At 54.8% G+C, this 54,955-nt stretch carries 61 protein-coding genes and 2 pseudogenes (2 of these 63 only partly in view); 25 read left to right on the top strand and 38 right to left on the bottom strand.

The annotated features are described in order from the left end of the window. Window positions 1-327, top strand: the end of a protein-coding gene (locus Har1131_RS17450) for a type IV secretory system conjugative DNA transfer family protein (protein ID WP_050038607.1). It extends 1,890 nt beyond the left edge of the window; 327 of the gene's 2,217 nt are visible here — the last part of the coding sequence; its start codon lies beyond the left edge, outside the window; it ends in the stop codon at window positions 325-327. A 1,178-nt stretch (window positions 328-1,505) separates the two neighbouring features. Beyond that, window positions 1,506-1,811, top strand: coding sequence for a hypothetical protein (locus Har1131_RS17455; RefSeq protein WP_049938464.1), 306 nt, complete (start codon window positions 1,506-1,508; stop codon window positions 1,809-1,811). 9 nt (window positions 1,812-1,820) lie between these two features. Here Har1131_RS17455 and Har1131_RS21890 read toward each other — a convergent pair whose 3' ends face one another. After that, window positions 1,821-1,973, bottom strand: a complete 153-nt coding sequence (locus tag Har1131_RS21890; RefSeq protein ID WP_023842963.1) for a hypothetical protein — start codon at window positions 1,971-1,973, stop codon at window positions 1,821-1,823. 302 nt (window positions 1,974-2,275) lie between these two features. Here Har1131_RS21890 and Har1131_RS17460 point away from each other — a divergent pair, with 302 nt between their 5' ends. The 3 genes from Har1131_RS17460 (at window position 2,276) to Har1131_RS17470 (ending at window position 5,426) form a co-directional block, all read left to right on the top strand. Further along, a complete protein-coding gene (locus Har1131_RS17460) occupies window positions 2,276-3,121 on the top strand; it encodes a hypothetical protein (protein WP_151147733.1) in 846 nt (281 codons plus the stop codon). A gap of 122 nt (window positions 3,122-3,243) precedes the next feature. Next, window positions 3,244-4,518, top strand: coding sequence for a hypothetical protein (locus tag Har1131_RS17465; protein WP_151147736.1), 1,275 nt, complete (start codon window positions 3,244-3,246; stop codon window positions 4,516-4,518). A 2-nt stretch (window positions 4,519-4,520) separates the two neighbouring features. Then, entirely contained in the window at window positions 4,521-5,426 is a 906-nt protein-coding gene (locus tag Har1131_RS17470) for a hypothetical protein (RefSeq protein ID WP_151147739.1), read from the top strand. 711 nt (window positions 5,427-6,137) lie between these two features. Here the strand turns inward: Har1131_RS17470 and Har1131_RS17475 are convergent. From Har1131_RS17475 to Har1131_RS21900, 5 genes are all read right to left on the bottom strand, one after another. After that, window positions 6,138-7,283, bottom strand: coding sequence for an SOSS complex subunit B family protein (locus Har1131_RS17475; RefSeq protein ID WP_151147742.1), 1,146 nt, complete (start codon window positions 7,281-7,283; stop codon window positions 6,138-6,140). A 1,246-nt stretch (window positions 7,284-8,529) separates the two neighbouring features. Continuing rightward, the gene (locus Har1131_RS21895) at window positions 8,530-8,682 is read right to left on the bottom strand and encodes a hypothetical protein (protein WP_154020835.1); all 153 of its coding nucleotides are present in this window, start codon (window positions 8,680-8,682) and stop codon (window positions 8,530-8,532) included. Window positions 8,683-8,750: 68 nt separating this feature from the next. Next, a complete protein-coding gene (locus Har1131_RS17480) occupies window positions 8,751-9,239 on the bottom strand; it encodes a hypothetical protein (protein WP_151147745.1) in 489 nt (162 codons plus the stop codon). Between the two features lie 132 nt (window positions 9,240-9,371). Next, complete coding sequence (locus Har1131_RS17485) at window positions 9,372-9,737, bottom strand: hypothetical protein (RefSeq protein ID WP_151147748.1); 366 nt, start codon at window positions 9,735-9,737, stop codon at window positions 9,372-9,374. Further along, window positions 9,737-9,874, bottom strand: coding sequence for a hypothetical protein (locus Har1131_RS21900; RefSeq protein WP_007189782.1), 138 nt, complete (start codon window positions 9,872-9,874; stop codon window positions 9,737-9,739). The genes Har1131_RS17485 and Har1131_RS21900 overlap by 1 nt, the downstream gene beginning before the upstream one ends. Window positions 9,875-10,110: 236 nt before the next feature. Here Har1131_RS21900 and Har1131_RS21905 point away from each other — a divergent pair, with 236 nt between their 5' ends. Next, window positions 10,111-10,251 (top strand): hypothetical protein, encoded by a 141-nt coding sequence (locus Har1131_RS21905; protein ID WP_191907501.1) that lies wholly within the window; start codon window positions 10,111-10,113, stop codon window positions 10,249-10,251. Window positions 10,252-10,648: 397 nt separating this feature from the next. On the opposite strand, the gene Har1131_RS17490 is transcribed toward Har1131_RS21905, so the two are convergent. From Har1131_RS17490 to Har1131_RS17530, 9 genes are all read right to left on the bottom strand, one after another. Further along, entirely contained in the window at window positions 10,649-13,138 is a 2,490-nt protein-coding gene (locus tag Har1131_RS17490) for a DEAD/DEAH box helicase (RefSeq protein ID WP_191907502.1), read from the bottom strand. 109 nt (window positions 13,139-13,247) lie between these two features. Beyond that, window positions 13,248-14,168 carry a DUF1837 domain-containing protein gene (locus Har1131_RS17495; RefSeq protein ID WP_191907503.1) on the bottom strand — a complete coding sequence of 307 codons (921 nt, stop codon included), beginning with the start codon at window positions 14,166-14,168 and terminating at the stop codon, window positions 13,248-13,250. A gap of 105 nt (window positions 14,169-14,273) precedes the next feature. Continuing rightward, window positions 14,274-16,154 carry an ATP-binding protein gene (locus tag Har1131_RS17500; RefSeq protein ID WP_225308168.1) on the bottom strand — a complete coding sequence of 627 codons (1,881 nt, stop codon included), beginning with the start codon at window positions 16,152-16,154 and terminating at the stop codon, window positions 14,274-14,276. Next, complete coding sequence (locus tag Har1131_RS17505) at window positions 16,126-17,412, bottom strand: DNA double-strand break repair nuclease NurA (RefSeq protein WP_151147757.1); 1,287 nt, start codon at window positions 17,410-17,412, stop codon at window positions 16,126-16,128. The genes Har1131_RS17500 and Har1131_RS17505 overlap by 29 nt, the downstream gene beginning before the upstream one ends. Further along, window positions 17,412-20,714, bottom strand: a complete 3,303-nt coding sequence (locus tag Har1131_RS17510; protein ID WP_151147760.1) for an AAA family ATPase — start codon at window positions 20,712-20,714, stop codon at window positions 17,412-17,414. Before Har1131_RS17510 ends, Har1131_RS17505 begins: the two co-directional genes overlap by 1 nt. Next, entirely contained in the window at window positions 20,711-21,883 is a 1,173-nt protein-coding gene (locus Har1131_RS17515; RefSeq protein WP_151147763.1) for a DNA repair exonuclease, read from the bottom strand. Before Har1131_RS17515 ends, Har1131_RS17510 begins: the two co-directional genes overlap by 4 nt. 660 nt (window positions 21,884-22,543) lie before the next feature. Then, window positions 22,544-22,807, bottom strand: coding sequence for a hypothetical protein (locus tag Har1131_RS17520; protein WP_050007972.1), 264 nt, complete (start codon window positions 22,805-22,807; stop codon window positions 22,544-22,546). Next, entirely contained in the window at window positions 22,804-23,133 is a 330-nt protein-coding gene (locus tag Har1131_RS17525; protein WP_151147766.1) for a hypothetical protein, read from the bottom strand. Before Har1131_RS17525 ends, Har1131_RS17520 begins: the two co-directional genes overlap by 4 nt. Before the next feature lie 159 nt (window positions 23,134-23,292). Then, complete coding sequence (locus Har1131_RS17530; protein WP_005533772.1) at window positions 23,293-23,658, bottom strand: hypothetical protein; 366 nt, start codon at window positions 23,656-23,658, stop codon at window positions 23,293-23,295. A 153-nt stretch (window positions 23,659-23,811) separates the two neighbouring features. Here Har1131_RS17530 and Har1131_RS17535 point away from each other — a divergent pair, with 153 nt between their 5' ends. The 3 genes from Har1131_RS17535 to Har1131_RS17540 all read left to right on the top strand — a co-directional run bounded on the left by Har1131_RS17535 (window position 23,812) and on the right by Har1131_RS17540 (window position 25,294). Beyond that, on the top strand, window positions 23,812-24,093 hold the full coding sequence (locus Har1131_RS17535; RefSeq protein WP_151147769.1) for a hypothetical protein: 282 nt from the start codon (window positions 23,812-23,814) through the stop codon (window positions 24,091-24,093). Then, window positions 24,090-24,218, top strand: coding sequence for a hypothetical protein (locus tag Har1131_RS22605; protein WP_255410837.1), 129 nt, complete (start codon window positions 24,090-24,092; stop codon window positions 24,216-24,218). The genes Har1131_RS17535 and Har1131_RS22605 overlap by 4 nt, the downstream gene beginning before the upstream one ends. Window positions 24,219-24,421: 203 nt before the next feature. Further along, complete coding sequence (locus Har1131_RS17540) at window positions 24,422-25,294, top strand: hypothetical protein (RefSeq protein ID WP_151147772.1); 873 nt, start codon at window positions 24,422-24,424, stop codon at window positions 25,292-25,294. A gap of 322 nt (window positions 25,295-25,616) precedes the next feature. On the opposite strand, the gene Har1131_RS17545 is transcribed toward Har1131_RS17540, so the two are convergent. Beyond that, a complete protein-coding gene (locus tag Har1131_RS17545; RefSeq protein ID WP_151147775.1) occupies window positions 25,617-25,862 on the bottom strand; it encodes a hypothetical protein in 246 nt (81 codons plus the stop codon). An 85-nt stretch (window positions 25,863-25,947) separates the two neighbouring features. On the opposite strand from Har1131_RS17545, the gene Har1131_RS17550 reads away from it, so the two are divergent. Then, the gene (locus Har1131_RS17550) at window positions 25,948-26,208 is read left to right on the top strand and encodes a hypothetical protein (protein WP_121538019.1); all 261 of its coding nucleotides are present in this window, start codon (window positions 25,948-25,950) and stop codon (window positions 26,206-26,208) included. A 19-nt stretch (window positions 26,209-26,227) separates the two neighbouring features. On the opposite strand, the gene Har1131_RS17555 is transcribed toward Har1131_RS17550, so the two are convergent. Further along, complete coding sequence (locus tag Har1131_RS17555; RefSeq protein WP_121538021.1) at window positions 26,228-27,247, bottom strand: hypothetical protein; 1,020 nt, start codon at window positions 27,245-27,247, stop codon at window positions 26,228-26,230. Window positions 27,248-28,380: 1,133 nt separating this feature from the next. Between Har1131_RS17555 and Har1131_RS21910 the strand changes: the two genes are divergently transcribed. Beyond that, entirely contained in the window at window positions 28,381-29,208 is an 828-nt protein-coding gene (locus Har1131_RS21910) for a hypothetical protein (protein ID WP_191907504.1), read from the top strand. Window positions 29,209-29,440: 232 nt separating this feature from the next. On the opposite strand, the gene Har1131_RS17565 is transcribed toward Har1131_RS21910, so the two are convergent. Further along, on the bottom strand, window positions 29,441-30,022 hold the full coding sequence (locus Har1131_RS17565) for a hypothetical protein (RefSeq protein WP_151147778.1): 582 nt from the start codon (window positions 30,020-30,022) through the stop codon (window positions 29,441-29,443). Window positions 30,023-30,252: 230 nt separating this feature from the next. Here Har1131_RS17565 and Har1131_RS17570 point away from each other — a divergent pair, with 230 nt between their 5' ends. Both Har1131_RS17570 and Har1131_RS17575 read left to right on the top strand, forming a co-directional pair. Continuing rightward, window positions 30,253-30,501 (top strand): AbrB/MazE/SpoVT family DNA-binding domain-containing protein, encoded by a 249-nt coding sequence (locus tag Har1131_RS17570; RefSeq protein WP_004966486.1) that lies wholly within the window; start codon window positions 30,253-30,255, stop codon window positions 30,499-30,501. Next, window positions 30,501-30,932: a type II toxin-antitoxin system VapC family toxin gene (locus tag Har1131_RS17575; RefSeq protein WP_050038589.1), complete on the top strand. Its 432-nt coding sequence runs from the start codon at window positions 30,501-30,503 to the stop codon at window positions 30,930-30,932. Before Har1131_RS17570 ends, Har1131_RS17575 begins: the two co-directional genes overlap by 1 nt. A 45-nt stretch (window positions 30,933-30,977) precedes the next feature. On the opposite strand, the gene Har1131_RS17580 is transcribed toward Har1131_RS17575, so the two are convergent. From Har1131_RS17580 to Har1131_RS17590, 3 genes are all read right to left on the bottom strand, one after another. Further along, window positions 30,978-31,970, bottom strand: a complete 993-nt coding sequence (locus Har1131_RS17580; protein WP_050038588.1) for a hypothetical protein — start codon at window positions 31,968-31,970, stop codon at window positions 30,978-30,980. A 154-nt stretch (window positions 31,971-32,124) separates the two neighbouring features. Next, complete coding sequence (locus tag Har1131_RS17585; protein WP_151147781.1) at window positions 32,125-32,949, bottom strand: hypothetical protein; 825 nt, start codon at window positions 32,947-32,949, stop codon at window positions 32,125-32,127. Window positions 32,950-32,999: 50 nt separating this feature from the next. Continuing rightward, window positions 33,000-33,284 carry a hypothetical protein gene (locus tag Har1131_RS17590; protein WP_050007895.1) on the bottom strand — a complete coding sequence of 95 codons (285 nt, stop codon included), beginning with the start codon at window positions 33,282-33,284 and terminating at the stop codon, window positions 33,000-33,002. Between the two features lie 121 nt (window positions 33,285-33,405). On the opposite strand from Har1131_RS17590, the gene Har1131_RS17595 reads away from it, so the two are divergent. Next, complete coding sequence (locus Har1131_RS17595; RefSeq protein WP_079980879.1) at window positions 33,406-33,732, top strand: PadR family transcriptional regulator; 327 nt, start codon at window positions 33,406-33,408, stop codon at window positions 33,730-33,732. 227 nt (window positions 33,733-33,959) lie between these two features. Here Har1131_RS17595 and Har1131_RS17605 read toward each other — a convergent pair whose 3' ends face one another. Further along, window positions 33,960-34,208, bottom strand: coding sequence for a hypothetical protein (locus Har1131_RS17605; protein ID WP_050007894.1), 249 nt, complete (start codon window positions 34,206-34,208; stop codon window positions 33,960-33,962). Between the two features lie 232 nt (window positions 34,209-34,440). On the opposite strand from Har1131_RS17605, the gene Har1131_RS21915 reads away from it, so the two are divergent. The 9 genes and pseudogenes from Har1131_RS21915 to Har1131_RS17645 all read left to right on the top strand — a co-directional run bounded on the left by Har1131_RS21915 (window position 34,441) and on the right by Har1131_RS17645 (window position 44,918). Next, complete coding sequence (locus Har1131_RS21915) at window positions 34,441-34,584, top strand: hypothetical protein (RefSeq protein WP_170095807.1); 144 nt, start codon at window positions 34,441-34,443, stop codon at window positions 34,582-34,584. Further along, entirely contained in the window at window positions 34,568-35,839 is a 1,272-nt protein-coding gene (locus Har1131_RS17610; protein ID WP_050038586.1) for an RNA-guided endonuclease TnpB family protein, read from the top strand. Before Har1131_RS21915 ends, Har1131_RS17610 begins: the two co-directional genes overlap by 17 nt. 191 nt (window positions 35,840-36,030) lie before the next feature. Beyond that, window positions 36,031-36,969: a ParA family protein gene (locus Har1131_RS17615; protein WP_079980878.1), complete on the top strand. Its 939-nt coding sequence runs from the start codon at window positions 36,031-36,033 to the stop codon at window positions 36,967-36,969. Beyond that, window positions 36,962-37,363 carry a hypothetical protein gene (locus Har1131_RS17620; RefSeq protein ID WP_050007892.1) on the top strand — a complete coding sequence of 134 codons (402 nt, stop codon included), beginning with the start codon at window positions 36,962-36,964 and terminating at the stop codon, window positions 37,361-37,363. Before Har1131_RS17615 ends, Har1131_RS17620 begins: the two co-directional genes overlap by 8 nt. Before the next feature lie 178 nt (window positions 37,364-37,541). After that, a pseudogene (locus Har1131_RS17625) lies at window positions 37,542-37,904 on the top strand (transposase); the annotation flags it as partial. 1,704 nt (window positions 37,905-39,608) lie between these two features. Next, window positions 39,609-40,832: a hypothetical protein gene (locus Har1131_RS17630; protein WP_151104309.1), complete on the top strand. Its 1,224-nt coding sequence runs from the start codon at window positions 39,609-39,611 to the stop codon at window positions 40,830-40,832. 251 nt (window positions 40,833-41,083) lie between these two features. Further along, window positions 41,084-41,255, top strand: a pseudogene (locus Har1131_RS22240) (transposase); the annotation flags it as partial. A 299-nt stretch (window positions 41,256-41,554) separates the two neighbouring features. After that, window positions 41,555-43,531 carry a hypothetical protein gene (locus Har1131_RS17640; protein ID WP_050038584.1) on the top strand — a complete coding sequence of 659 codons (1,977 nt, stop codon included), beginning with the start codon at window positions 41,555-41,557 and terminating at the stop codon, window positions 43,529-43,531. Between the two features lie 364 nt (window positions 43,532-43,895). After that, on the top strand, window positions 43,896-44,918 hold the full coding sequence (locus Har1131_RS17645) for a site-specific integrase (RefSeq protein WP_151147784.1): 1,023 nt from the start codon (window positions 43,896-43,898) through the stop codon (window positions 44,916-44,918). Window positions 44,919-45,064: 146 nt separating this feature from the next. Here Har1131_RS17645 and Har1131_RS17650 read toward each other — a convergent pair whose 3' ends face one another. From Har1131_RS17650 to Har1131_RS17665, 4 genes are all read right to left on the bottom strand, one after another. Continuing rightward, complete coding sequence (locus Har1131_RS17650; RefSeq protein ID WP_008313473.1) at window positions 45,065-46,261, bottom strand: Cdc6/Cdc18 family protein; 1,197 nt, start codon at window positions 46,259-46,261, stop codon at window positions 45,065-45,067. A 796-nt stretch (window positions 46,262-47,057) separates the two neighbouring features. Next, window positions 47,058-47,345, bottom strand: coding sequence for a PadR family transcriptional regulator (locus Har1131_RS17655; RefSeq protein WP_008313475.1), 288 nt, complete (start codon window positions 47,343-47,345; stop codon window positions 47,058-47,060). Window positions 47,346-47,472: 127 nt separating this feature from the next. Then, the gene (locus tag Har1131_RS17660) at window positions 47,473-47,736 is read right to left on the bottom strand and encodes a hypothetical protein (RefSeq protein WP_151147787.1); all 264 of its coding nucleotides are present in this window, start codon (window positions 47,734-47,736) and stop codon (window positions 47,473-47,475) included. Window positions 47,737-47,799: 63 nt separating this feature from the next. Continuing rightward, window positions 47,800-48,624, bottom strand: coding sequence for an N-6 DNA methylase (locus tag Har1131_RS17665; protein WP_151147790.1), 825 nt, complete (start codon window positions 48,622-48,624; stop codon window positions 47,800-47,802). A gap of 129 nt (window positions 48,625-48,753) precedes the next feature. Between Har1131_RS17665 and Har1131_RS17670 the strand changes: the two genes are divergently transcribed. Next, a complete protein-coding gene (locus Har1131_RS17670) occupies window positions 48,754-49,002 on the top strand; it encodes a hypothetical protein (protein WP_147439962.1) in 249 nt (82 codons plus the stop codon). A 64-nt stretch (window positions 49,003-49,066) separates the two neighbouring features. On the opposite strand, the gene Har1131_RS17675 is transcribed toward Har1131_RS17670, so the two are convergent. Next, window positions 49,067-49,507 (bottom strand): hypothetical protein, encoded by a 441-nt coding sequence (locus tag Har1131_RS17675; RefSeq protein ID WP_058992190.1) that lies wholly within the window; start codon window positions 49,505-49,507, stop codon window positions 49,067-49,069. A gap of 106 nt (window positions 49,508-49,613) precedes the next feature. Between Har1131_RS17675 and Har1131_RS17680 the strand changes: the two genes are divergently transcribed. Beyond that, on the top strand, window positions 49,614-49,982 hold the full coding sequence (locus tag Har1131_RS17680) for a hypothetical protein (protein ID WP_151147793.1): 369 nt from the start codon (window positions 49,614-49,616) through the stop codon (window positions 49,980-49,982). Between the two features lie 8 nt (window positions 49,983-49,990). Here the strand turns inward: Har1131_RS17680 and Har1131_RS17685 are convergent, their stop codons facing one another. The 11 genes from Har1131_RS17685 to Har1131_RS17735 form a co-directional block, all read right to left on the bottom strand. Next, window positions 49,991-50,377, bottom strand: coding sequence for a hypothetical protein (locus Har1131_RS17685; RefSeq protein ID WP_151147796.1), 387 nt, complete (start codon window positions 50,375-50,377; stop codon window positions 49,991-49,993). A 75-nt stretch (window positions 50,378-50,452) separates the two neighbouring features. Further along, window positions 50,453-51,352: a transcription initiation factor IIB family protein gene (locus tag Har1131_RS17690; RefSeq protein ID WP_151147799.1), complete on the bottom strand. Its 900-nt coding sequence runs from the start codon at window positions 51,350-51,352 to the stop codon at window positions 50,453-50,455. Window positions 51,353-51,409: 57 nt separating this feature from the next. Beyond that, complete coding sequence (locus Har1131_RS17695) at window positions 51,410-52,096, bottom strand: hypothetical protein (protein WP_151147802.1); 687 nt, start codon at window positions 52,094-52,096, stop codon at window positions 51,410-51,412. Window positions 52,097-52,359: 263 nt separating this feature from the next. After that, entirely contained in the window at window positions 52,360-52,767 is a 408-nt protein-coding gene (locus Har1131_RS17700) for an HNH endonuclease (protein WP_225308169.1), read from the bottom strand. Between the two features lie 210 nt (window positions 52,768-52,977). Next, window positions 52,978-53,193: a hypothetical protein gene (locus Har1131_RS17705; RefSeq protein ID WP_050007934.1), complete on the bottom strand. Its 216-nt coding sequence runs from the start codon at window positions 53,191-53,193 to the stop codon at window positions 52,978-52,980. After that, window positions 53,186-53,389 (bottom strand): hypothetical protein, encoded by a 204-nt coding sequence (locus Har1131_RS17710; RefSeq protein ID WP_151147805.1) that lies wholly within the window; start codon window positions 53,387-53,389, stop codon window positions 53,186-53,188. Before Har1131_RS17710 ends, Har1131_RS17705 begins: the two co-directional genes overlap by 8 nt. A 233-nt stretch (window positions 53,390-53,622) precedes the next feature. Then, window positions 53,623-53,988, bottom strand: a complete 366-nt coding sequence (locus Har1131_RS17715; RefSeq protein WP_151147808.1) for a hypothetical protein — start codon at window positions 53,986-53,988, stop codon at window positions 53,623-53,625. A gap of 57 nt (window positions 53,989-54,045) precedes the next feature. Continuing rightward, entirely contained in the window at window positions 54,046-54,285 is a 240-nt protein-coding gene (locus Har1131_RS17720; protein ID WP_151147811.1) for a hypothetical protein, read from the bottom strand. Beyond that, complete coding sequence (locus Har1131_RS17725; RefSeq protein WP_151147814.1) at window positions 54,282-54,488, bottom strand: hypothetical protein; 207 nt, start codon at window positions 54,486-54,488, stop codon at window positions 54,282-54,284. The genes Har1131_RS17720 and Har1131_RS17725 overlap by 4 nt, the downstream gene beginning before the upstream one ends. After that, window positions 54,479-54,793, bottom strand: coding sequence for a hypothetical protein (locus Har1131_RS17730; RefSeq protein ID WP_151147817.1), 315 nt, complete (start codon window positions 54,791-54,793; stop codon window positions 54,479-54,481). The genes Har1131_RS17725 and Har1131_RS17730 overlap by 10 nt, the downstream gene beginning before the upstream one ends. Then, window positions 54,790-54,955, bottom strand: the 3' portion of a protein-coding gene (locus tag Har1131_RS17735) for a hypothetical protein (RefSeq protein ID WP_151147820.1). 125 nt of this gene lie beyond the right edge of the window; the window shows 166 of its 291 coding nt (coding positions 126-291); the start codon falls outside the window, past its right edge; it ends in the stop codon at window positions 54,790-54,792. Before Har1131_RS17735 ends, Har1131_RS17730 begins: the two co-directional genes overlap by 4 nt.

Here is a 54,955-nt window from a genome sequence, read left to right on the forward strand (position 1 = left end):
GGGTTGGGCGACGACGAGTCGAGCGACCCACTCGACCAGACAACAGCAAACACTGCCGTCACGTCTCCGGATACAGACCACCCAGATATATCAGATTTAGAGGGTAACTCTGGTGGCGCGGATCAGGACCAACAGCTGCCCGATGACGATGGCGACCACTCCCCTGAGACGGTCCCAGATCCCAGCAGTGACGAGACGGACTCTGCTGAGAAGGAAGAGAGTGAATCGCCTGATGAATCGGACACGGAGACTGATACTGACAAGAGTGAAGAACGGGACGAAACTGAGGCAAGCGGAGAGCGACGCAGGCCATCTGAGTTCATGTGACCTACATCAATTTCCCCGTGTTCTAACTATAAGACGTTCTATATATTTCTCATTTCCGTGACGTGGTGGTGCTTCTCTACAAGTTGGTAACCGGGTCCTGTCGAGACTGTAGCACTCGACTTGTATCAAAGCTATTGAAGTTACTTTCTTCGGACTATTCTATATGCGAAATCGCAAGACGGCGTCGGTAATTTGCCAATCTGAATCACGGTGAATCACTCAAACACAGCGACGAATCATCAGTAAATCGCAGGACGGCGTGGGTATGAATCGCCCAGAATCAGATACAAACTACACTCTTTACCTTGTCGTGCATATCCCGGCGGAGGCGCGAGAGACATAAGAAGAAAAACATAAGAGATAGAACAAAGGAAGAGACAGTGGATCGCGGAACCTACCCAGAGCGAAGACTGACACACTCACCCCGCAAGGAAACCTATTGAGTTTCAGATAGAAGTCGCCTCACTCCCCGGAGCCATATCGTGACTTCGACACGGCGGGCCAGCCCCACCGAGTGCCATGCGAGTCCACTGTGCCACGCACGTTGCCGGCCGCCGACGTCCAGGGCCACGCCGATCACGACCACACTCGAGTTGAGCCAGTGCTGGCAGACCCACGCTCGACCCTCGCTCGCTTCGGCTTCTCGTGGCGCACAACCCGACAGCCACCGGCCGGCGACCACACCATCATGTCCGGAGCTTTGTATCTGAATCCCAACAAGTACAACACGCCTTGTTTTCACACTCTTTCACTATCGTAATTTAGTGTGGCATTCAGCCGGGGGACTGTCCGATTCCCGGCGGGGATCGCGCCCGCCACTGCAGGCACGATTGGACCGGCGTGAGGCGCGCGACCGCGCCGAGCGCAGCGCCCCGTCGTCCGAGTGAGCGAGAGTGAACGAGGACAGGACAGACGAGCATCGCGAGTCTGTCAGTGGCGTCGCGCGCTGGGACGGTCCACTAGCCATCCAGCCCAGTTGCGCCCCGGCCGGCAGACCCACGCCTGCGATACATCCGGCACTTGGTGAGACTGTTCTTTCCCCAGGTGCCAGCTGGGGGAGCCAGCCCAACCCGGAGCTTTTTGAGCGATGACGGACAAGTCTGAATCGTACCGTTCTCATGTCACAGCCACACTTTTCTCCAGAGCAACAGCCATCCAACCAGCGTCAGATTCCGAGCATGGAAACGATCGGGCCGGTCGTCGACGAAGTGATCGACATCGCCCGGCAAGAACTCGATGCACCGCGGTCAGTGAAAATCAAAACATGGGAGGATCGCGAGTTTCTGGTGCGTGTCAAGCACGGCTCAGCACCAGGCGTAAACACCCGGTATGGATACGAGACAGCAATCCAGTATCACAGTGATCGGGAGACCGTCGAAGCCTTCCTGATCGAAGAGGATACCCACACTGATGAAGCAGAACGCCTCCTGAAGATGGAACTCGGAACGATACCCGATCCAGTACCAGAAAAAATTGGGGAGTAGACGACTGATTTACTTGTCTGTCAGTTCTCGATGGCAGTCCTCACAGACCTGCTCGTACTCTTCATCGCGCTCTGGGTCGTAGAAGGACCCGGCGCGAAACCGCACGGGGTTGTACCGGGTATTGAAGACTTCCTCACAGCGTGGACACTGGACGTCTCCCATTTGAGAAATCACCTCCCGGCGGCCCTGTCTGGCCGCCACCCGCCTGCGGCCACACAAAATCGAGGTGTTTCCGCCCGAGACACCGGGCCCAGAAAGCAACTAACCAACAGCTCCCCAGACTGCGCCGACTGTGTTGGTTAAGACGAAGATTCCCCGACTCACCGGCAAGAGCGGTTCCCGTCCACTTCCCGGCTGCGGGCCGGGATCGCGCCCGCTATAATAGGGCGAACTGTCCAGAGGCACGCGATAGCTTACTACTCCGAAAATTATATCAGCAGCAGAAGGTACCGATATGGACAAGAATGAACGATGATAGCTCCGGCAGTCGGTTATCAAAAGTCTGGAGCTTCATCAAAATCAGATGGGTCGAATTGTTCGGAATTATCTTTCTTGTTGCAGTATCAATCGACCTCAATGTCTATGCCGGAGAGCAGTTTGTGAACGGCGTCAAATCATGGGCCAGCAACAATGGCGGTCTTGCCTCGATCATTCTCTCTGCAGGCCTGCTCTTCGCATACCTGCTCCAGTTCCGCACCCAAGATCGTCAGCGAGTTCTGATGGACCAACAAAAACAAATAATGGATGCCGGCTATACACCGCTCATCGGCGTTACACAGCAAACCCTCAAAGATCACAGCTCTAACCCCGAAACTTCTGAAACTGAATCAGTTCAACTCACCATAGTCAACCGTGGTAACTCTTTGGCAACAGATCTCCAACTCGATTTCTTGATCTCTTATGACTCTGACGATCAAAGCTACACAAACCACAGTGCCCCACTCAGGCGAACAGAAGACGGCGTATGGTGGAGCGCCGGGTCCGGTGGCAGTATATCTCCTGAAGAAGACGAAGTAGAGTTTTCTATCCCAGCGAAAGTAACCGACACAGAGCACAACCAAGACGAACCCATCGATATAGCCGACGCTATCGACGACGTGTTTGGACCGGAAAGCGATATCAACGAGATAAAAGTTGCAACACGACTCTATTATAAAGACGCTAAAGGGAATCAAAAGGAAATCGACCTTACAATATACACAATCAAATCATCCAATGGAAACGCGGACCTGCGGCTGTCCTCAGCCGCCAGCGAAAGAGCAGTAAGAAAACCCCAGGAATCAGACAAAGTCGACATGATCAAAAACTGAGAATCTTACGCCAGTCTATTTATCATACATCTTTTTGTCCCCAGCGGAGAGAATCTCGCTAATGCCTGTCCGCTCTCACCCTACCAACGTAATTGAAACTACAGGTTAGACCACTCACCAATATGATGCTTAATTTTGAAAAGCTGGTCGGGGAAGATATCGAAACAATCGTCGGTGAACTCGTCGACTTCGTCACTCGAACCGACGGAGAAATATCCGAGGAGAAAGAGAAAAAAACGACAAAAACCCCGGAGTTGAAGTTCTTCATCGCACGCGGTCACGAGTATGAACTCGGTAGGTTAGAAGAAACCGTGGAAGCACAACTTCGGGATGAGTCATTAAATGACTACGAGTACACTTTCTTTGAGGAACACTTATTTGAAGAACAAAAGCTGAACGAGAACACTTCCTACGTTCGAATTAGCACACCAGAATATGACCGTCATGATCACTTCATCTTCTTCATAGAAGAGGACTACCTCAGGGTCTTCACAGTCGAGCGACGCCACTGGACCAAGAGAACCGTTGAGAAGCTGATACGTTATCACCCCTCACTAGACAGAGTCTTTCTCTCCTCGGAAGACCTCGTTGATATTGTCAACAAGGTAGAGGGCGACATAGACGGCTTCACCGCAAAATATAATACCGCCTTTGACGACCGGAAGATGAGTATCCAACTCCATGGTGGAGAAGAACGATATCTAACGGATCTTGAAAACGATTATGGAGTACAGCCTACCCGGCTAGAATTCAGCAAAACGAACAGTCCGCGAATTGAGGGAACAGCAAACCGAGACGGATACGGCTCGATTCCACGTGTCCAGCAATCGGAGCCCGGGTTCGGAAACGATACCACACTAGAACTCACCAACCAGTACGTCGAAAAAGATCAAGAAAACTTCGAAGTCGAACACGCCCCAAGAAGATTATTCTATAGAGACGAGCAGAGCGTACAGGAAATCTCTGATCTTGATGTTGAGGACTCAAAAGATGGTCCTGTACCTTCTGATAATGATACAGCAGATTCTGTAGCAGTCGATGGTGGATTCACAATTGAAGGATACACCACGGTTGAGCTCGTCGAGCATATACCCAATAAAAAAACAGACCCAGATCAGGAGTCTCCGTCGTTTGAGCAACTGGCTGAGGGGCTTCGCGAAAATATTCTCGATAAAAAACATCGATATGACTTCTCTGAGTGGGAAGAAGGCAATTTCTTTGTCTTTGATGGAAAACGGAACGAACCCTTCGAAATCACAATCAACGAGACCAATATCTTGCTCCACGCCAAGGCAACCACGACAGCTGACAGCCTCAGTGACTTCTTTTCCATTATCCATAGGGAACTCAGCACCAACTATCAAGTGAAGAAGCATTCAGAGAGGATCGCTGCCTAACCATGGGATGGCCGGAACAAAAAAAGAAAATAAATGCCCTGAACCTCTTCCATTCGGCGATAAAAGGTGATACCAGTGCTGACGGGATCGCGTCGCAAGGCTTCAAACTCGTTGGTACATTTCTCCCGGTCCCCGATAACCGGAATAATGTATTCACACGGCCGGAATTCACGTTCTACAGTGGCGACACAATAATCTTCGTCAATGTAGAACCAGATGGCCGAGTCACCGAAGAACACCGTCGCCGAGCAGAAGATTACCAACGGTTGAATCTGGAGGCCGTCGAAGAGTTCATTCGAAAGAAGGGCAGAGCGAACGAAGTTAATCTCTCTGCCCGCAACCTCAACCACTTCGAACATCATTTGATTTTTGATAAGGATGTCGTGGAGTCAGCTAAGGCAGGAGGACCTGGTGCGGATATCTATGATGATACCAAGAATAAATGTGGCATCCTTTCGCAGAGCAGAGGTGGCCAACTCCTTTTCGAAGACGGACTATCGCAAGATGATCTGTTCTACAGCATTGTCTCAGATGGAGTCAACTTACCTTCAACCCCGAGCAAAGAGTTTCTTTTGACTGGAGAAATCAAACCGGAGAGCTTGGCAGTATCGCTTGCTCAGGAAATCTTACCGGGACAGTTCACATACAACGAGACTGTAAAAATGACACCTCGCAGGGTCCCTCACTACTATGAACGAGATATAGACCTTGACATCGTGAGGAAGTCACTAGAATACTTTCGGCATAGAGGTGTGTGTGACGATATCGGGAAATATGAGTACTCGTTCAGCCGAGAAGATATCTCAAAGCTCTATGATGTCGAAGAGCATCTCCGCGAGACTACAGTTCAAGAGTATTTAGAGAGCCAGGGTGGGAAACAATCCTCCATGGCAGAGTACACCGAATAATAATTTCGCCTATAAGAACTGGTAGGTATATTGGAGTACCTTCTGCCTCTGCGAAACACTAACTGTAACTTCTTGATCCTGTATACCCGGCTCTGTAATTGAAGAGTCGGTCTTCTATATGTCTCTCTAAACCCTGTGATCAAGGATCTGGACTTCACTTCCTAAATGTGATCAGCGTTATTCATCTATTTCAATATGGTTATTTTAGTTATGTTTTATCAACTTGGGACTGAATGGCCCTATCATATATTAAGAAATAGAAGATGGAATGCGGTTCCTGTCCACCTCCCGGCGGCAGGCCGGGATCGCGCCCGCTACCGCAGGCACGATGGACCGCCGCGAGGCGCGCGATAGCGCCGAGCGGAGCGTCCCGTCGTCCTCGTGAGCGATAGCGAACGAGGGCTCGACAGACGACCAGCGGGAGTCTGTCGGTGGCGTCGCGCGCTGTCGCGACCCACCAGCCACCCAGCCTCAGTTCCTCCCGGGCCGGCTGGCCCACGCTCACGCACACACCAAGACATCGGCTCTCTCACAGCCCCCACCAGACTGACCCACGTTGACGCGCTGGTGCGGTGGCGTGCCAGTCCGTGCGCGCGGTTGTCTCGCCGCCGCCCGGTGTGCCGGAGGCGGCGGCGAGGCCGCGTGCGCGAGCACCTGTCGCACCGCCCGAGGAAGCCCCCGCTTGATGGGGGACGCCCTCGCTACCGGGCGTTAGTCTGCGGAGTGGACCATGCCCTGATGGGTGGTGGCTCCATGCTCAGTGTCGAACAGGTCCGAACACTCGGGTTCAGGACAGCGGGCCTTCCCGAGCGTCACGGCGACCGCGCGGTCAGTGTCCCGCTCGTTGGCCCACTGATGGGTGTCTGACTCTGCTTCCCATGACGCCGCCGCCGGGCTCTCACCCGAGGAGCCGAACATACTACTCCCGTGTCCGGTGGGCGCGGGACCGTCGCCGCGCTCGATGACACACATGAGCGTGTCGCTCGTGACGGCCACCGTCTTGATACCGTTGTAGTCGTCGGGCTTGCCTCCGGAAATCCGAACTCTGTCGCCCTCGCGGAGCGTGCGCACCATCTCGCCGCCGTGCATGGACTTGCCCCAGACCGTGACCTTCGCGCTCGTTCCCTCGTCGTCCTCGATGTAGAGGACTTGGTACTGGTTCCGCGCGTCTGGCTCCTCAATGATGTGCGTGACTTCGCCTTCAACCGTACACTCGTAGCCGTAGGGACTCACCTCGTCGATAGGCGTGGGAGTTGTCAGTTCGTTCTGTGCCTCGTCCAAGACCGTAAAGGAAGCCTCATACAGGCTGTTACAGTCGCCCATCTGCCCGGACACAAGGGCTGCGAGTCGGCGGCCTGCTGCCGCTCGTGACAGACTGGTCTTGTCTGCCAGCGTTGCGGCCTGCTGGTTGACTCGCGCCAGCGTGTCGCGGTCCATCCACTGCCGAGGGTCAGCCGGTGAGCGGAACCCGTCAGCCCGTCCGGTTTCGGCGTCGGTGAGCTGGCGAGCCGAGGCTTCGCGGTCGGCACCGTCGACGTGAGCGCGTGCGACCTCGGAGTGTCGGGCCTGCTCGGCTTCGCGTCCGTGACGTTCCTCCTGCTGTTCCAGCGTTTCGCCAAACCGCCGGTCCGGACCAACCTCGGTCGAGCGCGTCCAATCATATGCCTCCTCCTGCCGGGCGTAGAAGTTGCCACGGCTATCGCTCCCCCGATTCATCCTGAAATCGAGTTCGTCGCCGTTCTCCGTCTCTGCGACCGCCTCTAGAAGTTGCTCGGGACCACCCTCGACGTGGGCCGAAAGGGAAACCGTCTGGTTGCTTGCCGATGCTTTCTTACCGCTGGAATTGCTAGCGTACATTGTCTTACGTCACCTGACGGAAAGACACTTGTCGGGTGCTGCTACACCCGATTTCTGCGGCGTGAAACTGCCCTGCCAGCGCCGCGTGCGTCGTGTCTTTCCGTACTTAATGGCATGGGTGCCGACTACTTAAAGATAACGGACCATTTGGATTGCTTCAAGTGCAATATTTAGGTGTCTGAGTGGTTTCTAAGCGGCGTCTTGTATTTCGCGTTTCGAGGGAGAATAGTATATAAAGACCGTAGGTGGTTGACACCCCGGCAGGCGGTCCCATCGTGTGCGGTGGCGGTGAGCCAGCATCCCGCGCGGCCAAGCGAGTGCCGGATGGGTGAAAGCCCGGCAGCGCAACGAAGTGAGCAGCCCGGAACACAGGGCACGCAGTGCCCGTCCTCGTTCCGGCGAGGGAGCGCCGGCCGCGCGGGTTCCTCAGCCGGATCGCGCGCGACTCCGACGCGTGCGTTCGATTTCCTGCTGTGTTGTGCCGTAGTAGTCGGGTGGGACTGAAAGGGGCACGCCGCTGGCGCTTGCCGTGGTCGCGTCAGCGGCCCCTATCCGCGTGTGGTTTGCGCGGATATGTCGCTGAGCGACCGCCAGCGGCGTGGGGCTTTCAAGGTGTGCTGGTCCGACACCGAGTTTGCCGTTGCGATGTCGCTCGGAGTAGTCCCGTCGAAGCCAGAAGTCCCGCCGCAGTCAGTCGTGCCGCCGACGTCAGCGTACCGAGTCCCGCCACCAGCAGTCCCTCAAGTCCCGCCATCCGAAGTGCTGCCTCCCCCGACACCGTCACGAGTGCCACACGACTCGCCTCCAGGCCAAGCAGTTCCAGAACCTCCCGCTCGCTATACACGAGACACACGCCACTCGTACCCCCTCTGCCGGCCCACAGCCCACGTACCGGCTTCGGCAAGAGCGAGCGTGCCGCCCAGCGGCGGCTGCCCGGCGGTCAGACGACACACCAGCCAACCACCCGTCTCTGCCCGGCCGTCAGTCCCACGCCGACACACACTCGTCTCTCGCGCTCTCAACCGGCCTGCCAGCCCCACGCTGCTATCCACCAGTCATACCTCTGTTTCGCCCGGCCGTCTGCCCCACGCTGCTATCTATCAGGTATCCGTCTGTTTCGCCCGGCCGTCTGCCCCATGCTGAGAGGGACCGACTGCCAGCGCGAGTGCAGTCGTGTCCCTCTCGTCTCCAACCGCGCGCGACCCCGACGTGCGCGTCGTCACTCCTCGGAAACGCAGACCAGCGATTACATAACTCGCTGGTGGCCCTCCCCGCAGGTGACGACAGGCTCGGTACGCGGGTCACGAGCGCGTGGGTCTGCCTCGACGTCGACAGTCTCGGTCTTGACAATATCTGCGTCACACTCCTCTCTCGGGCATGAATCTGGAGTCCCCGACATTCGTGTTCCTCACCCGCCAGGAACACACAAAATCGGGTTCGACGAAAACTGACTGCCGCAGCTCTCCCTCAGAAGTGGACGTCGGCGGGGACGATCCAGAGGTTGTCACTCTCGTCCAGAAGCCGGTCAAGCTGCGTCCGATCGCGAATCCCGCATCCGTGTTCCTCATACAGTGCAATCTCTGGACCTTTGGCGGCTCCGACTCTCTGGAACGCACATCGAGCGAGGTCTTTGTCGCGCATAATCTCCTCGTCTGAAAGCTCGTCGAGGGCGTCTTTGACCGTCTGGAGATTACGCTCGAACGCTGACTTCGTTGTCTCCCAGCCATCCCCAAGGAGTTCTTGGCCGGCCTCGGAGTCGACCGGGGCCGCGGTCGGACGCTCGCCCCACCGGGATTTGCCTGCGACGGTGGAACTCTCGTCGAACGTGACGTAGTAGTCGAACACTGCATTTGAGTGCCTGTCGACGCCGACCAGGTTATCGAAAACGCCTTTGCCAGCGGCGAGTGCTGCGTCTGCTGTCGATGCCTCAACGAGCGCGTAGATGAGCATATGCATTGGTAGATCGTGACCTGCCGGTGCTCCACGCACTGCAGTCAGTGCGACGCCGGCACCCTCGTCGGCGCACACAAAAGTACGCTACACGAGGTCCGTCTGACATCGAGCCCACTCTAGAAGCTGGCGTCTCGCTTACAGGAGACGAGCGAGGGACTGCTTGAGACGGCCCTTCAGGCCGGATGTTGTGAGGACTTCAATCTCGACGACACAAGAACACAGTAGCAACAGCTCGCCACACGCGGGGCACTCCTCGTAGTCACAGAGCCGATGATGGACCTCGCCGTGCTCGACGCCACACGCAGGACACGACTGGTCGCGCCACCGTTCGAGGTCGACGGTAACGGCCCGTTCGTTGCTCTGGAGGACTTGTAGCTTGTACGTGAGATACTGGCTGCCCTCGCCCCACGGGATCGGGTCATGGGCTTGCCCGTCGACGTAGTAGCGTTTGTCGACACACGCCGACGCCGACGGTGCCCGGCGGCAGTCGGGACAACACATCATCTCTCACCTCGGGGACGCCCCGCAAAAACCTCGCCACTCGTCTGTGCCTGCCGGTGTTGGGCACGAATGTCCGGTCGGTCGTCGGCTTCGGTGCTTGGAGACTGTTCGTCGACGGACTGCTGTTCGGTGCTCATGTTCGGGAAACCCCTCACCCTCTCGGGGGGACACAAAATACGGGCGAGTACGCGGCCGACGGGGACTCAGGCCTCAGCGACGTCCCAGACAGAGAGATGACCGCTGGAACAGACGCCGGCGTGACGCCCGACAGCCATGCAGGGCCCGTACTCTCCGTCGACAGACGCGATGCGCTCGGCGTCGACGATCACCGACGATGTGCGGGCAAGTGCTCGTTGAGCGAGGCCACGCGGTCATGGCATGGGATCGGCGGCTGGCGGTTCCTGTCGCAGCGACCGAGCGGGTTCTGGCGTGGCATGGTAGGCCGACGCCCGGTCGTGAGTGCAAGTGGGCACTGGAGCGTGACGAGCACGAGCGGCGGCGTGGAGAGGTGTAGGAAGGCACCCATGCGGTGGTTTCGGCGAAACAGCTAAGATGTATTTGTATCGACTATGTGAGGCACTGCTCCACGTTATTCGTGAAGTCTACCTAGAGAGGGTGTTTGACTGGGGTGGCATACACGACCACGAGGAAGACTCAGGCTGGAGGAATATCAAGGGGGCCTGACGCCCTGCTCTCATGCAGCCCTCGGCCCCCTCAGAGCACCGGTCACCCGGCTTGATCGGCATGTAACAAATTGGTCCAAAATCTGGACCGACTGGTATTCAACACCAGTTCAATGATGTGCGTCTCTCATCACTGGGTGAGACATACAAACCTATCCGAAAATAGATGCTTTATCATGGTGACGAAGACGAGTGGATAATAAAAAGCCTCTATCGATATGAGCCGATTTATTCACCAATGCCATGACGGTTGATTCGATGTTCAACAAACGAATTCAACTGGGTATTTGGGTCAGTAAGGTAGTTTTCAATTTTGCTTCTCGTCGGTAACTCATCAAGTAGTGTGAGACGGAGAGCAACGGACCGGGAGAATCCAAGGTTCATTAACCGTAGTGTCGCCTCCGATGAAGTTCCATGCTCGAAATAAAGATTCAGCCGCTGCGTGAACTTGACAGCCTTAGGAGCAACGCCACTGGTGTCTACGTGCTCAAGTGTATCTCCGACCACCTTGATGTACTTCGAGAGCGCGTACCGGACATCCTGTCGGAGCGTCCTGAGAAGTTCTGAAACATCATTTAGTTCATTGACGGTTACGAGGGTCTTGTAGTCCTTTTCTTGGAGCCACCCAGCGGCGAGTTCGGCGAGCGTCGAAGTGTCGTGTGTCCGTGTCTCAGCCTGTTCCTCCCGACGACCCTTGGGAACGAGCGCAGCTACGTCGTCGAGACGTTCTATTAGGTCACGGAGGTCTGGAGCGATATGTTCGGGATGAACGACCCACGCCGAGGGGTCATCACGGATTTCTCTAAACATATTCTCCACAACGTCTGGATCAACACCCGGGTTCTGTTCGACGACTCTTACTGGCACGTCCAGTCGCTCTCGGAGCGCCTGAAGACCATACAGAATCCTTTTTAAATATTCCTCGACGTTTGACTCTTCGCTTTGCTCTAACCTCCAGAGGACAAACCGTCTCGTCTGGTCTGGATCGATGAGGTAACGTGATTTGAGGAACACAGCGGTCGACCTTTTCGAACCGGACGGGGTCAAGTGGAGCGGAGAGTCGAGAAGGTTAACAACTGCTTCCGGCCTCTTACCGAGAACCTCGGTGGTCACAGGCTGAATCTCCTTGCGGGTGATTCCACCAACGTGGTTACTCGCCCAGCGGTCGTCGTTATGATCGACGTACAACACTTGACCGTGGAGACGTTTACCGACCCGCCCGACACGGCCTACAAGGTTCTGCAATTGGAACGGTGTGAGTTCATCTCCTTTTTCACCACCTACCGTGTGATCCACGACTAAAATCTTCCCTGCCGGAAGATTTACACCTTCAAGAAGCGTCGTCGTCGAGACGATTGTATCAATCTCACCGTTCCGGTAGAGCGACTCGATCTCGGAGCGTGCAAAGGGCGGGACACCGCCGTGATGGTACGCTACTCCCGACTGGAGGCACTTGCTGAGTGGGTACGACTCTGTCAATTCTTCCCTGAGAAACGAGACGAGATCGGGGAACCGACTATTATTTGTCTCTCTATCGTCCGCAATCCGCTCGGCGAGATCCTCTGCTCGGGAGACTGTTTCGGCGTATACAAGGAGCGGATCTCCCTCTCTGTACAGTTCGGCGAAAGCTCTGACTGTTTCACTTTTGTTCCCCTTCACGGTCGAGAACGTCACGTCGTTCGGACGTTCGATCTTTCGCTCGGCCTTGAAACTTGTCTGATCACCGACGGTCAGTTTGAGTTTGTTCGAGCGAGGCTTGAAGGTAAACTCAGACTGGAGGCGGTACACTGGGGAATACGTCGTCTCAACCTCCTCGACATCTGACTCTTCTGACGGCTGGTCGTAGATGTACGTCTTCGCGTCATCAATAGGTGACGCGACGTTCTTGACGAACGGCCCTGCACCAACGATTTGTGCCTCTGGCCACGCGCCAATAACCGAGTCTAAAACAAACTCGAACAGTGGCCCACGCTCTGACTTTTCGACGCTCTGTATTTCATCGACGAAGCAGAAGTCAAGGTCTATATCATCTGACGACTCCAATAGACCGAGTGCCCGCTCGGGTGTCAGCACGTACACGACCGTCTCAGCTGGCTCACTGGAGTTGACCACTTCCGTTCGGACCGGGACAAAGTCAGGAAGTTTGTTGACCAACTCTGCACTGACTTCGGCAATTAGTGCTCTAGACGGTACAAGATAGAGTCCACAGAACTCAGCGCGGGTCGCGCTCAGGTACTCGATATACTTCCGGACGAGGAATGATTTTCCTGAGGAGGTTGGTCCCGAGAAAGCGGTGTCTCGTCCATCTGCTAACTCTTCCCAGACATTTTTTTGGAACCGCGTTAGGATGAGATCGTCCAACCCTTCAGCATCTGTGTCGTCGGTCAGGACGGAGTAGTGTGCTTCCGTCCCTCTGAGTTCGTACTTTAGTGTCTCTGGAATCCCGTCTTCAGGGTCGTTCGGTCCGGATGGTCCCGCAGAAACAGCCGTCTCGGCTTCGTCTTCAAAGTATGACTGCACGACTGGAACGTTCCCAAGCCGACTCATAATCGTGAAGAGGTAGTTTCGGTAGAGATCTTTTCCAATCTCACCATCCATGTGATGGTATGCGAGGATAGCGAACGACACCGCCAGTTGGCGGTGGTCGTTGTCATCACTGTTTGCCAGTAATGAGGCGATCCAAGCTGCACGGCGGAGTTGTGAATCGTCGACTGTCACATCTCTGTCCAGTCCAAGATCGGCAAAAAGCCGTTTTAGCGCAAGCCGTTCGAGACAATTCCGAAACAGGTCGCTGTTCGCGGCTGACTCGTAGGTGGAAGGCGAGTCTCTAGACATTTTCCGGATCGAACAAGCCCTCGTAGAGCATCTTTTTGAACTCGGTGGTATCGTGAACGGGGAAGGGGAAGAATACCATTTCGACGGTCCCTCGGGCGGGCCCGAGTTCCGAAGCTTTTTCTTCCCGTCTCTTAAGATATGGAATCTCCTTTAGGCTCTTTTCTAACTCGTTCTCAATCTGTTGTATTTTCGGTGAACTATCAGGACCGAAGTCCAAAGTTTCTGATCCTGGATTCGGATACCAAGCAAGTCGCTCTGTTTTGTGACCCAAAAACAGGGGATGGACGATTTTGTAATCTTCGTGAGCGTGTGAAGTGAGACGGCTCGAGAGTTCCTCCACGTCTGAGGGGGACAGTGTGTCGGTCTTCTCGGCGAAGTCGGTACTGGCGATGTCGAGTTCACGCTCCATCCGCTCGTTTACACCCCTAGTGTGGAATTCTGAGATACTGGTAAATGCATCCTCGATTGCAGATGCGATACTGTCGTAGAACTTCGCTTCTCCAACATAGAGACACTCCTCACCCCTATACCTCCCGACGAAAATACCATCTGATCCCTTCTTTTCCTGATTTCGACTATCTAACTCATAGAGCCTGTGCGCAGCAAGTGGTGCGTCAAGGTACACTTCTGTGAACAGGTACAGCAGGAACTCGGAGACTACGCCACCGCTCTCGAAGTTTTTGTTGGGTGCTGCTTTCTTGCGTGCCTTCCGGAACCATCGAGATGGGGCTGTTTCTTCACGGACATCTGGAGGCAGAACATACGTGGGAAAATATTCGTATATTGTATCGACGAATTGATGGAACTTCCATCCGTTTGCGCCGGGTTTGATACATTTGATCTCGACTTCTACTCGGTCTGTCGAACCGCCGTCCATCGAGAAGATGACTTCTTCTAAGGTCTCTTGGTCCACCTCAGTTAGCGCCTTCCAGTCAATGTGTTCCGACTGTCTCGTAGTCACGGTCCGATTAATCAACACGATAGCACTTAAGATAACTGGGAGACAGAAGAATTCGATTTAATGGCGCGTTACACAGTCAGAGAGTCCTCGAACCTCAACTGGCTCTACGTCGGGGGCCTGCACAACTGCCTGTCCTCTGTCGAAGGTAGGGAGGTCCTGCTGGAACTGCTTCGGAACTGATGGGAGATTATTAACCACCCGTGATTTCATCCCGAGGAAGATGTTCGTATTGATCTGAGTCAAGATATCGTCATCTATATCTTGGGGATTCTGCGTCACGAGACAAAGACCGAGCTGATACTTCCTCCCTTGTTTCACCGTGCGGTGGGCTCGTTCAACGACGTACTCCTCTTGAGTCGTGTCTGGTGATGAGACGTAGCTGTGTGCTTCGTCGACAGCAAGCAGAATCGGTGTGTTGCGGACCTCAGGATCGACCCGGAAGTCCTGAATTTTATTATCGATGACATATGAAAGAATAGATAGAACGGTCAGCGTGTCCTTCCGACCCCGGAGGTGACTCGTCGGAATCACGGAAACGCGCCCTTCGCGGAACAGTTCGTTCGAGATTTCGGGGAGTAGTCCGGTTCCGCCGTCGAAGACGGCCTCGAACTCCGGCCGGTCGACCCGGCGTTTCACCGCAGACATAGTGTTCGACCCAATTTCATGTTCATCTGCGAGGTCGTCTTCCTCATTATCGACGTAATCGATGAAGTCCCTGTACCTCGGTCTACCGACGGATCGGTCTGTTTCCCAGCCGTCGCTGTCACGTTCGAACTCGTTGAAGTACGATGATACGCAGTCTGTCAGTGCCCCTCGCGTAACCGCTGAACTGTCGTCGAACGGCATCAGGAGTTGTGGTCGCCCCTGGACAATCTCAAATGGTATCGTCAATTCCTTCGAACCTTGTTCTAATTGCGGTGGCTGTGTCTCCGATACGTTCGGTACGAAAACCTCCAAGTCATCAATACCGCCGTACTTGATCCTGTGCTGCATAAGTCGGTCACGTATCCCGTCTCTCAGTTTCCCGTCATCAGCCATCTGTGCATACTCGTTTTCAGGGTCGAATAGAATGACGTTGAGTTGTTTCTGCCTAACCTCGCCGCTGTCGTGGGCCTCAACCCGGTACCTTGTCCCGTCCACATACTGGCGGAGAACGTTCTTTGTGAACTGGGTCTTCCCTTTGCCGGTTGACCCAGCAACGAGCGTGTGCCGGAAGACAGCCGGGGCGTCGCCGTCATCGCCCACGCCAGGGTTCGAGAGGTAGTACGGCACGTGTTGGCCATCTACCTCGACAGGATCCCCCCCAACAGAGAGCCACCCAGCAAATACACCGTTGCTTGGAATACCGAGACCAGTTCTGAGACGCGCCTCATCGCGAGTCAACTGTACCGAGGCGTTTGGCTTTGGGACTCTGTCCACAACGCTCTGTTCAAATGACTCATTTTGAGACTGTTGGAGAATCGAGAGCGGGTCAAGTTCGGCGACGAGGACATATTCCGCTTCATCGAGTGCTGCTTGTGAATTGATTCGATTGTGCGTGTCCGTCTTGTCGTCGAATTTAGTGTATGGTTCGTACCGGAGCCTGTCGGTCACGGCGAACAGTTCCGACTCCCCGTCCGGGTATGGAATCTGGACGTAAGCCCCCAGACGAAGTTCGTCTCTGTGGTTCGTCCGGACAAAAGCGTTTACTTGGTGGTCCGTCCGACTGACGTGGATCTCTTCACTTGCCAGAACGTGTCCGATAGTATCTTCGGCACCAGTAGAGCTCGGAACGTGTCGCTCTGGGATACCGTCGTCGGTCCCTGAGTCCGACTCACTAGGGTCCCCTGTCGGGCCGTTCTTCGTCTCTCCTTTGGCGCTGTCTTCATTCGCTTCGTCTAGTACCTCATCGATTCTCTCATCCAAGGTGTCATCCATGTAACTCACCTCGTAATCCATGACGAAGGCCACTCCACCGCCCGTCGCGATTGTAGTCGTATGTCGGTTCTGCCTTCTCTAACCGATTCCTGATATTGTCTCGGTTCTCGGAGCTAATCCGTGCAATCCGATCTGCACGAGCCACTGCACCTGGCACGTCGTTGCGACGTGCGATCTCTTTTAACACCTTCAGCCGGACAGCCTTCGCTCCTGGCCCACGTTCAAGAAACAGGAGTGGCGTCTCGATACGGAACACGTTCCCCGTCTCTGGTAATCTAACGTAACAGAACGCCCTTCGGTAGTCCGCTGGAGATCCGTGGTCAAGCTCTGCTCCCACTGGCTCTAAACGCTCAGAAATGTCCGACGAATAGTTAGTATCTGTCTCCACGAACCACGTCGTGTATGCCAGATGTTTCAGGCTGTCGTCCCGCAATACCGACGCAATGAACTGCGCGTCTCTCCGGTACGGAACGGTACGGAGACGACCGTCGTCAGTTCTGACTTCGTTGCGTTCGATTTTAGCCCGGAGGGAGCGTAACATAACTCTCATTTCGGATGTTTTCACGATACCGTACACAGGAACGTCCCGCTCGAAGCAGCCATCCACTATTTCGACATATGTTCGAACGACTTCTGCTGGGAGTTCCCATCCTGGGTCGAGAGAGCCGTCACCAGTTGAGTCGGATACACGCGGGAGCAGGTCTAGCGGGTACACTGACCCGTCGAGAAACAGTGGACCATCGATGTCATCGAGACACCGCTTCGCATGTCGCGATTCGGCTCGGCGTTGGACAGCAGACGTTAGTGTTGAAGTGACGTTCCGTTGGACTCGACTGGCCGGAATCTGAATTATTTCGCCGATTACGGCGTCGTCGTCTGTCTCCATTGAGGAGAGGGTAAGGTCACGGGTACCAGAATACAGTCCCGTGACCACGGTACCGCGACCCTCGATACGCCGGTCAGCTGATGTCCCGTTCACGCCGAGTTTAGCGTGTGCAATATCGACAATGAGCCCATTATCGTACTCCATTGGGCGTGTAGTACTGGCGTCGATACCGTAGGTCGGGTCCTCCCACGGGTCCTCGTCCCATGTCCCTAGTTCCGCCGCCGGTGTCTTGAGGAACTCTGGCGACTCGAACGGCTCAACGGAGCCGCCGTCGAGAGACAGCAACTCGAACAGCTCTCGCGCGTTCGCTGTTTGGTCATCCGTGTCGCGTGAGAGCTCTTCGTCGACTCGTTTGACTAGGTCACTCACCACTCCAAGGGCTCGCTCGTCCATTAGTCGTCACCCCGACCTGTGTTACGCTGGATTTTGACTGTCGAGGTGTTCGTCTCGTCGTCGATAGTGACAATACACTCGCGTTCCGTCCCGTCAACGAGCGCGTCGTCGTGTGAAACGACCAAAATCTGTGGGACACCCCAGCCGGCGATTGTATCTAGCATCCGGTCCAGACGGCCTACGTGGCCATCATCGAGGTAGGTCGTCGGCTCGTCAAGGATCAATGGTGGGAGGTTACTGGCATCACCGCCTCTTAGTTGGGCGATAAGTTTGTATACTCCTGCCCGGAGAGCGAGATTAACGACCGCTCTTTCACCACCGCTGGCGTTGCGAGGGTCAACTGTCGCCCCATCGGAACGGTGGAGGTCGATAGCATAGGCGGTCTCTGATTCGTCTTCTGCAGTAATCTCGACCCGCTGGTAGCTCTCATTTTTGTAGACTTCTCCAAAGATATCGTTCGTGAACTCTTGGACGAAGTCGAGGTATCGGTCACGGAGTTCTGTCTTGATTTCCCTGTAGACGCCTGCAAGCTGTTCGAATTCATCGGCACGACTCTGTGCCCATTCACGCTTTTCCTGGGCGACTTCGAGTTTGTCGTGGAGTCCCTCAAGTTGGTCTAGCTCGCTCTTTAGGGTGGTCTTGAGACTCCGGAGTTCCCGAAGTTCGTCCTCAAGCTCGTCGACATCGTCTTCGACAGAGTCAATCTCGTCATCGAGTCGTCCTTGCTTCTCTCCGAGATCTTCGACATCAATCCCGTCACGTTCCTCCTGTAGTTCCTCAATTTCGTCGTCCAGTTCCTCAATGTCACCCTCCAGCTCATCGATTCGTTCTTGGGCGTCTTCGATGTCACCTTCCAAGTTATCGATCTCTCCGTTGAACTCATCGATATCCTCGTACGCCTCAACGGCGTCGGTAATCTGATCGCGGATCATCTTGGTAGTGTCGACTGCTTCCTCCACCTCGTCGAGTGCGCTTGTTGCTCGTTCGACAGCCTCGGCTTGACTTTCGATTTTTCCGTCGATATCGTCTATCTCTGCCGTCAGCTCTTGACGTTCACCGACGAGCTCAGAACGCTCCGTCCCTAAGGTATCGGCGTAATTCTTGGCATCTTCGACCGCTTCGCGTCGCTCCCTGACGGTTTCGAACGCCTTTTGCGCCTCCTCTCCATCCGTGACACGAGATTCGAGACTGTCGATTTCGGACTGTATTTCCTTTCGCTCTGTTCGCAGCTTCCCAAGCGACTTCTGGGCGTCTGATACTTCTGAGTTAGCCTCGGAGTGATCGTCCTTGGCTTCTGAGAGGTCTTCGCGACGGCTCTCGAGTTCGGATTGAATTTCATTGACTCGCTTCGCTGCCTCGTCGAGATCCTCTTCGCGGAACGAACGAAGATCGACAAGATTCCCCCGAATCTCCTCTAAGTCGTCCAGTTGTCTTTTGAGCTCCTCGACTGACTCTTGGGCTTCCTCTAATTCCCCCTCTCTTTTCTGAATCTCCCCCTCGATATCCTCGCGTTCAGTTTTGAGGTGATCTGCGTCGACTTCCTGCTGGCACGTCGGGCAGATGGCACCGCCGTCGAGACCTTCCAGCTCGGAGCGCGTCTCCCTGAGTTGTTTCAGTTCAGTCTCCAGTTCAGTGACGCGTTCCTGGCTCTCACCGACCTGAGATTGTAGTTCCTCTCGTTTCACCGGCAAATCGCTATCGACTATCTCGCCGATCGTGTCAGTGTCAACCCCGAGATCGAACGCAGCCAGTCGGTCATTGAGATTTGCCGTTCGGTCTGTGAACTCCTTGAGGACGCGTTCATGCTTGTCTTCGACCTCTGACAGATTGTCTTCAATTGATTGTATGTTTTCCTTGATCTCTTCGACACTTGCTTCAATGTCATCAACCTCTTCCTGCGCGTCTTCGAGTCGGTCCTCGGCCGAATCAAGCTCTGTATCGACACTAGCGCGCTTCTCGCGACATCCCTGAAGTTCCTCGCGGAGTTCGTCAAGATTTTCCACTACCACGGTCTCGATGTCATCGGTTACCTCGGCCGGACAATGTTCCTCTGAAAGGAATTCTCTTACTGCGTCTCGGCGAGAGTTGATAGCGGCCTCCAAACGCATCTCAGCACGGCCGAGGTTCCTCTTGGCCGCGTCGAGCTCCGTTTCCATTTCGGAGATTTCCTTTTTCAGTTCGGACCGTTTGTCTTCGAGTTCAGTCTGCTCGTTCTCGAGTCGTTCTTGATCTCTCTTAGCAGTCTTAAGTTCATTCTCGCGGTCTCTCTTCGTCACTTTGGCCGATTCGACCGCCTTCCGAGCGCGTTTGAGTGACTTCTCAGCTTCTTCGTGAGTACTCAGGTCGACACCGAACTCATCTGTAGTCGCTGGTTTCTCCGTCGAGACGATCGCGTCCGAGAGATCGGTGATATCTGACTCCAGTTCGTCGATCTGTTCTCGACAGTTTGCGATTTCCTTGTTTGCATCCGATTTCCCCTTCTCTTGTTCATCCTGTTTCTCGACAACATCTTTGCGCTCGTTTTCTTTTGAATCAATCTCTAACCCGAGCTCTTCGTGACGGTCAATCCTATCTTTGATGTCTTCTCTAAGGTCGCAAAGCTCCTCTAACCGCTCCTCGTGCTCCTCTTTCTTGCTCTCCATTTCACCGATTTTCCGTCCTGCATCCCCTATCTTTTCGCGGTACTCGTCGGTGTCGTGATCGAAGTCGTTCTTGATTTGTCCTTGGAACGTACTCGCCTTCGCCTCAGCTTCGTCGCGGAGCTTCTTCGCCGCTCGGCGTGCCCCCTTTGCTTGATTTCGATACACATCGAACTTGTCCAGTTCGAGAAGGTCGTCGATCAGTTCCTCTCGATCTTTGTCCCGAAGAAGTCGGTCGACTTCCCCCTGCTGGACATAGACGGATCGGACGAACGTCTCGGCGTCCATTCCGACGATCTCTCGGACGTGCGACCGGACATCGTTGACTCCTTCTACTGGACCATCGAGTGACGGGGAAGTAAGCGTCGCTTCAGCTGTCTTCCCCGATTTGATCCGCCAGATAGTCTCGTATTGATTTCCATCTGCGACAAAAGTGAGACGAATCTCGGCACCATCGTGACCATTGCGGACAAGTTCTTCGAGAACACCGATATCTGCTGGCTTTTTGACTCCAGTCATGAATAGGCCGCCGAATATCGCAAGCAGGAGTGTGGTCTTCCCCGCTCCGTTCTCGCCACGAACTGGGATCACTCCCTCGGGGAGCGATACCTTCTCAGTGTCGTAGCTCCGTAGATTCTCTATCTTGACACCGTCGACCCTCATCCGTCTACCTCCTCCGTCGACGTCTCCTCGCCGTCAAACTCTGCTGTGAGTGCTTCTCTCAGTTCTGACTCGAACTCTTTTGCGGCGGGCGTCGTACGAGTCGGGAGTTCGTCCCCCGTCCGAATTCTCGTATCTACGTTTTCCACGGCAGACGAGAACTCTTCGTCATCGAGACGCTCTCGAATGGCCTCGTCATGTCCCTCTATTTCCTCTATGTCGAGGCTCCCGGAGTCTAGATCCACCTGTCCACGTTCGTCGGATACACTCACTACTTCGGCCCCTTCCTCCCGGGCCGCGGTCACAGCATCGTTTGCCGTCACTGCACCACGCTCGCCAGTGAGTGTTAGTGCGACGACAGCGCTTTCCAGCGACTGCTGCCTAAGTTTATTACGTAGATGTCCAGCACCGTCATCAGACCCGAATTCAACAGTTAGTGGGTAGAACGGCCGTGTGTTGAGTCCAATCTGTTCTCGAGAGAGGCCTCCGTCAGAGACTGTGAGCAATTGAACTGTCCCGGCCTGTGTCTGATTCTTTTTTGTTCGGGCCGTTGATCCTGCATACCATACGTCTATGCCGTCAATTCGGTCACTCGCTGGTCTATGGAGGTCACCTAAAGCGACTCCATCAAGACTTATTTCAACCTGATTGAGAACGTCGCTGAGGTCGTGGTCTGCGTGCTGTTCTTCCATCGGCGGTGTGAATAGTTGGTGTAAACACAGTATCGAGGTATTCGTCCCTTCTGGAGGTTCTATTAGATTGAATGAAACTTCATCCCAACTTCGGGCTGGAATCGAATTGATTCCATATAGTGCAACGGTACCAACAAGCGTTGGCTCTCTATTCAACTGTTCTACGTTGCCCATTCTCTCTATCAAGTCCAGAAGCTGTATGTTGTTCTTCCGTTCGTGATTCCCAACGATTCCGTACATCGGGATATCGGCCGTGTCTAGCCGGTCAATTATCCCGGCACATCTGTCGAGATCCTGAATAGATGGGTTAGAATCATGAAACAGATCTCCTGTATGAATGATGGCGTCTACGTTACGATCAACTGCAATCTCAACAGCTTCCTCAAAGTTATTTAAAAAGTCGCTCCGTCGGATATCAGAGCGATACTGTCTGTACCCCAGATGAGTATCGCTAATATGCAAAATTTGTGCTTGCTCCATATCAGGATACCTCACACTACATCAATGAAATAGTTAGTGGCAAGTCAGGTGTTCGGAAAGAGGAATTAAAGTTCTAAGTCTCGGAGAGACTTCCTGTGCTACTTGGTTCTACGTCGGTCTCGTCACCTGCTGTTTCGTCTCTGTCTCCGACGCAGTCGTCTCAATCTTGGTGTGATCAAGTAGCACCTACTGAACAACCAGTCCATCGTCAATAGTTCTGAAATCAGCCGCCATGTGAACTACTCTACAACACCCTCACGACTAACCAACACTGGCCTACTTCTGCCACCGAGTGTTGGTTAGCGAACCACCACCCCGGAAGTACAAGCTATCTTTATTACCTCCTTTGACACGCCGTCGGAGTACGTCACCGACAGCGCTTCAAAGAGCCGAAGTTCATACCGGAGCCATCTCGAGATTCGAGGGCAAGACGAGTCAAAGACGCTGATTCTCGTCACACTCGCCCCTCCCGGAATTCCAAGGGGGCTTACATACCAGTCACCCATCAGCTACAGATACACACTCGCGCCGTCGTGGGACCTGCCTCTAACAGGCCCGGCGCGGGGTCGCGGTCAGTCAGCGGCTAAGTCCAGAAACCACCGCAACCCATGCAAAGTACGCACGCAACTCAGCAAAAAGGTAGAGGTATAGCTACCCAGCTTAGGCCGTCGCCACGACGTGCTGGTGCTCGTTCTGGGCGGGCGTCGGTTGGAGCGTCAGCCCGGCCAGCGCGAGCTCCCGGAGAACTTCCGGCGGGACGCCCTCGGCCTCACGAAGTACGGCGTCGAGCGTCCAAGCATCGTACTCGGAGCGTACCGGTGGCGTCGTCCCGACCACGGCGGTCGGGGCCGTCTCCCGCAGCGCCCGGGCAGCACGCCGGACACGCTGGCGGTTCTCGACGGTGCAGCGAACAGTCTTGCTCATGCGCTCAGCCCCCTGACGAGATCGCCGACGAGTGAGCCGCCGACGTGCGGGCCGACAGCCCAGCCACGTTCATCCTGCGTGTACTCGCACCAGCCTGCGAGTGTTTCATACGGTGTCTCGGCGAGTTCGACTTTCTCGGCGTGGTCTTCGGTGGCAACAACGGCTACAGCGAACTCGTAGCTGTCCCAGTAGTGCGCTGCACCTTCGCCGTCGACACCGAGGAAAAGCGGGCGGCTCTGGGTAAGCAGTTCGCGAGCGATACGTTCCTGTGGATGTGCGTCGGTCGTGCCGACAGATTTACTAGTCGGCGAAGCAGACTTACTCATGCTTTTGGTGGGAACCGACGCGCCTGCCGTGTTGTGACCACGGTGGGCAACTCGTGTTCTCGAAGGCACGAAATCGCCCAGCGGCGCGTCTGTTCCTACTCAATAGTCACGGCTTCCGGCCACTTAGTGATTTCGTCTATAAGTGAGAAAAGTATGTCGTTAGCTATCGTTGACTTCTCTACGGCCGTCCATCGTAATCATGTAATAAGCCCTCCTACCGGCCTCATCCTTGGGTATTGGTTCTATATCTCCATCATCGAGCGCGGCCTTATTGACGCGCGCGACCAAGCCCTTCTCTTCGAGTTCAGAGAGAATCGTCTGCACAGTTCGGTAGCTGAAGTGAATCCCCATCTCAGTCTTCATACCACGGAAGATTGCCTTCGGTGGCAGCGCTATTCCGTGATCTGCCATAAATTCAAGAACAGCCTCACGGCGCTCTTCCGGTGGCATACATCCACTATCGGCCGACATTCTCTTATTTACGCCGATAGGGACTTCTTTTCCCTCAGTAGTGTTCTTGAGCATTTGTTGGTGCTTATTCGCACTAATAGACGCAAAGCACTAAGTGTTTCTGGTGATACATCACTGGATATGCACGACTTACCGGGGAGTGATAGATTCCTAAAGTCGAGCCACCGGGGTTAGGGCCCCGCTGACCCGGTGTCGTGTGGAACGACAATGAATACGAACAGACCCAGCGCACAAAACGATACCGCACAGGACGGCCACAAGCGTCGCCTCCAAGCCGCGAAACACCTGCTGACGAACGCCGACACTAACGCCGCCGTCATCGAGTACTGCCAGAGCGTCCTCGATCCGCCGGGCTACGAGCGCAGCTACACCCAAGCACGCCTCGACGCCTGCGCAGCCCGACTTGCACTGGCCCAGACAGACACCACAACCAGACAAACACGCGAAGCCAGACAGGTGCTCCTCGCCGTCAGCGGAGGCCCACAATGAGTACGCACCACTTGCGCCGCCCGGCCTATCTCCATGGCCACCCGCAGCCGGTCGCCCAGCCACTCGAAGCCTCCACGGCCTCGGCCACGACTGTACCACTGCCACCAGCGGAGCGCGACCGGTGAACCCAGTACCACGCTGGTCCGGACGACGACAGCACATACAGACTGCTCGTCGCCGGCGCAGTGCCACGACACAAATCCACTAGACGGAGCGGGGTTGCCACGAGCCAACCGCCGCGTCTAGAGAGCGCCAGCTCCGTCACCGGTAGCCCGTGCTGAGGTCAGCACTGCTCGGTTCGATTCCGAGCACGGGTCCTGTGGTCACAATGCCACGACAAACAAACCCCACCGACGACGACAACGAGACCGATCAAGCCCTCGCCGACCACCTCGACATGGATATCGAACAGGCTGAGACGAACCTTGAGGAACTCCAGGCGCTCATCAACGACCTCGACGGCGACGTGTCACCCCTCGTTTCGAGTGTTCTTGAGACGCTGGTCAAGACTATCGATGACCTCCACGAACGCGTCACCGAACTAGAGGCCGACCTCGAACAGACTCACAAGGTTGCCACCACGGCGGTCGGTGACGCCGCCACGAACGAACAGCGCCTCGACGACCTCGAAGCCCAGCAGGAAACCACCCGCGACGTCGCTAAGAGTGCCATCGCCAAAGCCCAGCAGCTCGAAGCCGACACCGACCAGCAGGAAGACGCCGAACAACTGCCCGAGGGCATCGAACCCAGCACCTCGCCGCTGGATTTCTTCGCGAACTGCCGCCAATCGAAGGTCAAGACGATGTTTGTCGAGCGCTCGAACCGCCAGAACACCTACCGGGCGATCAGCATCGCCAAGCGCTGGCCCGAATTTGCCACGACACGAACCGACGGTAGCGGCGTCTTCATGACGAAAACCGACCTGCAGACCGCCCTGACCGCGGAACTCGGGAAGGAACCCCATCGCCAGACAATCAAGCGCGTCTGGGAGACACTGGTCGACATCGGCGGCGGCGACATCGTCGAGAAAACTCGGCAGGTCGGACGGGACCAGACACAGACAGAGATCCTCGCGATGGATATCGAGACCGCCGAAGGGTTACTCGAAAAACGCTACATCGGTCTCGATTTGTTGGAGAACAGCGACCACAAAGCCGCGACAGGTGGCGTCACACCCGTTGTGGTGGAGTCCACCCCCTAACCCTGTGACACACGTCGGATAGGACACGAACCGACGCTGAACCGACGCTACTGGACGCGGTGGTACGTGCCCTGCCGCCGTCGACGCCACTGTTTGCTAGCTGCAGGAACCGGGAGCGACCCCCTGTTGTCAGGAGTGTAGTGAGTGGTCGTAACACGAACGGAACGACCACGGCGATTCCAGTGGTCACAACAGGTGTGACAGATCCATCTTGGTTCTGGTCTGGATCGCGTGCCTGTTCGGATATGGCTGATAGGCCTTCTCTGGAACGCCTCTCGCCCGGCGGAGGCTCACAAAATACGGGAGAGTCCGCGCCGTCAGACTAGGATTGCTCTATTGGCTCGACCCACTCGGGAGCGCAATCATGGGTCCCACCGTAGATCGAGCGCTCGGGATACTGGTCGTCGGCAGCCTCGACAGCGACGATCACGTTGCCGCCGGAGCGCGAAATCTCTGTAACGGTTCCGACGACTGCATCCAGTGGGCCGTCTCCGTCGGTCCAGTCGGCTCGGACGTGGTCACCGCGGTCGAAGTCATACTCCTCGAAGGAAGGTGCTGTCGTACTCATGCTCTCCTCCGGCTCCGAGGGAGACACAAAATGGCTCGGATGCCAGCCAGAGTGCTGATGGGTTTCGCCGAGAGAAGAAGAACTGATGACCGAATTGCGGGTCCGGAAACCCGATGGCTGGACGACCGTCTCGTTTCCCGACGCAGTTGCGACAATCTCGGTTGTCGGTGGGAAGGTCGACGGCCAGCTGTGCCTGACCCTCACCGCCGAACGGGAGGATGGTCCCCGCCTCGTCGAACCCGGTATTCTCGACGTCGACGAAAATGATGAGCACTTGCTGGAGAATACAGTGCCCCGGACCGAAGACGGGACGAGTGTCGTTTTAGATCGACTACTGCCGGATTGACTGCGATTTCAACTGAGGACTACCGCTCCCACGGGAAGAAGCCATTCCGCTCGCGATAGGCACTGATCTGGTCCTGAAACTCTTGTTCTTGGAAGTCCGGCTCGTCGCCGTGGATATCCTCCGGTGAGACGCCGTCGGGAAGATGTTCGTAGTCCGTGACGTCCTCCGTGTCATCCTCTTGGTCGGGTTCGTGTCGGTGCTGTCCACACTCCCTGCAGGTCCAGATCATGCGGTCAAGGTGTGAATGGCACTCGAAGCCATCGAGTCCGTGAGATTCGTGTCCCGTCACGGCGCCACATTGGCGACAGTGGAACCCGATTCCGATTATCTCCGGTTCGGCTCTTGCCTGATGGCGCTTCACAACGCCGGGAACAAGCCAGTACGTGCCGTCGTCCTCCCGGAACTCATCCGTGAGCTGCTGGAACTCCGAGCGGTCGGTGACCGGCGACCCGTCCTCGAGGTAGATCCGTGGCTGGACGTCGTCCTCATCCCCGTCCCAGTTGGTCTGTTCGTCGGCTGTCTCCAAGAGCGCCTGTCCGGGTTCCGCGTCGACCGTGGTTTCGGTCGGCAGGTCGGGCCAGCCTTGCGTGAGAGTGGCGGCTGGCTCAGTTCCGAAGGCTGCTCGACACTTCACGGTTCCATGGGAGGTGTCTTCGCCGCTCGCGATGCTGTCGGAAACGGAGAAGGCCGCAGCGCCGAGCGCTCGTGCATGGAAGTCAGTGTTCGCTTCGACGAGCGCGAGTACTACCCGCCCGAACGTCCACTCCCCAAGTGGACTACTATTCTGATCGTCGGACGAAGTCTCGGGGACGCCGGTTTGAGCGCAGAACGGACACTGGCGTTCATCCCGTGGGATATCCTGGCCACAGGTCCGACAGGTACGAGTCTCATCCTCTGTACGGTCGGGATAGCCGGTGGATTCGAGGACTCGTTCCCGTCCGTTCCCCTTCGTTTCAGGATCGGAACTCGCGGCCCCGAGGATATCAGCGGGATCGTACTCAGGATTTCGATCAGTCACACGCTTGGTTGCGTTCGTCATCGTATTTAAACTCCGGCCCCGAGGGAAGCACAAACCGACAGAGAGCGAGAGTCTTGCCTGATCCAGTGAAACAGCTGTCGACCTGATGATGTTGTCACTGGTTGCCGTGCAAGATGTAGAGGTTCCATTCAGCACTGGGTTCGCGTGTATTTCTAGTTTCGTTGCGTGCTCAATTCCCGTCTGACGTACCGCTCGCGAGCCACCTCGTGAAGCTTCCCTCGGTTCCAGAAATCAGCGTTGGGTGCAGCCACACCCTCGAACGCATCACGGTTTAGCCACCGGTCGCGAAGTTCCGTCGTGATCACGCCAGTGCCGCTGCAAAGACTACAGACGTTGTTCACGGGGTTATGCATACAACGGCCCTGCGCGTGACAGAAGTCGTCGATGCACTCAACCTGTTCACCGTCGCCACCACACTCGATACACCGAATCCAGTCAACGTCGTATCACGAGCAGAGCGGTCTGCGGTTGCCCCCTCACGCCGACTCACCTCCCAAGTATGCCGTGTGGCACAAACTGGTTTTACAAGCCCTGAAACCGTTGTACTCGAATATGGACATCGACTTCAGACTACCCGACATATCGCCTGTCTCGATAACCGTGGTTAAAAATTTGAGCCTGTCGTGGGGAGATTCTACCCAGAACCCGGATGACAATAGCGACGATGACGACAGCGATGGGAACAGCGATTCGGCCCCGGCCGTAACCGACATCTGGGGGAAATCTCCCAGAGCAAAACGCTGGGCAAAAGTCGATCGGCCATACCACCCAGGAGACCGCCGGTAGTCGAAACAGCACTGTTCACGCTCAGTACCGTCGTTACAGCCACCGTCGCAGTAATCCAGTTAGCAGGTGAAGCCGACGATGGTGATGATGAGGACGGCAAAGGAGGAAGTGACGGCTCAGAACCAACCAGATTCTACCCAATGGACGAATTCGCAAAACGCCGGATTCGGCGGTAGTGATCAGTGCTTTCCACACACTGTGCACAAGAATCGGGTCTCATAATTCCTGAACCAACCATACAAAATAATAGAATCCAACTGACTGGGTTTTTGTCTGCCAAGTGGCATACGCACTTAAACTGTCGATACAGACGAAATACCTATCCACACAGTGAATCAACTACGGCCATGGACCGGCGCACGTATCTCGCTATCATCTCTACAGCTTCCGTAGGAATCGCAGGCTGCAGCCAGCTCAACTCTAACTCAGGACCACCCGAAAACACTGAAACTCAAACTGCGACCGACACGACCACAACGGAGACCTCGACCCCGACCGATACCGAGACGCCGACGCCAACAGAAACGGCGGTAAACATCCCTGATGACCCTGTGGCCGCAGTCGAAATGTATCTGCAAAAATACTACGAAGAGGGCGACAGAGAATGGGTGAACGAGTTCCGTGCAGACAATGGGAATAGAGAACCGGCTACAGAGGAAGATATCGAAGCACTCCAAGAAGTTGATGTTACAGTCAACAGTGTCGAGTTGGTCGAAGAAAACCAAGACAGCGCAGTGGTTACAACATCTCTTGAATTAGAATACGATGACGAATCTGCAACAGGGACGTTCCGACTGGAGTTACGCAGAATTGAGGGTGAATGGCGTCTCTGGGACTCTAGAGAGTCTGACGACGGAGTGGTTGTATCTAACATTGATTTCCAGCAGTCTGATTTCGGTATCCAGTCGATAGTCAGGATAGAGAATAACACAGAGCAAAGAGTAAAGTTGGACGTTCGTGTCGAAGCTTATGAAGGCGACTTACTGCTTGACTCTGGCTCGGCAACAGGAGAGGTTCCAGCTGGCCGGATTTTAGAGGTTGAGGATATTTATTTAGAGGTTGATGAGGCGCGAGTGACTGAGTATGATGTGTTAGCGAGGCAGATTGGGGCATCTGAGTATACTCGTGTTTCTGGTGGCAGTGGCAAGACCTTCAGGGAGAAACTGAATAGCTGAGAGTGTCGTACTCTCACTGAAAACAATCCACGCCGATATACTGGGCGACGGGTTTGAGATCGACGAGCTCTGTCGGGGCCTCATCATTGACAGGTAGTACTCTCGACTTCGGGGCTCCCTCTATGCGAGATACGCGCTGTGCATCTTGCACAGCCCGATCTACCAACCTCGAGACAGATACCAGTGTTTTGCTGTCTTCGGTAAGAGCCGAGACCAAGACAGGACGAGTTGGCTACTCGCCGTCCGTGCTGTCTGTCACTTCTGCGATGAACGTGTCCGTGGCCCTGTCCAGATCATACTGGTTGATGAGTTCGAGGGCAGCCAGCGCTGCGCCTGTGTCTACGAGGTCTGCGGCGAGCAACCGTTTGAGACGAAGAGTGCCTTTGTGGGCACGGTCGGAATCTGAACCGCGCATCTGGGTAAATTCCATCAAGAGTCGTCGCCAAGCAGTCGCCGAGCCGGTCACCGTGAGATTCCAGTCCGGGGCTTCATATCTAGAGGACGACTGCCGGCGGTAGTGGCCTTCAAGTCTGTCGAGCAAGTCGTCGATGATCGTGCCCTTCTCAACGGTCCGTCCGTGTATGGCGTAGTCTGGGTCGACGAGATTGCGCCACTCGTCGGAGGAGTCGATATCGTACTCGACAGCTAGCTCGACCTCGACTGTTTCGAGACAATCGGCCTTCCCGGGTTCATTCACGCGCCGAAGTCGATCTGCGGTCCCCTCGGCGCGGACTGTAAGGTCTGGGAACTGCGCTTCGCTGGATGCTGATTGCTGTTCTCCGGTCTGATCGCTGTTGGTGGTCTTTGATGCCATGGGTACTGTCGGGACGCTCTCACTGGACCGCCCCGCACCCGACCGGGGGTGCAAAAAATTGCTATCGGCTTACGAGATCAATCGCTGAATATAGTTTCTTCACCTATTCAAGTGAGTGAAACAGCTGTAGCGTGTACCTCCGCACATGGTGGTATCACGTCTCTGAGAGACCTCACCCCACGGCAAATTTAGAGGCAAATTATTTTAGCGACTACCCCGAACCTGTACATATGTCCCACGAAGTCGAAGACGAAACGACAGTGAACGAGAGCTATTCTGTGACGGTCCCAGCAGCGGTACGGAGAGAGGCTGGTGTTGAAGCTGGTGACAAAATCCGCTGGCATGTCGACGATGACGGGAAGCTTTCAATCAAACTCGTCAAGCAACACTATGGAGCGTTCTCACAACTAGAGCCAGTCGACGTAGGCGAACCAACTGATGCCGCTGACGACCACGATCTCATTGCTGGAGACTACTGATGGCCGCGGTTGTTGTCGACGCAAACGTCCTCATCGCTACTCGTCTCTCTCGCGATCAGAATCACGAACGTGGCAAAGCAATTACACAGGCGGTAGACCAAGGAGTCCTCCCGACAGCGTACATCCTGAGTGACGTGCTCGAAGAGGTCATCAATTATCTTCAGGCAAGGGCTGGGCACAATGTTGCGACTGAAACGCTTGATGCTATCATCGAGAGCAGCGGGTTCTCACTCAGACAGAGTTCAAAATCTGATTTCGACACTGGCCGGTCGCTGTTCCGACGCTACGAGTCCCTTTCACTGACTGATGCCATTATTGTCGCAACGATGCAACGAGAAGAGATCGAATATCTCTACAGCTTTGACGACGGATTTGACGGTGTTTCCTCACTCACTCGCCTCACGACACCTGATAACCCGTTTGAGCAGTAGCACCTCTGTCCCGACTACAGGAAAGCTCAGTATACCAATGAGCGCTTATTCGGTCGCTGAAGACGTGTGATAGGACGCCCCGGAGTCAAACGAGGTCAACTCCTCGATGCGGTCTTCGAGTTCCGCAATCTCGTCTTGGAGTTGCTGAACTTCGTCATCGTCAGCATCGCTGGCGACAAGGCGATCTTTCAGCCCCTGAAGCCGGGTCTCTTTGGTCTCCTCGTCAACATCGGCTTTGCGGACGTACTCGGTACTCTCGATATCGTACAGATCTGTCTCAGACAGTTCAGTAACCTCCAGAGCATCGTCTACCTTGTCTCGATCAACACTCGTCACGCGCTCACGGTCAATCCCGGCAGCCTCCAGTGCGTTCAGCACAGTCTCCTCATCTTTGAGCGAGCGTTGGCGGCGTGCGGTCCGCTGGACGGAGCCAAACTGCCCGCTGACTGGCTGATCGTGATGGAGCCGACTCAGGATGACGTCAGCGACCGCTTTCCGAAGGTCGTTGGCACTCCGCTGGACATCCGACAGCATCGTGTACAGGTCCACCAGTGTATCCGTCTCGATATCGCCAAACGTGTCGACGTCGTGGCGCTCAAGCGCATCAGTCAATAGAAGTGCGTCGCTGTACACCTGCAGATCCGGTTCAGTGCGCTCGGTTTCTTTATCCTCATCGCCGGTCGTAGCGATCTGTGTCGTGGTTTCGAGGTCGCTCTGTCGGATGATGCCGGCATCTTCATCAATCTCTATTCGTGGATGGAGCGACCAGACCGTAGCGAAGGGTTCGGCGTCGGGTGGCAATCGGTCAAGAGCGAACTCCTGATTTGGTTCGTCATGCACTCGCCGAAACAGCGTTTCGAACTGTTCGCGCTGGAGTGGTCGTGTCTCATCCTTTTCCACGTAGTCGACGATGATTCGGTGTTCCTGTGTCTCACTGATCCGGAATGGCGTATGTGAGAGTGGCGTCACCAGCACTACATCAGGTGGGAGTTCATCAGCCTCCTCCAACAGCGTGTGCCAGTTGACACTGAACGACATATTCGATCCAGTACTGCCACCATCAAATGACTACTGCTCACGCGTGCAGACACACCACCATTTCCGGTGAAAAACCACCAGACAGCAGTAGTGTTTACACTCGAAACACGGTGTGGTGAACCTGGGATGTGACCATGCTCAGCGCAGGAATGGCCTACACTTCGAGTGGCTCCATCGGCTCGACCTCGAATGTCAGCAGATGCGACCGAAGTTGGGCGTAGGCCCCGTCGCCGTCAGTGGTGACGCAGTACCGGTTCAGCCGGGCCTCACGAGGATTGCCGTCGTTCTCTTGCCACTCTTCCAGCGTAAACTCAAGCGCCTCCAACTCGCTGTCAGCGTCTTCAAAGACGGCCGCGACCGATGGCGTCCCGTGGTTGTCAGCGACGTATGCGACCTTGACAGCGTCGTGGTTGGCGTCAAGTCTCGTCCACCCATCGAGCGCTTCCGGCGGGTCCTCGGCGAACTGCTCGATTTCGCGCTGAGTCAGCTCGGCTTCTGCGGCGTCGCGCCACGCTTGCTTGATGTCCTCGGCTTGGGACCGCTCGATCTCCTGAAGGACGTCGCTGTCGATACAGTCGGCGGCCCACGCAAGCACGGTCTTGGCCTTCTTGTGCTTCTGCTCGGGTTCGCCGTTTAGCTGCCCGAAATTCATCTCCTGAGGAGACATCAAGAGAACATGAGTGCGCCAGTAGCCGGGGTCAGCGTCGCACTCTTCACCGGCATCGGGAGCCCACGACTCCATCGAGGTCCGGACTTCCTCGTTATGGCCGAAGCCAGTTCGGACGCCGCCGGCGCGCAGGATTCGTTCCGCGAGGTCGATAGTTCGCTCACGCTCATTAGCAGGCGCTTCGTCTGGACGGTCAACGTCGGCGTAGAATGGCAAGCCGACGTTGTCGATGATCGTCTGTTCGTAGTTTGGACTGAGTGGCGGTTCCTCGACGAAGATCGGATCGAACGGTGGTTCGGCTGTAGGCAACATACTGGAAAGCCTCCAGCCAGTGAGGCAGCACAAAATCGCTCTGAGGCGGGTCAGGTCGAGAGGTACTGGTCGGCAGTGTCACCGTGGTTCGCTTCTAGAGCGTCCCAGTCAGCCATCGAATCGTACTCTGGGCGGATCTCACTGTCCAAGAGCATGTCGTCGGCGAAGGCTTGGACTTGTTCGTCGACGGGTGCGGCCTGCAGGTCACGCTCCTGGACGATGAACTGGATGCCGCAAAACGTGCGCCCGTCTGCTGCAAGCTGCCAGAGCATGAGCTTTCGATTCTGATGGGTTGCGAGTTCGGTCAGCAATGCGTCGTCTGTTGGATTGGACATCGTTTGGAGCCTCCACGCAAGAGGGGTTGATAAAATGAACATTGTGGATAAGATGAAGTAGCAGTACAGTGTTTGAAAAGGGGATTAAGTGGAATTACGCTAAGTGCGAACGGATAAGATTATGACTCTCGCAGGTGGCATTTGGTTTGACAGGATGTACGATGTGAATAGCTTCAAGCGCGATATGATGGTCGTTATCGCAGGTATGGACAGTCCGATGGGGACAGAATTGACCGCAGAACTGCAGGAGTACTACTCTGAGGAAATCACAGTAGGACGTGTCTATCCACAGCTGGATGATCTAGTCGAAAAGGGACTTATCAAAAAGAAGGCTAAGAACGGACGAGAGAACGAATATCAGTTGACGAGGCGTGGTGTGCGAGATCTTCAAGCCCATCGGGAATGGGAGGACGAGTACTTGGCTCCGATTGATGAGCTATCCGCATAGAAGGTGTGAGTGGTAGCTGCGACTTCTATAGAGGTTTTTCATCGCCCTAAACGGCAGTTTAATACTAATCTTAAATTAGACCTATTCTGAATCTATCTCAAACTTTCGTCGGGCCTTGTCAGCGACCTCGGGATGCCGATTCGCCAACCGCTCTAGCTGGTCACGGAACTCGTTGCCCAGATCGACGTCAACGCCATCGCTCGCACGAAGCTCATCGTAGAAGTGCTTCATTTCGGGACCGATAGCGAAGCCAATCGTCTGGTCACTGCTCCGACGGTGAACGTCTCACCGAACTCGCAGTTGGTATCACCCGGTGTCGGCGTTGGTTCCAGCATCGGTTCCAGGGTTGCCCGGCACGGGCGTCGCAGTGGCTGTGGCTCGGTGTCCGCCGTGTCAGCTGCGGCCGCCGCTGTGGACGCATCCATCGCTGGTGCTTCAGCTCCGCCGCTGTCGCCGCCTGCCCGGTGACGACCCATTCCCAGTGAAACCAGGAACTGACGGATATCGAATCTGAACTTCGCTCTATCTTGATTCAGCGAGAGAATCCCGCCCTTCCCGCGAAGGACGAGTGTTCCGACGCTCTGTCGGAACCGAGGACTAAGCAGGGCGGGAGTGAATCGCGTAAGCCTCTTGCCACAATCTCCGTGACTGTTGCCTGGCTGAATACCCAACGTAAGTATTTAGTGGGGTAGAAACGTACAAATTCTTGTGCGAACGGAGATAGATATGGAGCGCGGTGGCGACTTACACGAGCGGGTCAAAGAGTACGCTCGTGAGAATGGTATCCGCCATCCGCGTGCCTACCGCGAGCTAATCGAACAAGGGTTAGAGACGGATGAAAACGGCGACTAAGACGCTCGAAGCGACTCTTGCCCCGCCGACAGCACACAAGGAGCGGAAACTGTGTGACCTGCTCGACACCTACCGTGAGGGGCTACACGAGGGGTTCGACGCCGGGTGCGACACGATGAACGCAACCAGCGACGTGGTGACGCCCTACGACCTGCCGTATCAGGCGAAAGCGGCACTGTGCAACTACGTCCCACAACTTCACGACACCTACGACGCACAGGAGTTAGACGATGACCACCCGGTTCGGCTCACCAACCAAGCCGCCGAGTTTGACCACTCTCCGGCGCGAGACTATGAGTTCACATGGTGGGCACCGCAACCCGGTCGCGGAACGAATTTCTGGATACCGCTTCGTATCAACCCCGAACAAGAGGGGCTTTGGCACGACCTCGTAGACGGGGACGCATCCGCAGGGCAACTCCGCCTGCAACAGAATCGCACATCGTGGACGCTACACGTCACTGTCGAATTTCCGGTTGAAGAACCCGAGTACGCGACAGACGGCGACGACGTGACGCACATCGGTCTGGATATTGGTGAAACCGCCCTGATAACGGGCTGTGCCCTCAAGGACGGTTCACCAACTGGCCCGTTCGTGTGTGACGGGAGCCGTGCGAAGCATCTTCGCAAGGAGATGCACACGACTCTGAAACGACTCCAAGAGCGTGACGCCGCCGAGTGGCGGATAGACGAGCGATTCGACCACTACCAGAACGCGCTCACTGATATTGTCGAGAAGGCGTCTCGGCGGGCTGTTGAGTATGCCCGCCGGTTCGAGAAGCCGGTACTCGTGATGGAGAATCTGACGTACATCCGCGAAGAATTGGACTACGGTTCGTACATGAACCGGCGACTCCATGCGTGGGCGTTTGCTCGGTTACAGAACCGTGTCGAGGACAAGGCACGAGAGGCTGGTATCCCAGTCGAGTACGTCCGACCGGAGTACACCAGCCAGACGTGCCACGCTTGCGGTCACATCGGAAACAGAGCCGCACAAGCCACGTTCCGGTGTACCAACGACGGGTGCCACATCACGAAGTTTCAGGGCGATATAAACGGCGCAATCAACGTTGCACACCGGGCTGACCCGTGGGGAGAGAGCGTGCCGCTGAAACCGGCAGGCAATGACTCGCCTCGGGATGGGAGTGTCTGTGACAGCACCGCGACCCACCGAGAGACGAGCGAGAAACACTCGCAAATGACTCTCTCGGCGTTCCACGGGTCGGTACCCTCTACCAGCAACAGCGAAACTTAGCTGGTATTCCCCATGCGTGGGAAGCCGCGCCGTTCACGGCGCGGAGGATGTCACGTTGGCGCTCGTCTCCTGAGCCACGTTCACTGACTCTACACTAACTATTTCAGAATAGAATACTATTTCAGAATAGAAAATCATTCGCACTATTCACCACAGATTTAAGTTGAGAGGAGGTGATACTGCTGAATAGCATGGATGGCTCAAATAGTAAGAATAGCATAGATAGAACGAATAGTCCGAATAGCCCATATAATTCGATACAGACCGACGGGAACTCTCGGGCTGTATCGGTGTGTATGCTGAAGGGGGGTGTCGGCAAATCGACGATTGCTGTCAACCTCGCCCGGCAGCTGGCCGCACAGGAGCACGATGTGCTCCTCATCGATCTTGATCCGAACGGCCACGCGTCCGTTGGTTTAGGCTTTGACGACCAGTATCACAACACCGAAGAAACTATCGGCGACGTCTTCTTCGACGATGCTGATCCGACCTCTGTCGTCTACGATACTGGCTACGAGTTCGACATTCTCCCGTCCAGCGAGGACTTAGAACAGGTCGAACGGGAGATCGTCGTCGGCGACGTGTTCCAACCCTCTGCACTGCTCAAGCGAGAAGTTGTCGACCCACTCCTCGGAGACACATACGATTACATCGTCACGGATTCGCCGGCGTACCGGTCCCGACTCACGGATAACGCACTCGTCGCGACGACGAATCTAGTGCTTCCGCTTGCCCCCGGAAACGAGGCGATGGCCGGCCTAGAGCGGACCATCGAACGACAGATTTCACCGCTTCGGCAGCATATGGACGTCGACGTCCTGGCGCTGGTTCCGAATATGTTGAGCGGCCGTATTGACCAGCAGACGCAGGATCGACAGTTGCTCGAACGGCTCAACTCGCATGATAATCTCCAAGATCGCATCCCGAACTTCGCGCGGATTACGGACTGGGAGGCCGTTGACGCCGGTGACCTCAAACCTTCACCGGGTATCCGGGACCGTACGAGCATCACGAAGGCCTACGGTGAGCGCAAACCGCTGCTGGACTTCGACCCTGACTGTGACCAGTTGAAGTGTTTCGACGAGCTGGCACACATCGTTGAGGCAGGAGAGGTGGTCCGTCATGTCTGAGGACGACCCGTTCGCCGACCTCGGGGAGACGCTCGAGGATGAACCGGATGACGAAACACAAGAGACGGATGAGGCGTCCGATTCGGAGACAACCGCGGAGGCCCCTGTACAAGAATCGGTCAAGCCCCGTGACCCGATGACCGATACTGCGTTCAGCTACGAGGCTGCCAAACAGCGCCCCTTCTATGCTCGTGAGACTACGATTGAGGACTTCGATTCCTGGCTGAAGTACGAATTAGAGCGGGAGCTCAACCAACAGGGCTACCAGAACATCGTCGTTCGCGAGATGACTGATGCACTTCTGCGAACCGTCGTGGAGGAAGATATCGTAGAAGAGGTGGCCGAACGGTTCGAACAAGCCCGCGAGTCTGCTCTTTCAGAACCGGACGAATAGCACACTATTTTAAAATAGAATACTATTCTACAATATCTCAACAGCAGTCTCAGAAAAGCCGGATCTCACCGTTGGACGGCAGGCTCAGTTGTGGCCTCCGCTGATAAAAATTGAGACCGACCTTCTCAATGCATGTGGAATTTTGACATAGTTCCTGAATAGTATGAAGGCGTAGTCTGGGATAGAACGATGGCACGAGACGACGCTGATCTACCGACGGAAGGAAGACTCTGAGCATGACGACCACCGCCAGTATTCAGTGTTCATGTCCAATCGCGGTAGTGGCTTCCTCACTGAGTATGGGTATCGGTGGGAGATCGAGAGCGGCTACAGATCGATTAAACGGTTCATGGCCGCGATGACATCGAAAGGCTTCGGACTCCGATTCTTTTATTTCGCGTTTGCGTGCCTGTTGTACTCGATTTGGCGTGCGGTGGATCTGCTCGTACAAGTCGAATTGACTGGTGAGTACGAACACTCGCCGATGGTGACGGCAGATGACACACTAACGTTGTTGAAGAAGGAGACTGGAATCGGGTAGGGATAACTCGATTTGTGGTCGCGCAGCGTCTGAGTGACTACGCTCTTGAGAATCTTCGAAATTCGGCGATATAGTCATTAGTTCAACATAAAATGGTGGTGAGAGCCAACTTGGAGTGGCTTCCGCTTGACGATTCGTCCAAATACACGCATTACAGCCACTCTAAACCCGCTGTAGTCTCATCTTTCCATACACGTTTCGGTGATATCGAAGTGCTACAAACGAACATCGATTTGCATCGATCAGGATTTGAGAGATGAGAGAGTACGCTCTATGCGTCGCATTCTAACTAATCCGAGGCGAGATCAGCCCCCGACATTAGCTAAAGACTTCTCGGACTTCTAAATACGGAAGTGTGGATTTTGGCCCCCGCGCTGGCCTATAAAACAACTATTTCAGACATGGACCAAGCTAATTAATGTCTAAAATATCGATATCGACACTCAAAGTGATTACTATCGTTATAGTAGTTGGTTGAATTGGAGATAACGGGATCTCGTACTCTAGTGGAGTTTCCAGATGACACACTCAGAATGTCACTTTCAGACTTGTTACCAATCCACCCAAAATAATATTTGTACACTTGTTATCTAATGCTGGCATTTCTTTGCCCTACTTTCTAAAGCTCAGTTCACATAACAGATAGGTAGGGGTTGGCAAGAGCGAGTTTCGTGGCACTGACTGGTAGCTCTATTTCCTCTCACGAATTCTCCGCATCCATACGAATTTACTGGCGGTCTGTAGCAAACTCACCCGTTTCACTTGACTCATTAGCAACAAAACTACGGCGATAAGGATTAGAGCCTTGATTGTGTAATCGTTTCTCGTCCTGACTTAGTTTAAGACTGACCCTAAGTTTCGTACTTTGGGGGATTCAACTCTCAGCGCACCCAATATCACGTAGTTCTCTCGGGCGCGCTTTATTTATCTTTGTCAAAGTTCGGTAGGTGCAGATGACGCTCTTCGGTCTCCTCATTACAGATTCTGACTAAGCGGAAGGGGGAGAGTCTTGTAGGTGCGGTCACGGTACTGACCGCAGTTCCACCTCTTGATTTTAACCACTAAAGGGTAAATTTTCCGTTACGCGGGAATTCGTCAATGTATAAAAAACGCACCTCGCTCGCTTATCCTTGCCCTATTTGTACCACTGAGTAGCACCCAATTTTGTAAATAGTAATATGTCAGCCCATATTTTCAGCAATTCACCCGGCTATACTCAATCACAACAGTGTGTTCACGGAGGTCCGGAAGACCAATAAAAAAAGTGATCTGGATAATCCGAGGAAACCGCTGTTGGCACCCATCAGCTTGGGATAACTTCATGACATGCTCTACGCTATAGGTTATTCAGCACGATTCCTATCCAATCACTTTCTACAACTATACGTGACTAATTCTCTCTAGTATCTACCAGGAATAGTATCTAGAAGCTTGGATTCTATTCAACCCCATCCCAGAGATATTGAAGCATGACACCTACAGTCGACACAAATAAACCGAGAATTCCAATAAACATTCCTGGTTCAATGAATTGGGAGAGATCCGATTCGAGTAACAGAATCCCAAAGGCAATCAATGCAATTCCGTAGACTGTAATTGTTTTCATGTCTACACATATCAACTCTTGCTATTTATGTTCTCCGGATTAATAATTATCTCACGTCATGTCACACCATTAAGTTTAAAATATTGGATATCACAGTGATGAGTGTGGTGCAAAAAAGAACCTCCCGAAGAACCGCTCTGAAGCTTATAGGATCTGCTACTGCGCTATCATTATGTGGTGGCGTAAGTGCAAATAGTGACCCTCCAGCCACAGTTATCGAGTACAAAAAAGGAGACAGCAATAATCCAATTAAAAATGAAGATATTCGAGAAATGCGTCAAACTGCTGTAGAGAAATCCGAGGTTGCCTCATCGAAAGAAAAGAAGGAACAAAACGATAATAACGAAAAGGAGAAAGTTAGCACTCAAGTAGACAGGATTGATGATATGAAAATGCTTGGAAATATCAAGACATATTCTTCCCAAGCAATTACTGGATATGCTATTGCTATAAAAAATAGAACGCCAGTTGAAAAGATCGTTTCCGAACCTGAAAACGTAAGTAAGTCAGTTACGCTACAATCCGAGTCAGACAGTTTGCCCAAACCATCGCACAAGTCTATTGATAAATTTATAAAGAAGCATTCAAACGAGGGTGACGTGAAGATACAGCAACAAGGGGCAAGTGAAACTGAGCCTAGGGGGAAAACTACTAAAATTGGGACAATAAACCATGAAATATTCTGCTATGATTTCGATGTTAACCCAACCGAAGTTGCTGGAAGACTAAGTACGTGGGTGGAAGCATGGAAGATTGATGCTGAAGAAGACGCATACTTGGTAAGTTTACTCGGTAAACAAATTCCAGCGAGCTATGATAATTTTGATTATGGATTTGGTGACACAATTAAATTGAAAGACAAGACCTCCAACTTCAGATCTTGGCTGAAGCAGAAGTGGACCAAATCTGACCTAGGCGACCCACAAATAAAAGATAGAGAACCAAAAGGCAACGTAACAGGGTCTGTTGACACTAGTTTGAGCATCTCTGTTGGAGCTAGTGGCGGCGATCCGGGTGCTACGGCAGGGCTCAGTGTCGATATAGATACACCCTACGTGGAGCGAACAGAACAATCAACAGTCGGCCGTGATGTAAAACAAAAGTATAGATATCCACACAAGTATTTCAACAAGGACGCGACGAAGGTCCCAGTGTCATTGTATTCTCTAGGCTACGGACATCTGTCAAAAGATCCCGCTGATAGCAAAACGCTATTGAAGACAGAAATGAAAGGGGAGTGGTTAGGTCCGGGTGATTTCAATAAGACAGAAAAAAGTGAGATTGACGCCACTATCAGAAAGTTGGACCAACCGGTGCAATAGCACTCTAGCTACAGTATCCCACAGGGCCGGTGGTTGAGAAATCTGCTTGCTGCGAATTTACCACGTTTCCGCGATATGAGTGTTTACAAATGTACACTGGTAGCACTGTCTAGTTAGTGACACTGAACTGGAATTCGTTCATCGAGCGCTCAATGCCGTCGTTGGAAGTTATAGTATTGCGCAAATTCCATCAGTCACTTGATGCTGCTCCACCGACAGAAAAAGACGCTGAGCATGATGTTTTCGGGTAGTATTCGGTATTCCTAACAAACACTAGCAGCTCCTATTTTGCCGAACACGGTATCGTAGAAGATTGAGAGCGGGTACAGGTCGATAAAGCGATTCATGGCCGCGACGACGTCGAAGGATTTCGGGTTGCGGTTCTTCTGTTTCGCGTTCGCGTGCCTCCTGTACTCGATCTGGGGTAGCGCGGTGTCGAGTGGCTACACTGTTGACCATCTTCGGAATTCGGCAATATAGCTAGTAGTGCAACAAGAACGGGTGATTGAGAGTAAATCTGAACCTGTTTCCGATCACTTAATCGTCCAAATACACGCATTACAGCCTCGCTAAACCCGCTGTAGTCTCAACTTCCCACCGTGGTGTAGTCCGAAATAGCGATCCCAATGCGTGGGATTCCACGGAGAACTGAACGACCGCATTGTTGTGATCGTTAGTCTCTATGAATGGCCTGAGTGGCGTGTGGGCCATCGCGACAGTCGATGGCCCACACAGCCACGACCCGTGCAGAAGCATTCGAACCGCTTCACGAGAAATCAGACAAGCACGCCCGCCTAGTCTGGGGACTCCAGACTGAAGATGGGTCACAGAAACCGTTGTCCAAACGCGCCTTCCACCTCGCAACGCACTGGTTTGGTCACGATGAACACAATGATGTTGAGGCCTTTCTGGCCTGGTTACCGATCACGATTGGCGGCACGCCAATCGATGATCCGTACCCGCAATGGCACGCCAATACGACCGATTTCGATCTTGTCACCCGACTTCACTTGATCCGGCTCTATCATAACTGGAATCATGAAACCGCGCTCTGCCAGTACCTTGACGCCGAGCCGTCGCTACTCGACGCGCTCGGCGTCGATTCTCGCCCCGACCAGTCAACGCTGTACAACGCTTGGCACGAACGATTTACCGAGCAGTTCCGTGAGGAACTGCGAGCGACTATCAAACAGGTCGTCCGCGTTGCCAAGATCCGCCGAGTCGATGTTGCTGACCGGATGTCTACGGCTGACGAAGCCACTGAAGAAGACGAGGAACCCAGTGCCAGCTCCCAACGAAAACACGCTCGGGAGACGACCAAGCAGATCTGGCAGACAGCTAAACCACTTGTCGGGCCGGTCGTCGATTTCGACCGGCCCGACGAGACCCAGATACACGATAACGCCTTTCTGGAGTTACACACGTTCCTGGGCTGTCGAGAAGACCTCTACGCGGAGACTGGTGCTAACGACTTTGTTGAAGACTCGACCCGGGACCGCACGCCAACTGGATCGTATCACCGCAACTCTATTCGCGACCTCTCAATCCAACAGCACCGCCAAAACCACCGCGCGGCGATGACCAATGTCATCGCTCGCGCCAGACAAGCGGGACTGCTTACCGGCAAGCAGACCGTTGCAATCGACATCACCGAGGGAAAGAAATTCTGGGGAGAACGCGATACAACGGAGCTACAGACACAGATTATTGGAACAAAAGAAGACAATCGGGAGGTCGCGTACCAGTACGCGACCGTCCAACTGGTCGGTAACGACCTCCCAATCGTTCTTGATGCAGTGCCAGTCGTCAAAGGAATGGCTCGCGACGAAATCGTCGATAAGTTGCTCACGCACGCAACAGAGATGGTCACTATCGATCTTGTTCTCATGGACCGTGAGTTCCAGCACGACGCCATTAAGGAAGTTTGCGAAAAGCACGGCGTTTACTACCTGAATCCGTCGAAAATGTACCGTGAGGAAAAGCTCACAGCAAAGCAGGTAGCCCGTGAAGATACCACGATCCACATTGAATCCGTAGCGGCGGCCGGCCAGCGGCCGCCGCGAAAGCGTCTCTGGGTTCCACGAGCCAACGTGAGAAGCGATGAGATGTTACCCGACGGTGGAACAACCGAGGAAACCGAGGACGTGTCGGAAGCCGACGAACCGTCGGCTCCCGACGGAGAGACCCAGAAGCAGCGGATTCGTCGTGAAATAGTGGAAGATTTTCTCAAAAGATTCGTAGACATCTCGGAAGAGGAAACCGCCGAATGGGATCTCGGCACGGAGTTCTTGGAGACAGTGGAGGAAAGTGCCTACAGGGAGTCGTATGCCGTCTCCGAGGACGGCATACGACACGTCGTTTTCGAGACGAACCATCCGGATATCGACATTTCAGACGGTAGAGCGAGCGATACAGCAGTAATTCACAAGATAGCACGCTTCACGCGACAGTACGCCAACCGGTGGGGAATCGAAAATGGCTACAAGAAGAGCAAGTCGATGATGGCAGAAACAACCAGTACAGACCACAGCTACCGATTTTTCAATTTCATCTTCGCCTGTTTGTTGTACTCGCTATGGCGGCTCATCGATGTGCTGGTGAAACGCTCGCTCGGCGACGAGCGAGCGGGGACCTGCGTACGTGCATCAACGTTCCTCACCATTGCCAAGCAGGATCTTGGCCTCGGACCACCAGAATAATCACCTGATTCCCGTGGAGTTTGCCCGGCGGGCCAGCGGCAGCGCTGGCCCGCCTGAGAGGATTTCCGGCAGTCGTCGACTCCAGTTGTCACGTCACGGCTGACAGACTCATCACGCGCCGATTTCGCGTTATCTTCGACCCACCGTAACCGCTGAAACGTCTGAAATCCCGCGCATCAGCCGGCCTATCTTGGAGTCCTCCACCGTGAAATTAGATATAGCGATATGCACTTTATCAACATCGGTATCTCAATTCTAAGCACTATAGAGGTGCTGAGACGCGAGAATTCTTGTTTTGAGATTAGGTTTGTATTATAATATTAAGCACCACCAGTTTTACCCGGACCGCCGCTGTACGGGAAGCATGGATCGGCTTCCGCCTGCATACGACGCTACTCCCGGGGGTGATGCCCTCGAAGAAGCCATCGAGAAACGACTAGTCGATATCGACTCCGGGCGCTACCAAACGAACGTCGCCAGCGTGCTGCGGAAGTTCGCAGCTTGGTCCCGGGACCAGCACGGTATCTCCAGTCCCGAGGATATCGACGACGACCTTTGTCGGCAGTACGCTCGTGACCTCGCCCGGGCCGACGACAGAGACGATATCTCACCAGAAACCGCCCGACGCTACTTCGCCTACGTCCGCTCGTTTCTGACGTGGGCCGTCTACGAGAGTCTGATTCCGACGAACCCAGCCAAGACCAACCACGCCGAAGGCCCGCTGCCAACCGACGAGACTGAAACAGACCAGCAGTACTGGACGACACGCGACCGCGATGCTATTTGCGCTACTGCGACCGCCCGCGTCGACGACGCCGGCGAAAGCGATGACGTCGACCGCACGGCGGCCTACCGCGACCAAGCACTCGTCTTCCTCCTCGCCTACTCCGGTGCGCGTAGTGCAGAACTGGTCGCTGTTTCTGATGATGAAGAACGGAACGGCCTGCGGTGGCGTCACGTCGATCTCGACGCCGGCACGATGCAAGTATTCGGCAAGAACCGCACCCGCGAGTCTGCGCCGATCCTCGACGATGCTATCCGTCCACTCCGGCGCTGGAAGCAACTTCGAGAGCCCGACGAGAATGAAGCTGTGTTTCCCAGACTCGACAACGCGGCAAAAGCACTTGACCCGACGCCGTCGATCACAACGCAGTCGGCTCGGGATATCCTCGCCAAACTCTGTGAGTGGTCCGACTACGAGTTCGAGGAGCCACTGAAGCCACACGGTGCCCGCCGTGGCCTCGGGCGGGAGATCTATCGCGAGAATCCACAGCTGGCGCAAGATGTACTCCGGCACAAGTCTATCGAGACGACCCACAAAGGCTACGCACAGGAGGCCGCAAAGCGGACACGCGATGAAGCGAACGATATCATTGGAAAGCAGTGAAAGATACAGCTACTGCAAAGGGTGCTGAGTAGTTCGGGCTCTGGAGTGCGATCCGTGCCTGTCACCCCAGATCACAATTACGGGTTCAGTCACATTCGCGATTTTTCACTCGTGGTCAAGGCGAATAGAGCTTGGCCTCGGGCGATTTACGCTGACTTGCACGCTTTAATCACAACTTCAGGGTCGTCAACAAGTTGGTTTACTGTGTGTGCGCCCTTGCCCTTTCCCCGCCCTTTGCGCTCCTGCTCAACGAGCGAGAGAAACGCAAGTTCGGAGAGTAGATCCCGAACACGTCGCACTTTCAGTGGATCAACTCCATTGCTCTCACACAGGCGTTCATACACCGAATAGACGCTTTTCGTTGGGATTGGAGGATTCTTACCTGACGTATCCTGTACTTGTAACGCAAGCGACTGTAACAGGTATTTTGAGTGTTCTGGCTGCTTGGCAATGAGCTCAGAAAGTCTAGCCTGCTCTTCACGGTCATGCGCCTCATCAACATATTCGATTTTTACTGTATCATCGTCGTGTTCGTCGGCAATCTCCCCAGCATATCGGAGGATATCGATTGCCTTGCGCGCGTCTCCATGTTCCTTCGCCGCGAGTGCTGCTACTTTCGGGATAACATCTTCATCTAGAACACCCTCACGAAAAGCATCGGAACGAGATTTGAGGATCTCCCGGAGCTGGTTCGCATCATACGGTGGGAAAACGAAGTCTCGTTCCGACAGGCTTGATTTGACTCGTTCATTGAGAGAGTCTTTGTAACGGATCTTGTTACTGATACCAATCACACCAAGAGTACTTTCTGTCACCTTGCCTGCTTCGGCAGCGCGTGACAGTTGCATTAGAACGTTGTCACCTTCTAATTTATCTATTTCGTCAAGAATAATGATTCCAACATCCAGCCGTGCATCAAGAATATCCCAGAGACGGCGGTAATAGTCCGAGGTACTCACCCCAGTATGTGGAACTGTTATTTCTGTCTCTTCTGGGCTATTGAGTGCTTGAGCAATTGTGCGGACTGTCTGTGTCTCAGTTGATTCTTGGAAACAGTCAACGTATGCGACGCCGATTTTGACACCGTTGTCGGCGGCCGCCTCAGTGAGATCGCGAGTTATATACTTTGAACACAGGCTTTTGCCCGTACCCGTTTTTCCGTAAACCAATACGTTGTTCGGGGTGTCTCCCCGCTGGGCGTCTTTGATAGCATTAGCGAGCTTTCGAAGTTCAGTGTCGCGTCCGATTATCCGGTCACTCTCCGGAAGGTGGCTCACTCTGAGGAGTTCCTTGTCAGCAAAGATTGGATCTGGATTGCCGAAGAACGACTCAGACTCATTCATACCAACACAATCTCATGGACCTCATATTAATATTGTCCACCACCTTGCCGCTGTAAAACAGGTAAGATTGGTATGCTATATTTGAAAAGTCGTATATCAGTCGCTCAGTTCCCATCTATTGGTGATATCCTACTCCAGGATACTGTATGAATTTAGAAGGTAGTAGTACTCCCACACCCCGTGTTGCCGCTGTAACAGTTGAGATGAGTTTCCAGATGAAAGCGGGCACAATAATGAGTGATAGCATACCTACACGCTATCTACACGCTATCTACACGCGCTTGAACAGATCCTGTGTAGAAGGGGTGAAAACCGGTATTTCACGCTACCGACGCTAAAGCGTCGTTATTTTAGTACGCTAAAGCGTGGTACGGTACCAAACAGCATAGATCATAATAAAACTGATGATGCCTGTCCTAATTTAGTGGCTACGCGGAGTTATCAACTTGATATGGTAACACGCTGTGGCTGCTTTACCGATTCACTTACAGCGGCAATGAGGGGTGTACAAACATGACCTCGCATAAAAATAAGAGACAGGCAACTGTTCTCGATTGTTTACAGCGGCAACGAGGGGTGCGACTGCAGACTAGTCTAATACTAGCGTGTCATAGAGTACGCCACACACCCTCTCCTCCTTGCGATCACCGCGGATGATTTCGCCGTCTGGAAAGTCTTCCAATCTGGTGCCACACTCTGTAAATTACCCCTTATAACCCTGTTCATCGTATTTTGAGACGACCGCGTGAACCACGTTCTCAATCTTGACTGCGGCGTGGCCATTCAGAGTCGGAAGTCATCCAGAAGGCTCACCCGCTCTGTATTGTTGTTCCCACTCGTTTCGAGCAGCTATCTCTCGTTCGCCACGTCGCGTGATTGAGTAGATGTTGGTCCGTCTGTCTTTTTGTGCCTTCTCAACGAGCCCTTTGTCGACAAGTGTGTCAAGGTTCGGGTATAGCCTCCCGTGATGGATTTCTCCCTCGTAGTATTCCTCCATCTCCTCTTTGATCGCGAGGCCATGTGGGCCGTCTAGACCGCACACCACGTACAGTAAATCACGCTGAAAACCGGTGAGGTCAAACATCTCAGGATAACTAACAACTTTGCGCCATTAAGTTTACTGAAATTGACCAAAATCCAGACGCATTGATGGCTAGGACCGGTCTCGAAAGCGGCTGAAATCTGATGTTAAATGGTTGTCAATCCCCGTCTTACTCGCCTGCCTCGTCTTCCCCTGGCTGAACATCCCGAAGCCGGCCACCGATCTCCTGCTCGTACTCTTCCAAGAGCTTGTAGAACTCTGCAATCGTCTCCGCAGCAGTCTCACCCTTCGACTTGATGGTCACTCTGTCTTGATCGCGAGTGTCAGTGCCTCGATCCAACCGTGCTTCCATACTGCATCCAAAGTCCGTTCGTTCGACCTTTTCGACTGAGTCTGGAGCCGTGTCTGGCTCTACATCTGGTTCACTTGACATGGGTCTTCTCGGGACGCTCTCACTGGAACGCCCCGCACCCGACTGGGGCACACAAAACAGCCGTCAATCGCTGCCCTCGAACGCATCCAGACTGGCCTGCTCACTTGGGACAGACGTCGCAACAGGAGATGCTTGGTCTTCCGCGCCCGTGTCTGTCCCCTGCGTTGGACTGGGCTGGTTCTCCGCCTCGACCGTATTCTCGAAGGCGTCGGTCACCCACTCGTGAAGCTCTTCGACCTTCTTCTCGTCTAGCTCGCGAACGCTCCCTCCCAGCAAAGAGTACGAGGTCTGCCACGCTCGCTGGAACTCAACAGTCAGTGAGTCGCCCTGTATGATATAGGCGTCCAGATTCAGGAAACAGCAGTTCAATGCTGTCATTCGAGCACACAGTGGGTCTTTATCTTGCCCGACAAACAGCGCGTCTGGCTGCTTTCGACCGGCGACCAGCAGTGTTCGACCGCTCCCACAGGCTGGATCAAGAACTGTCTGTCTATCATCGGTATCGCTCTCGTCTCCGACGCCGGCGCTCTCGGCCATCGTCTCGCAAATAGAGTGGGGCGTGAAGTGCTGGCCGAACGCATCGCTGGACAGTCCGTATTCCTCGTAGACAGCACCCAGAACGTCAGCGTCGGTGGCTGCCATCCGTTCTTGAAGCTGGCCGAACGCCTTGGCGAAGAGGTCGACCGAGCGCCGTCCTTCTGGATGGTCCATATCGCCGCGTTCGCGATAGTCGTCGACGATCTTCAGATACGGATCGTCTCGGTCCTGCAGTGCGAACAGCATGAGGTTGACCCAGTCTCGGAAGACTGTGTGGGCGCTGTGTCCGCGCTGGCGAATTTGCTCAAGCGTTGCAACAATCTCGTCGACGTCGATCTGTGGCGAAGCCATGCTCTCTCAGCCACCAGAGAGTCACAAAATCTGGCCTGCCGGAGGGCACCGCTCTGGGAATTCTACTCGTGGAATGATCTGGTCAGTACAGGGAATAGAGTTATTAGCCAACAATGACGTTCCTGAAATATGGATTTTGAAAATTTCAAGTCAGAAATTTGTGACAAATATTCGGGGTGTGATGAGTCTACTGCAGAAAAGATCGCAAAGAGAGCAAGGCAGTACCACAGTAAACACAATTCAAACAATACGGCGGAAGACTGGTTATCTATCATGACGAGATACAATCAGCAAGACCCTATAGCTGCTTGGAATTATGCAGTAGGTTGGGCTGACGTTTCCAACTTTGGAGGCAGTAGCCCGTATAAAATCGATTAGGACGCACGCTCACTGAACGGTCGTTTCAATCGCTGTCATGAGTAAAGAAACCGTTCTACAGCGGCTACGACGGGTCGTATAGGTCTTCGACCGAGCGTCGGTAGTAGTCCTGGCTGGAGTCTGGAACGGGATCAGCCTCCTCTGGGTGCTTCGCGATGATGCTGGCGAACTGCTTGGGCGGCTTCCAACTGTCGTCAATTTCGCGGGCCTCCAACTCTTTCAGGACTGCATACTCACCACCAGCGGTGACGTACAGAACGCGAAGCCCCGGTTTCTCACTCAGTGGACCTCTGAGTAGCTTTCCTGTTCGTGTATTGACCAGCCACTCAAGCAAGAGTCCAGCCCGACACTGGATTGCGTACAACTGCACTTCGTTCTCCTCGGGAGATTCTGTGCGACCGTTGTCGGCCCACGATTGGGGCAGCGACCGATTGTCAGTCTCATCTTTCCAGCGCCACTTCAGCTTTTTCGGCCCGGTGTTCCCTCGTCGGTATCCACTACTCATTGTTGGATTCTCTCAGCCACTAGAGAAACACAAAATCCGCTCTGTATCGCTTCTATGGCAACTTTTTTGCTGTTTGAGGGTATATGTGTTAGTACGAGGACTCATCATGAAAACAGCCGAGTCCCCCACTACGACCAGCGAGTATTCGGCCCCAGACCAGTGGATATCCCGCCAGCCCAGTGGCACCCGCGAACTTGACTTCCGGCAGATTCGTGACGACCGATCAGCAACGTGGAACGCCGCCCTCGATGCCAGTGTCGACGTAACGAAAGGTGGTCGCCCGGACCTGTTTCTTGTCTCCGTCGACGACGACTGTCCGGTTAATTGCTCGCTCGCCGAGCATCCCAACGGGATCCACGCCGGCTGGTGCAGCTGCGAGGTCTTCCAGGCGACGACCGTCTGCCCACATCTCTGCGTTCTCCGCCAGCACGCTGCCCTCGGTGATCTTGACCTGCCAATGCGGGACCAGACCTGAAGTACAACTCAGTCGTCGCCCATCGAGATATCAGCCAGCGGCCGAACGTCGACGCGCCCAGTCCGGTCGTGGTCAAGACACTGGCACAGTCGTTCTCGAACCGTCGCCTGCGAACACGGCTCGACATCAACACCTAATCGTGGGTCGTCTCGAATCTGGACGTACTCTGCGTCGACGTCCAACGGCGTGTGCTCGACCCGGCACCAGATTGTCGTCGCTCCAGCCCGGTCTAGATCGGTCACGTACCGAGAAGCCACGGCTTCATGGCGAAGTTCGACGAGGACTCGTTCGACAAACGATGCGACCTTCGTTGGCGACCGTAGCGCTGGGACCGACGCAAAAACACTCGAAGAGTCGTGCTGTGCCGCCGATTCGGGAGTATCAGTAACTGACATATGTCTCTCTCAGGACGTGCTTGCTGGCTCGCCCTGCACCCTCGCCGGGGCACGCAAAACAACGGTCGCGAGCGGTCACGCAACGATATGCTCCTCGATCTCTTGGAACCACTGCCGGGCCGTCGTAATATGCACATCCAGTGGCTCGCAGATCGTCGCTTGCGTGAGCCGGATGTCTGACTCTTTCCCGGCGAGATATAGAGCGCCGGCTGCGATACCGTCTGGTCGTCCATTGACCTCAGTGGACTCGGTCGCCTGCTCCGCTAGTTCGAGCGCCCGCTGGCGAATCTCCGGGGAAACGTTGAATGGAAGGTCTGAACAAATCCGTGCCACCCAGTCCACCGGGAGCGACACTGGGATTGGGAGATCGAGTTCCACCAAGAACGTCCGGTAGCAGTTCCAGACGTGCGATGCAGAACACCGGGCAACATCGGCTACCGTCTCCATCGTCACGAGGCCGTTGCATCGGCAGGCAGCGTATACAGCGGCCGCTGCACCGCCCTCAATCGACCGCCCGATTAGGAGGTCCTTGTCCTGGGCTTCCCTGAAGAACGTGGCTGCCTGCTCTTTCACCGACCGGCTTTCGGACAGCGCACTCGCAATGCGTCGGATTTCGCCAAGCCCGTGAGCGAGATTCCGGTCGCGCTTGCTGGTGAACTTCGACCGGCCGTGGAGTTGTTGCTGGCGAGCAAGCCGTCGACGCCGTCTCGGGGAAATATCTGCACTCTCAACCGAGCCGATGTTCGTCGACAGGCCTCGATCATGCCGAGTGGCTGTTCGGGGCGCACCCGTCCGCTTCTGTTCCTCCTTGTCGTACGTCCGCCATTCCGGCCTGCGGTCAATCCGGTCTTGATCGGTCACCAGGCCACAGTCCTCGCAGTTCGTTTCTCGCCCGGTGCTGTCGAGTTCGCCGCCACACTCGGGACAGCCCGGCGTAGCTGCAGACAACGCTGTCTGGACGGTTTGTGAAGACATATTTCGAGACATCCTCTCACCTGACCAGAGGGTCAGAAAACACACTGCGGCCCCCGGTTAGGCGTCTGGCAGTTTTCCATCCGGGCGCGGGACTCGCTGGGCGTCGATCTCGATCTCGACCCGGCGACGGTGCTTGCACCGCTCGGCCTCATCGGGACAACTGCACGTCTCTTCGAGCACGTCGACCTCGTACCGGCTATCTGATGCTGAGTGAACCTCGTAGCGACCGGGCTTTGCGAGGAAGGAAACGTCGATATCTTCCTGCTTCGCTCGTTTCGTGCGTGGTTCGTCCTCGGAGGTGACAGCCAAGGGGTCCTCTTTGGGGCCCGTGACGCCGCTGTCGTCGAACCGGACCTGCATGACTCCGCCGTCAGCGACTGCCTTGCGGGGTTCGCCGTCGACGTGCAACCCGAACTGGCCATCGAGAGCGTCGTCGTCAACCCACTGCGGGATAGGTCGCTCGCCGGTGGCGAAGGCGACTCGCTTCTGGTGCTTGCACTCCTCGCCGGGGTTGAACTGTTTCCACTTGCATTCGCAACTCCCTGTTCGAGTGTCGACAAGGTACTCTGAGCCAGACCCGGAGTTGACCAGGAAGAGGTCGTCGTCGTTTCGTGCCCGACCAATCGAGTCCATCACGGTCATGACTTCGGTCAGCGCCCGAACGGTCCGGTTGTTCGGGTCAGCCTTCTCCAGTTCGCTCTCGTCGATGCTGCTGGCGTCGCTACGGGATTCTGTGGTAGCCATGAATGACAGGCGGCACGCCCTCTCTGGGACGCCCCTCACCCCGCTGGGGCACAGAAAATTCGGTGGCTAGAGCTTGTGAAAGCGTAACTCTATTTTCGGATAGGAGTGGGCGCTATAGAGAATACAGCCAGCATACGGCAAGAATTTCGAATTCGACAGTATACCATTGTATTATGAGCAGGTTGCATAACAGCACCAAGTCCATAATCAGCTGATGTGGGCCTCAATAGTGCTTACTTCATACGGTTCCACAGTGCTAGAAGTTATCGAAGTGAATTTTTTATATACAAATAAATACGTTTTGATAGGTTATTGGACTTTTTTGAGTGGGTTTCATCACTATCTCGTATAGTTCTGCCCTGTTTCTTTTTCTCCCAATACGGCTCGCCTTCTGTCGGTGCTGGCGGAGTACATGGGTCGTCTACGTATTTTTCCTCATCTACGTCTGGATGCATCGGGTGCTCTTCAGGGGTAGATGTTCTTATTGTATTGATGTTCTTTCCACCATTTCTGCTTGGGATACTATGCCCATGTATTTGTTCGTGGCAGCGTCTACAGACAGTAACTAGATTATACATACGGTGGCTACCTCCCCGAGATTTTGGTACCTTGTGGTGTGCGTGAAGTTCTACGTCCCCCGACCGCCACCTTGTGCCCCGCACTTTTGACATCGATAATTATCCCGTCTATAGACTTGTTGGCGGCGGTTTTTCCAGTCTGGTGGATAGCCGTTTGACATTCCAACACCCTGTTATGTCATCTATTGTGACCTTTAGCCACAGATTGTATAAATACTTCGTTAGATAGTAGTGGCGGTGTATATACATTTTACTGAGCAGAAGCCAGCATCATGGCTAAAGAAATTGCTTCTCACTGCCCGGTCAGAGTTCCGTCGCCTGCATCTGCTCGTGTGCGTCGGGATTGACCACCGGGATGACGCCCTCGATATCCTCTTTGCCGTACTCCTCACGAATTAGGTCGTGGATATCGTTCGCGAGAGCAACGGCCTCGTCTTGCGTGTTGGAACTCGCCTCGTTCTCAGGAAAGTCTGCTGGCCCGACGCCCTCAACGACGATGAACAGCTGGTCGTCACTCATTGTCGACCGCCTCGACGAGCAGCGTCGTTTCGGGCAGGTCGCCGCGAGAGGTCGACAGGAACTCGGACGTCTCCAGCGTTTCCTCGACCAGCTCGACCAGTTCCTCTGAGACATCGCCAAAGTGAACGATGGCGTCGGGATCGGGGTAGTTGTCGTACTGCTGTGTAGCCGTCTTGTTTGTCTTGTTCTTACTCATAATCAGTCGGCAGAGCGCCCTCAGTGGGACGCCCCGCACCCCACTGGGGCACAGAAATTATACGATGGCTCGTTCCCAGCCATCCGATTCATCGCGATGAGCCTCACCTACCTCCTGAAGCGGGACCGCCGGACCGGCCTGCCGGTCCAAGGTGGAGCGTGTCCCCCGAGCGCTTGCGCTCGGGAACCGTGAGCGTGAGAGTGAGCGAAAGAGTGGCTGGTACGGCTCCTCGATTATTTCGCGATCACGTTCCCGTCCTCGTCGATGGCATACCTGAGTGGGTACACGTTGCCGTCGATATGCGTGGACTTCTTCGGCAGCGTCTCGTTCAGCCACGCTTCCCGGTCGGCGTCGGTCTGGATGTCCTCGTTCGGGGAGTGGACGCTGAACAGGTCCATGCTCACCCAGCGATTGACCGTCAGCTCACCGGACGGGGAATACACCTTCACCCGCTCCTTTTCAGCGTCAACGCCGCTGACAACAACTTCAGGCGCATCTTCGGCTGTTTTCAGTCCATCACCGATATCCACGGCATCAGGGTCGATATCGAGGTCGTCGCACTGCTGTACAGCCGTCTCGTCTGTCTTGTTTTCACACATAGTCGGTAGGCAGAGCGCCTTCTGTGGGACGCCCCTCACCCCGCTGGGGCACAGAAATCACACGATGGCTTGCTCCTCGGCATCCGATTCATCGCGACGGATCTCCCGTGCCCGCTCTCGAAGGCGAGACTGGACTGGCGTCCGGTTCTGGTGCTTGTTCTCGTATGCGAGATACCGCTTGACCGTCTCCATTGAGTGCATGCAGTTGATGCCGGCGACGATTGGCTGGAGATGGTCGGCGTCCAGCAACCGCTCTGGAGGGAGTTTGTCGAGAATTGGATCAGGAGTGTCGCTCATGAATCCTCCTCTTGGAAGTCATCGAGTGTCGTCCTGCGTTTGTACCGACAGCCCGGGTAGTGAGCCAGCAGCGTCTCGTCGACGGCGTCCCAGAACCCGACCTTGTGCGGCGCAACCGACTGCCAGAACCGGGCGCGTGCAAGTGCTGCCGCAACTCGGTGGCGTTCCTCACGACGCCACTGCTCGCGCTCAATCATCGCCATGCCGACGCTCCCTCCGGTCGATCCGCCATGTACGAGCTGGCAAGCTCCAGCCCAGCATCGAGTGACCGGCGCGTCCCGACCAGTTTGGTCGCCCGTTCGAGCGTCCAGCCAGCATCGCTCCGTTTGAGCAGGACTGTGGCTCCGGTGTCGGGGATGTGCCAGCCGATCGTGTCGTTGCCAGCGGCGAGAAATTCCCACTCACCGGCAACTGCTTCTTGTGCCGCGCTCTGCGTGTCAATCAGCACATTCGAGCGTGGGCCACCAGCGCCGAAATCGCCCAACGTGGCCGTTCCTGCTGCGTTCATGCAGCGACCTCCCGGCGGTCCCAACCGGCGAGTTCGGCTTCGATGGCGCTGATGATACTCGTGACCTGTTCCTCTAGCGTGTCTACCTGCGCACCGTCGACGTCCAAGAGCGAACGAAGTTCGAGTACGTCCGGGAGGTCGATACTGTCTGATCGCCGGGCC

It is taken from the genome of Haloarcula sp. CBA1131 (assembly GCF_008728975.1).
Lineage (GTDB): Archaea > Halobacteriota > Halobacteria > Halobacteriales > Haloarculaceae > Haloarcula > Haloarcula hispanica.

Excerpts from the sequence above, each read along its gene's own strand:
- Har1131_RS17720 (WP_151147811.1), bottom strand. The coding sequence starts at position 54,285 with ATGAGCGACACTCCTGATCCAATTCTCGACAAACTCCCTCCAGAGCGG.
- Har1131_RS17595 (WP_079980879.1), top strand. The coding sequence starts at position 33,406 with ATGACTCTCGCAGGTGGCATTTGGTTTGACAGGATGTACGATGTGAAT.
- Har1131_RS17705 (WP_050007934.1), bottom strand. The coding sequence starts at position 53,193 with ATGAGTGACGACCAGCTGTTCATCGTCGTTGAGGGCGTCGGGCCAGCA.
- Har1131_RS21910 (WP_191907504.1), top strand. The coding sequence starts at position 28,381 with ATGGACCGGCGCACGTATCTCGCTATCATCTCTACAGCTTCCGTAGGA.
- Har1131_RS17510 (WP_151147760.1), bottom strand. The coding sequence starts at position 20,714 with ATGAGGGTCGACGGTGTCAAGATAGAGAATCTACGGAGCTACGACACT.
- Har1131_RS17660 (WP_151147787.1), bottom strand. The coding sequence starts at position 47,736 with ATGTCAAGTGAACCAGATGTAGAGCCAGACACGGCTCCAGACTCAGTC.
- Har1131_RS17540 (WP_151147772.1), top strand. The coding sequence starts at position 24,422 with ATGCCACGACAAACAAACCCCACCGACGACGACAACGAGACCGATCAA.
- Har1131_RS22605 (WP_255410837.1), top strand. The coding sequence starts at position 24,090 with ATGAGTACGCACCACTTGCGCCGCCCGGCCTATCTCCATGGCCACCCG.
- Har1131_RS21905 (WP_191907501.1), top strand. The coding sequence starts at position 10,111 with ATGGCATGGGATCGGCGGCTGGCGGTTCCTGTCGCAGCGACCGAGCGG.
- Har1131_RS17680 (WP_151147793.1), top strand. The coding sequence starts at position 49,614 with ATGAAAACAGCCGAGTCCCCCACTACGACCAGCGAGTATTCGGCCCCA.
- Har1131_RS17475 (WP_151147742.1), bottom strand. The coding sequence starts at position 7,283 with ATGTACGCTAGCAATTCCAGCGGTAAGAAAGCATCGGCAAGCAACCAG.
- Har1131_RS17645 (WP_151147784.1), top strand. The coding sequence starts at position 43,896 with ATGGATCGGCTTCCGCCTGCATACGACGCTACTCCCGGGGGTGATGCC.
- Har1131_RS17610 (WP_050038586.1), top strand. The coding sequence starts at position 34,568 with ATGAAAACGGCGACTAAGACGCTCGAAGCGACTCTTGCCCCGCCGACA.
- Har1131_RS17710 (WP_151147805.1), bottom strand. The coding sequence starts at position 53,389 with ATGAGTAAGAACAAGACAAACAAGACGGCTACACAGCAGTACGACAAC.
- Har1131_RS17515 (WP_151147763.1), bottom strand. The coding sequence starts at position 21,883 with ATGGAGCAAGCACAAATTTTGCATATTAGCGATACTCATCTGGGGTAC.
- Har1131_RS17530 (WP_005533772.1), bottom strand. The coding sequence starts at position 23,658 with ATGCTCAAGAACACTACTGAGGGAAAAGAAGTCCCTATCGGCGTAAAT.
- Har1131_RS21890 (WP_023842963.1), bottom strand. The coding sequence starts at position 1,973 with ATGGGAGACGTCCAGTGTCCACGCTGTGAGGAAGTCTTCAATACCCGG.
- Har1131_RS17695 (WP_151147802.1), bottom strand. The coding sequence starts at position 52,096 with ATGGCTACCACAGAATCCCGTAGCGACGCCAGCAGCATCGACGAGAGC.
- Har1131_RS17480 (WP_151147745.1), bottom strand. The coding sequence starts at position 9,239 with ATGCATATGCTCATCTACGCGCTCGTTGAGGCATCGACAGCAGACGCA.
- Har1131_RS17690 (WP_151147799.1), bottom strand. The coding sequence starts at position 51,352 with ATGTCTTCACAAACCGTCCAGACAGCGTTGTCTGCAGCTACGCCGGGC.
- Har1131_RS17500 (WP_225308168.1), bottom strand. The coding sequence starts at position 16,154 with ATGGATTACGAGGTGAGTTACATGGATGACACCTTGGATGAGAGAATC.
- Har1131_RS17655 (WP_008313475.1), bottom strand. The coding sequence starts at position 47,345 with ATGTTTGACCTCACCGGTTTTCAGCGTGATTTACTGTACGTGGTGTGC.
- Har1131_RS17730 (WP_151147817.1), bottom strand. The coding sequence starts at position 54,793 with ATGAACGCAGCAGGAACGGCCACGTTGGGCGATTTCGGCGCTGGTGGC.
- Har1131_RS17485 (WP_151147748.1), bottom strand. The coding sequence starts at position 9,737 with ATGTGTTGTCCCGACTGCCGCCGGGCACCGTCGGCGTCGGCGTGTGTC.
- Har1131_RS17640 (WP_050038584.1), top strand. The coding sequence starts at position 41,555 with ATGGCCCACACAGCCACGACCCGTGCAGAAGCATTCGAACCGCTTCAC.
- Har1131_RS17615 (WP_079980878.1), top strand. The coding sequence starts at position 36,031 with ATGGATGGCTCAAATAGTAAGAATAGCATAGATAGAACGAATAGTCCG.
- Har1131_RS17650 (WP_008313473.1), bottom strand. The coding sequence starts at position 46,261 with ATGAATGAGTCTGAGTCGTTCTTCGGCAATCCAGATCCAATCTTTGCT.
- Har1131_RS21900 (WP_007189782.1), bottom strand. The coding sequence starts at position 9,874 with ATGAGCACCGAACAGCAGTCCGTCGACGAACAGTCTCCAAGCACCGAA.
- Har1131_RS17460 (WP_151147733.1), top strand. The coding sequence starts at position 2,276 with ATGAACGATGATAGCTCCGGCAGTCGGTTATCAAAAGTCTGGAGCTTC.
- Har1131_RS17535 (WP_151147769.1), top strand. The coding sequence starts at position 23,812 with ATGAATACGAACAGACCCAGCGCACAAAACGATACCGCACAGGACGGC.
- Har1131_RS17550 (WP_121538019.1), top strand. The coding sequence starts at position 25,948 with ATGACCGAATTGCGGGTCCGGAAACCCGATGGCTGGACGACCGTCTCG.
- Har1131_RS17545 (WP_151147775.1), bottom strand. The coding sequence starts at position 25,862 with ATGAGTACGACAGCACCTTCCTTCGAGGAGTATGACTTCGACCGCGGT.
- Har1131_RS17575 (WP_050038589.1), top strand. The coding sequence starts at position 30,501 with ATGGCCGCGGTTGTTGTCGACGCAAACGTCCTCATCGCTACTCGTCTC.
- Har1131_RS17585 (WP_151147781.1), bottom strand. The coding sequence starts at position 32,949 with ATGTTGCCTACAGCCGAACCACCGTTCGATCCGATCTTCGTCGAGGAA.
- Har1131_RS17470 (WP_151147739.1), top strand. The coding sequence starts at position 4,521 with ATGGGATGGCCGGAACAAAAAAAGAAAATAAATGCCCTGAACCTCTTC.
- Har1131_RS17590 (WP_050007895.1), bottom strand. The coding sequence starts at position 33,284 with ATGTCCAATCCAACAGACGACGCATTGCTGACCGAACTCGCAACCCAT.
- Har1131_RS17670 (WP_147439962.1), top strand. The coding sequence starts at position 48,754 with ATGGATTTTGAAAATTTCAAGTCAGAAATTTGTGACAAATATTCGGGG.
- Har1131_RS17675 (WP_058992190.1), bottom strand. The coding sequence starts at position 49,507 with ATGAGTAGTGGATACCGACGAGGGAACACCGGGCCGAAAAAGCTGAAG.
- Har1131_RS17605 (WP_050007894.1), bottom strand. The coding sequence starts at position 34,208 with ATGGGTCGTCACCGGGCAGGCGGCGACAGCGGCGGAGCTGAAGCACCA.
- Har1131_RS17520 (WP_050007972.1), bottom strand. The coding sequence starts at position 22,807 with ATGAGCAAGACTGTTCGCTGCACCGTCGAGAACCGCCAGCGTGTCCGG.
- Har1131_RS17570 (WP_004966486.1), top strand. The coding sequence starts at position 30,253 with ATGTCCCACGAAGTCGAAGACGAAACGACAGTGAACGAGAGCTATTCT.
- Har1131_RS17565 (WP_151147778.1), bottom strand. The coding sequence starts at position 30,022 with ATGGCATCAAAGACCACCAACAGCGATCAGACCGGAGAACAGCAATCA.
- Har1131_RS17630 (WP_151104309.1), top strand. The coding sequence starts at position 39,609 with ATGAGTGTGGTGCAAAAAAGAACCTCCCGAAGAACCGCTCTGAAGCTT.
- Har1131_RS17725 (WP_151147814.1), bottom strand. The coding sequence starts at position 54,488 with ATGGCGATGATTGAGCGCGAGCAGTGGCGTCGTGAGGAACGCCACCGA.
- Har1131_RS17620 (WP_050007892.1), top strand. The coding sequence starts at position 36,962 with ATGTCTGAGGACGACCCGTTCGCCGACCTCGGGGAGACGCTCGAGGAT.
- Har1131_RS17715 (WP_151147808.1), bottom strand. The coding sequence starts at position 53,988 with ATGTGTGAAAACAAGACAGACGAGACGGCTGTACAGCAGTGCGACGAC.
- Har1131_RS17465 (WP_151147736.1), top strand. The coding sequence starts at position 3,244 with ATGATGCTTAATTTTGAAAAGCTGGTCGGGGAAGATATCGAAACAATC.
- Har1131_RS17700 (WP_225308169.1), bottom strand. The coding sequence starts at position 52,767 with ATGTCAAAAGTGCGGGGCACAAGGTGGCGGTCGGGGGACGTAGAACTT.
- Har1131_RS17580 (WP_050038588.1), bottom strand. The coding sequence starts at position 31,970 with ATGTCGTTCAGTGTCAACTGGCACACGCTGTTGGAGGAGGCTGATGAA.
- Har1131_RS17525 (WP_151147766.1), bottom strand. The coding sequence starts at position 23,133 with ATGAGTAAGTCTGCTTCGCCGACTAGTAAATCTGTCGGCACGACCGAC.
- Har1131_RS17685 (WP_151147796.1), bottom strand. The coding sequence starts at position 50,377 with ATGTCAGTTACTGATACTCCCGAATCGGCGGCACAGCACGACTCTTCG.
- Har1131_RS17665 (WP_151147790.1), bottom strand. The coding sequence starts at position 48,624 with ATGGCTTCGCCACAGATCGACGTCGACGAGATTGTTGCAACGCTTGAG.
- Har1131_RS21895 (WP_154020835.1), bottom strand. The coding sequence starts at position 8,682 with ATGTCGGGGACTCCAGATTCATGCCCGAGAGAGGAGTGTGACGCAGAT.
- Har1131_RS17505 (WP_151147757.1), bottom strand. The coding sequence starts at position 17,412 with ATGGACGAGCGAGCCCTTGGAGTGGTGAGTGACCTAGTCAAACGAGTC.
- Har1131_RS17455 (WP_049938464.1), top strand. The coding sequence starts at position 1,506 with ATGGAAACGATCGGGCCGGTCGTCGACGAAGTGATCGACATCGCCCGG.
- Har1131_RS17555 (WP_121538021.1), bottom strand. The coding sequence starts at position 27,247 with ATGACGAACGCAACCAAGCGTGTGACTGATCGAAATCCTGAGTACGAT.